Origin of the sequence: Vibrio sp. 1-2 (7-a) (assembly GCF_013048515.1) — a bacterium.
Lineage (GTDB): Bacteria > Pseudomonadota > Gammaproteobacteria > Enterobacterales > Vibrionaceae > Vibrio > Vibrio diabolicus.
In genome coordinates this window covers 1,441,786-1,499,456 of sequence record NZ_VHSQ01000001.1, presented here as the reverse complement: position 1 = coordinate 1,499,456, position 57,671 = coordinate 1,441,786, and the positions used below count along the sequence as shown (strand labels likewise).

Genomic DNA, 57,671 nt, shown 5'->3' with positions numbered 1-57,671 from the left:
TTCGCGGCAAACAAGAACTGATCACGACCATCAGCCAACCAATCAAGTTACGTGGCAAGATCATCGGCTCTCTTGGTTTTGATTTGTCATTGAACGAGTTACAAAGCCAAAGTGAAGATTACGCGAGCGACTTGTTTGATGGACAAGGCCGTATTCTGATTTCTTCATGGAAAGGCATCACACTGGCGAACAGCAGCCAAGCGGATCAAGTGGGCAAGAAAGTCTCTCATGAGTTGGCGTCTCAATGGGCTCGTATTCAATCCATTGCGAAACAAAAAGGCGCAGGCCTTGTGACGTTTGGCGGGTATGAGTATGCGATTACTGCAATTGAAACCAGCGATGCGCCTTGGATCGTTATGGTGTCGGTTCCCAGTAGCTTCCTTAAAAAGAACGTGGATGACTACGAGCGATGGAGTGAAGAACAAAGTGCAGAAGCTCTTGAAAAGGGAGTGTGGGCAGGGATTATTGCGGCTCTGATTGGTATTGTTGCGATGACGATGATCGCGACCTCGTTGGGCAAAGTGTTAACTAACTTAGTGGAGCGTTTTAAAGACGCAGCACAAGGCGAGGGCGACCTAACTTACCGCATTGAGGTGAAAGGTAAGGACGAAACCGCCCAACTGGCGCACTGGTTTAATACCTTCCTCGCTCGCATTCAGGAAATGCTTTTAACCGTAATGGCGACGGCAGACCAAGTTGATAAAAACGCAAGTGAAGGCCAAGCTCGCGCGGCGGCTTCGAGAGATCAACTGAACGTTCAAGTAAACGAAGTCAACTCGCTAGCAACGGCGATTAATGAGATGAGCGCAACCGCACAAGAAGTGGCAAATTCTGCGGTACAAGCAGCAGCGGCGGCAAGCCAAGTTCAAAGCAATAGTGCGAATGGCATGTCGCGTATGGACAATGCTGCAAGCGCGGTGGATAACCTCGCTTCGCAAGTGAATGATGCACAGCACCAGACGCAGAATTTGGTGGCTTCAAGCACGGCGATTCAGGGGATTCTGAGTGAGATTGGTGGCATTGCCGATCAAACCAACTTGTTGGCTCTGAACGCTGCGATTGAAGCTGCGCGTGCTGGTGAAGCGGGTCGTGGTTTTGCTGTGGTAGCCGATGAAGTCCGCAACCTTGCAACGCGGACACAAGGCTCGACAGAAGAAATTCGTGCAATGTTGGCTCGTTTGGAGCAAGAAACGCAATCAATCGTCGTGTTAATGGAGCAAAGCCAGAAGCAAGCGGTGGATACCAAAGAAGAAACACAAGCAGCGCAGTTGGCGTTGGCCGAAATAAACCAAGCTATTGAAGTGATTAATGATATGAATAATCAGATCGCTTCAGCGGCAGAAGAGCAAAGTTCGGTGTCGGAAGAGATCAACCGTAATGTGGTTGTGATTAATGATACGGCGATGGAAGTGATGGATACCATGTCATCTTCTGTAGCGATCAGTAACGAACTGACAGTAAAAGCCAGTGATCTTCACGGTGAGTTGAGTAAGTTCAAGTTGTCTTAATCAAGTAAGTGAGAGAGTTTAACCCAACTTAAAACGTTTACTTCTCACAAAAAAAAGGCTCCAGAGTTACCTCTGGAGCCTTTTTTAATGCTTGCTGCAAACTATGAAGCGGGAGTTGCTTGCTGTTCACCAGCCGCTTTTAAGCGCTCGATTTCTGATTCGGTTTGCCACTTGCCGTTGTAAAGATACTTACACTCTGGGAGAGGCGCTTTCGCATCCCTTAAATCAAACACTTCATTGGTAGGGTATTCTCGATAACAAGCAGGAGTCGTAAAAAGTCTAGGTTCAGGCTTCGCTTCAAACAGCTTTTTATGATCATTGACCTCTTTACAATCCAGTTTGTAGATATTTGAAAGTTGTGTGACCATGGATTCTAAGTCCGCTTCAGTTTTAAAGAAAATGTAACAATAGAATCGCCCCTGTGAGCGAAAAGTAACCTCCTGAGCAGTATCTTGGTATTCGCACCTGTCATACTTAAAAAAGAACTTAATTACTTTTCTTTTCTTGTTGTAGTCCGCAAAAAGCCAATCTTCTCGTTCGCCCACTCTCACTTCTGTTGGTTCATCAGGCTGACGTTTTAACATACCGAATGAGAATAAAATAAGGGCTCCAGCTCCCGCTAATGCCATCGGGCCTACCACCGCTACCATTACCACACATACTACTGCACCTATCCAGCCAACAGCTTGCGCGGCGGTATTTATCCATTTAGGCATATTGCGACGCTTTTTCATCACAAAGCCTTTATCTGAAAAAATATAGTCATAGCGATAGTCTCGTCCATACATGTAGTAGCTTAACGAGTACACAAAAAATGTGATAAGTACCGATATGGCATCATTAACCCATCCTCGAGACCAAAAGCCAAGGAAGTAGAAAAATACAATTATCGGCAACATTGCTACAATCGAAATGAACAAATAAAGGTATCGACTTGGCTCTTCAATATCGTACTTACGCCACGTTGTTAAATTGTTCCCTGTGAGAATTTCTTGCTCTTGCGCCTCTTGATAAACCGCCAACTCTTCTGGGGTGATATAAAATGGTGAATATGCCAAGGGTTACTCCTGAAAAACTAATGTGCTAACAACGGGGGTGAGTGTTTTTTTAATGATGTCTTGTTTGGTATTGTCTGAAATCGAGCCATAAGTTGCACTCTGTTTTACGCCGTTTTGGAACCAATACTCACGCTTAGCTGGGGCATCATCTTCCACATCATAAGCTACTTGCATAGCAAGGTATTGATCGGCCTCTTTAATTGGCAATGTTACCTTGTACACCAGTAATTCTTTGCTCGTTTGGTCTTGAGTTTGTAGCGTGACTAAATCTGCGTTTTGATGCCAGGAGCCGGACGTCAAATCATCTTCTGTTGCTTTGGTGTTAGTACTCACCACAATACCATTCGTTGCAGCTCGTTGTGGAAGCTGAACATGCACTTCCAAACCAACTAACTCACGATGTGTATAGCCTGGATAAGCCTGTACTTTTTCAATAGGCTGATGGTATACCGTAGGCTGCTGAATAATAGATTGTAAGTCAAACAGCGCTTGCTGCACCAATGCTGAATTATGCTTTTCTCTTTCAGGCAAGCTTGCAGATTGGCTCCACTGAGTGCGAGCAGGGTGATAACCCCAAGGCAGTTTATCTAACCACTTTTGGTAATCATCTTGTTTTACTTTACTCAGAACGTGATTGGCAACTAAAGTAATAATCGTTACTGCAACTAAAGCAGCCATAACTGGAGCACCAAATGTTATGTTAGGTGAGAGCCATCCTGTTAATGTGCCTCCAAATTGCAACGTGGCGATAGCGCTTGTTACGCCTAAACTAGCTGTACTCAACCTTTGAAACACTAACTCTCGACCATACAACTCATCTTCTCGTTGCCAAGAACGGTAAGCCTCTATACCTGAAGCTAGCGCACCTAAAGCCCCTGTAATCGCGAGCCATTTATTGAATAGCTTTAAGTCATCAAGGATCAAGCTTTCAAAACCTTCGACGTTTTGACTCACTAACTCCTTTAATACTTTGTATGAATGGGCTCTTAACTTAGGGTCACCCTTCACACTATCCCAGAACTTACCTGTACGAATACCCGTCCAAGCTCCGGCCGTGTAAAACAGCTTTTGTTGAATATCCAAGAAATCATCTTGAGACATGAGCCCTGTTTCTTGAATGCTGTTCATTGCATCAGCAAGTGCGAGACAGTTGAAAATCAGAGCTAAGAAGCCTAGACCACCCACATCTTCAAACAGTTTATTAAAGTTGTTTAATCTGTTATCCCATATATCTTTACGCATTTGAATTGTTGCCTCAAGTACGTCATCTGGAAACTCGATGTATTGTGGGTATTCTAATGTTGCCACTGCTAGACTTTTTTGGAGGTGACGTTGTTGTTTTAAGGCTTGTTTATATTGTTGTTTTGATACTGTTTTATCGCCTTTATTAAAAGCAGCTATAATGGCCTTGTTTTGGTTTGAGGCAACCACTCTTTTATCATGGTTAGACTTCCAATCACCAAAACCTTGCGCATAGTTTTTATTGATTTTGACAGCAGTATTGGTAGCTAAACGTTCAGCGAACACTGCTCGCCAATAAAAGCTATTTCGAGTTAAAGGCTTTGAGAAAACGGGCATGATTAGAAGTGAAGCTTGAGAAGTAAAGCTAACTCCTAATTTTAGTGCACTCTTCATTATTGCGCTGTTTGCGGCTTTGAAGATTATATCTAGTTCCTTAAATCCTTTTGCGATGCCTTTTAAAAACTCGGTTTCTGCAGTATTTGGGTTAGAAATAAAGTCCATTACTTTTGCATACATACCGACACGGTTACTTGCTGCCGAAACGTAGTCCATAAACTGTTTGTCTGAGCTTTCAGTATCTGGAACATTTTTGGCGACGTTTTCTTCAACTAACTGATGTGAAACTTGCTCAGGAATTAACTTCTCCACTTGTTTAAAGAGACTACGACTAAATCCGGAAGTGTAGAGAGCAAGTAAACTGGTTGGTTTCTCCCACTGGCTTTCAGCCCATTGGCGGTCTTCTTCTTGCATCACCAAAGTAAATGACTCAACGGCTTGCTTGTGCAGTTGATACAAGCTGTACTGTGTGTCTTCGCTGTATAGGTCGAAGGTTCTTTCAAGATGATGCGGCGTTAAGGACTCCATTACTGCGATAAAGTCGCGTTTGACCGAAACCACTTGGGCTAGCATGGTTTCTTTTTGTTCTGACAGCTCTTGCATCTCGCTCAGCATTTGCTTCCAGTTGAGCTGCTGACGCCAGCGTTCAGTCGCTATCCATTGTTCGTATTTACCAAAACGGCTCGCAGAAATTCGATATTTGTCCTGTATCGCTTTAGCAATGTCACTTTGGGTATGTTGGTGTGATTCAATCGCTCCAGCGGAAAATTTAGCAGGATAGCCGGACTGAACTGAGCTTTTGTTCTGCTCTGCCAAATCAAGTTGGTGAGAGGAGTCATAATAGTCAGCCATGTCGGTATAAAACGACAGCTCTTCGCCGTTACGCTTAACGCTAGCTGGCATGTCTATCTCGTCACTTGCACCAAACATACACAGTTGCATGGCGGTCTGCATCAAGTTCCACTGGTTTGAAAACTGGTCAGTGAAAAGGCGGTAAGGGCTTGCGGCACCAACAAAATGCAGTGACATATCTTGAATGTCTGCGGCGTAATCTTTTATTGCGACGAAGTAGCCTGATTCTTCTTCTGGAATCGCAGAGGTTAAATCGCTTTCGACTGCGACAGGTTTAAAGACAGAACCATCTTCATCTGCTTTGGTGGCGATGCCAGAATCCGCAAAGCGACCATCATCGACGGCAGAAGTTTCAATATCAGCGACTTGGGTTAACTTATCTATTGGTGCAATGTTGTGCTGATTCTCGTTTGCAGACAGAACAATGGTTTGCATGCGATCGATATGATTACTCGGATTGTTAAGTACGCGCATGAACGTGTGCCATGTCCACCGGTGCTCAGAGAAGCAAATCGATAGTACGCTTCCGTTGACGTAAGTAAGGAAGGGCTTTGCATCTTGTGGTGTCCCACGCTGCTCTGATTTTGGGCTTTCTGATTCTCCCAACTTATAGAGCGTGAATTGCGTTCCTTTGATTTCGTATTCGTCTAAGCTTTTGTTGATTGCATCATAGACATACAGCCAACCGTCGCGCAGTTGACGCAGGGTGTAACCAACGGTATTTAGTTTGGCTGGGCCTTGGCCTTTCCATTCTTCAGGCAAACCAAAAGGTTGTGTCTCTTCTGTTTCTAGCTGATCGATGGCATAGCGGACTGGGATAAAGTGCGCAGGTGATGCTTCCGTTGCTTCTTTCTCAGTTTTTAAATTGAGAGGCTCTGGTTCAGACGGCGGTGGCGGATCGATTTTTTTTGTTTCTCCCTCCCAAAACATACTGCGCTCTGGGGGTGAGCCAGCAAGATCATCGGATTCCGTGGTTGGAACGATATTCAGCGATTTCAGCGTACCATCGCTTTCAAATGCCTGAATGGCTTCCTCATAGGTATAGCTGTTGTCATACCAGAACATAGAAGTTTTTGGGGGAAGTTGATTACTCATCGTTAGCCCATGTTTAAGAGTTTTACTCTATTACGCAAATATCGCACCAAAATAAAGTAACTAAAAATCAATGATTTAGTTTTGTATTATTTTTCTTCAATCAAATAATTGTTTGTTTTTCCAATAAGTTGGTTGGTGTTTACCATTTTTTGTATTGATTGAATCAAAGTTTGAGTTGTGAGTGATACCTCAATGAACCGACAAAACAAAAGGGCTCCAGAGTTACCTCTGGAGCCCTTTCTAGTATTTAAGTGCTAAAGAATTAACGACGCTTTGGTTTACGTTGACCAGCTGGTTTGCCTTGTCCTTGTGGGCGACCTTGACCTTGCGGCTTGCTACCTGCCGGGCGGTTTGCACCGTTGCCGCTAGGACGTTGGCCGTTGCTTGCAGGGCGTTGACCACCTTTTGCTTTGTCAGAGCCGTTACGGTTGCCAGATGGTTTACCATCTTTTGAACCGCCTTCAGAGCGTTTGTTCAAATGACCACCGAAGCCCGGTTGGTTTTTGGTATGTTTCGTAGCAAAGCGGTTTGCCCCGTGACGACCAGATTTACGACGTTGTGCAGGTGTTTGTGCTTCAATGTCTTCCGCAGGAACGAGACAGCCTTGTTTGTCACCAATCAGATGTTTTTTACCCATGCTGATTAGGGCTTCACGGATCATTGGCCAGTTTGCTGGATCGTGGTAACGCAACAGCGCTTTATGTAGGCGACGTTGACGCTCACCTTTTGCTACAGGTACATCTTCACGTTTTTTATACTTCACTCGTTTCAGAGGGTTTGTCTCTGAGTAGTACATCGACGTTGCGTTACACATTGGCGAAGGGTAGAAGTTTTGTACTTGGTCACACTCGAAGTTGTTTTTCTTCAGCCACAGAGCAAGGTTCAGCATGTCTTCGTCTTCTGTGCCTGGGTGCGCAGAGATAAAGTAAGGGATTAAGTACTGCTTCTTACCCGCTTCTGCGCTGTACTTCTCGAACATCTCTTTAAAGCGATCATACGTGCCCATGCCAGGTTTCATCATCAGATCAAGAGGGCCTTTCTCTGTATGTTCCGGTGCAATCTTCAAGTAACCACCTACGTGATGAGTTACGAGCTCTTTCACGTATTCTGGTGATTCAATCGCAAGGTCGTAACGTACGCCAGATGCGACCATCACTTTCTTCACGCCTTCAACTTTACGCGCTTCGCGGTATAGATCGATGGTGTGTTTATGGTCTGTATTTAACTTGTTACAGATGCCCGGGAATACACAGGATGGACGACGACAGTTCGCTTCCGCTTTTGGATCTTTACAGCCCAGACGGTACATGTTTGCAGTCGGGCCACCAAGATCGGAAATTGTGCCTGTAAAGCCTGGGACTTTGTCGCGAATTTCTTCAATCTCGTTGATGATAGATTCTTTCGAGCGGTTTTGAATGATTCGACCTTCATGCTCGGTAATTGAACAGAAAGAACAGCCACCAAAACAACCACGCATGATGTTCACAGACGTTTTGATCATGTCATACGCTGGAATTTTTGCTTTGCCGTACATAGGATGGGGAACACGCGCGTAAGGCAGGCCAAACACAAAGTCCATCTCTTCGGTCGTCAATGGGATTGGGGCTTGGTTTACCCAAAGTTCACGATCACCATGGCTTTGAAGTAACGCTCGGCCAGAGTACGGGTTTGTTTCTAAATGCAATACACGACTTGCGTGGGCATAAAGAATGCGATCGTTTCTTAGTTTTTCAAACGAAGGTAAGCGAACCGCAGTTGTCGCAGCATCGTGGCGTGATGGGCGAATCGTGATTGGTTGTGCAACTGGCTCATCTTTTTTAGTTTCACACTGAGTTTCTACTTCGTATGGGTTCTTTGGTACGAACGCTTCTTTACGAGGTTTTTCAATGCGAGAAGAATCGATAACCGTGTAGCCTTCTGGCGCGGCTGGCAAGTTCACGGCAGTACCACGAATATTGGTCATGGTGCTGATGTCTTCACCATTTGCGATGCGATGCGCCACTTCTACAAGTGCGCGTTCTGCGTTACCGAAAAGTAGGATGTCTGCTTTTGCATCAAACAGTACCGAACGGCGAACTTTGTCTGACCAGTAATCGTAGTGCGCAACACGGCGTAGGCTGGCTTCGATACCACCTAAAACAATAGGAACTTCTTTATAGGCTTCACGACAACGCTGAGAGTAAACCAAAGTCGCGCGGTCTGGGCGTTTGCCACCTTCGTTATTGGGGGTGTACGCGTCATCGTGACGAAGTTTTTTATCCGCGGTGTAACGGTTGATCATGGAGTCCATGTTACCCGCAGTGATCCCGAAGAACAGATTTGGCTTACCTAGCTGCATGAACGCATCTTTGTTTTGCCATTCTGGTTGAGCAATGATACCGACACGGAAACCCTGCGCTTCTAGCAGACGGCCAATGATAGCCATACCAAAGCTCGGGTGATCCACGTAAGCGTCACCGGTTACGATGATAATGTCACAGCTATCCCATCCTAGGGCGTCCATTTCTTTGCGACTGGTCGGCAAGAAAGGTGCCGTACCAAAACACTCTGCCCAGTATTTTTTGTACTCATGAATAGGAGTGATGTTATTGGTCATATTTTGCTCTCTGTTCCAGGGAGCGCGAATTATAGCGATTTGAGGATCAGGTATCTATACCAAACTCATCTATTCAAGCTTAGTTCATCGAGTTTTATTTGGTTTGCAAAAATATCAAGGCTATATCGGCGATTTTATGTCTAATATCACCTTGAAAGCCTCATGGTTATAGGTCGAGTCGTGAAAAATGTCGCAATGTTAATACAACCAATAAGCAATGGTGTGCTTATTAAAAACAACGCCTATAATCAAATTAATGCATAGGAAAATGCAAAAAGCCGAACAAGCTCTGAAAAGGTTCTAAGTCGATTGGCTTACGTTGCCAGAATCTATTTTACAAGAGGATCAGCAGGTCCCAAATGGAATAAGGCACGTTGACTACGAACCCTGAGCATGAGGCTAATTAAAAAGGGGGCTAGGGAATGAGTGACTCAACAACAATAGCACATGAAAAAGTGCAACCGACATCCAATCCGACTCCAGTGATTGAATGGTCTTACAAGATTGATACTCGCGAGTTCGAATGCGACCAACTAGGAATGGCAAATGCTTTTGGGTTAAATACGCCAGTCACCTGCTTAGATGATTTGTTTGAGCACATGCTGATGGGGCAACAGGAAACACTAAGGCAACGAATTTTAGAAGTGGAGCTCCTAGGTGGGCAAGGTCGTTTTTCTTGTTGCATGATGCTTAATGAAGCTCGCTTAATACATGTCACAATTAGCTTTGAAAAGCTCAATGAGCGTATTGTTCAAGGCTCTATCATCCCGCAATTGACGATCACTGGCTGCGAAGAGTTAGCGAAAATTCTCGAAACGATTTTTGATTTACCGAATGTAGGGGTCTTAGTCGCGGACGAAGACACCCGAATCTTAGGTTGTAACCGTGCCTTTGAATTGCAAATGGGTTATCAAAACCGTGATTTGGTTGGACTTAAAACCTATATCTTTAGCACATCTCACCATAGTCAGGCGTTTTACGACCAACTCTGGCAACATATTGATGATGAAGGATACTGGAGCGGTAATTTATTGAGTAGAACTGCAAATGGTAGTAATCAGGCGCATCATCTTTGTATCTATCGGCTAACATTTCATTCTGGACGGATTCTTTATCTCGGCTTCTCTACTGACATTTCGGCTTCCTTGTTGTGGATGAAAAGTCGCTGTGAACAACAACATGATTGGTCAGCGTTTTTGCCTTCTAGAGAAGAGTTCGAACTGCAATTAGCTAATTTGGCGAACGAAAGTGGGAGTAAAGAACTCAATATCGTCATGACTCTCAGACCAAATTTTTCTGAAAAATGCTTACTTGAACAGCAACTAGGCTTCGCCGATTTTATTATGCGAAGCCGCTACACCAGTATAGCGGGTCAACTTTCTAGGGATGTGTTTGTTGTCTGTTTACAAACTCCTCACTGTCAATGGCTAAGTCCTTTACGTTTGATTCAAATTGCAATGAAAGGGTTCTTCACTGAGCTTAGGAATGAAATGGGAACAAAAATGCATACCACTATCGTTGAGGGACAAACGGGAGTGTCAATCCTCGGCTATGATACAAACAGGCCAAAGCAAGCGTTAGCGCATGCAGCCCAGGCGATGTTGTCCTCACTTTCTGGAGAAGGTGGCTATTTTAATTTTTATAATAGTGAGCTTCATTCTGAGTTAGTAAAACGCCAGCATTTAGAGGCGTTTTTGGAAGCGCAAATAGACAGTGGGCTGGTGGATGTTCATTTTCAACCAATCATTGACAGCCGAACTGGTAAAGTCGTTAAGTTCGAGGCCTTAGCGCGCTTTTATCATGAAAGTGATGCCTATAGCACTCAAGAGATGATTACTGTTATTGAAGATTTAGAGTTGATTGCGGCTCTGGATGATGAGGTTTGTCAAGCCGCGCTCAAGCACTTTCCGCGCTTGCAAGACATATATGGCAAGGAAATAGGGTTAACCATCAATCGCTCACTGAATACTAAATTGGATTCGCTCCAGGTTCTTCAGCGTTCGCATGACCTAATTAAAGCCAGTGGTGTCGATCCTAAACGAGTCACGATTGAGCTGACGGAAACAGCGTATTTTGAGCAAGACGAAGAGCATACCCAAGCGCTAGAACAAGTGCGCAAAGAGGGCATTAAAATTGCGATTGATGACTTCGGTACAGGGTATTCTTCTTTTTCTTACCTAGAGAAAGGGCAGTTTGATTTACTGAAAATCGACCGAAAATTCGTTAAGAACATTCAGCACGGTAATACCAGTTATAACATTGTCAAAATGGTCACTGATCTTGCTCAGCAAATGAATGTAAAAGTGGTTGCCGAGGGCGTGGAGTCAGAACAGGAGCTTCAAACATTGGCTGAAATAGGTGTGGATTACATGCAAGGCTTTTTGTTCTCTCGTGCTCGGCCTGTCGATTTGATGGAGAAAGCGGAAAGTTACGAACATTTGTTTTCGGGTGTTGCTGTCAAACCAAAACAAGATGATGTATTGCAATCACTGAGCCATGAAGAGGTCAGACACCTTGATCCCGGGGAGCCATTATCGTTGGCGGTGGAATATATGAATTTAAGTCCAAGTTCGCCGTTGGTTGTCATTAACGAAAAGCGCTGTGTTGGCTTAGTTACCAAAGAGCAAGTTAACTTACACCTAACGCCTTCCATGGGGACAGAATTAGAGACTGAGCGAGAAAATTGGATTTGGAAACGCCCGGTTAACCAGATAATGAGCACGGAGTTTGTGCTCGTCAATGCGCATTTGTCCGTCGCTGCTATTCGAGAGCTAATCAAAACAGGCATTCGCTTCCCGTGGGTTTTATGTGATGAAAAAGAAGAATACAGAGGCGTGTTAACTCAAGAAGATGCGTTGAAGTATCTCGCTTCTTGTTGAATAAAAAGTCTCGCTGTTCTAGTAAATTTGGGGATAGACTTTCGGTGGTTTGACGATAGGTGATTTGCTATTATCGCCACCCCAAAATGACTTTTGAGCGTGCATTTAACATGATTCAACAATTGCTGGTTACTTTTCCTCCGATGCTATTTGGCGCGCAAGCGCTACTGACTTTACTTCTCATCAAGGGCGATATTTGTCCGGGTCAGAGAGGCCGTCTTCATAAAATGTTGCCAGCAGTGGCGTTATTGTGGCTTGCGGTTGCTTCTCTTCGCATTGAAGCATTTATGATCGTGTTCGCTATTTTCTATTTCTACTCTCAGGTTCAAACCAAGAAAACGCGTGAAAAAGGCCCTCTTTGGGCGATGCATTTAGCGAATGGTTTGGCTTTTGCGTATGTAAGTATTCAAGCATTTGAACAGCCAAGCTGGCCTGCGTCTATTGCGATGGCAATAATGATATTTTTCCTTGGGGCGTCATTTTCTCAATTGCTTCTGACTATCGCTCGTAGCAGATTGCAGGCATTTCACCGCATTTTGCCAGTTACGGGCATTGTGTCTGGAATGCTGCTGGTAATCGCAACTCTATTTGCTTCTTACCAGTTAAATGAAGCGACATTGAGCGCCGCAACACAACCAATTTTATTATCTTTAGCCATGCTAGTTTCTTCAATCATTGTTTGGTGCTGGCATATCTTCACACATAAAAAACCAGAAAAGGTTCAACTGAGCGTCGCCCTGTTGCTCGCGCTCGCGTCAATGACGAGCCTACAAGGTTTATTCTCTCTGGCGGCTTAATCTCGAGTCGAGAAACAGATCAATACTGCTTGTACTCAAGTCCTTTCTAGGTTGCTTGAGTATAAGGCACTCACGTTTTGGATCGCGCTCACTTTAAATTCACGTGATTACGTCTACGCTTGTTTATATACCTTGTCGAAGAGGAGAGTCGCGATGGATTTAAGCAATGTAGGTAATTTGGACAGCATTATTTTGCTAGGTATCGTCAATGAAAAGCTACGTTTAGAGTGCGACAGTTTTGACGAGTTAGTATCGGTGTATGAAATGGATGTAGAGTCCGTTGTAGGCAAGCTTGATATGCTTGGTTATCAGTACGATCCATTGACCAACCAATTTAAAGCATATCAACGCTAAACCTTTCTTAATCCATATCCCTAAGCCATCTTGATTCCGTCAAGGTGGCTTTTACATTGTAGCCTTGCGGTTGCGAAAAAGGCTTGTAAGTAACGTTTATCTTTCTCTGAGTGACGCGTTGCAGCAAATAAGCGACGCCATAAGCCTTGGCCAAAAGGTTTACTGGTAATAAGGCCTTGGCGAGAAAATTCAGAAATCGCCCAATTTGGCAGTGCTGCAACCCCTAATCCTGCGGAAACCATTTGCACTAACATCAGAGTATTGTCGGCTTGCTTCCATTTGGCGGGCTCTACCCCCGCTGGCTGCAAGAAGTTTTTTACGACGTCTAGCCTTTGTTTTTGAACCGGATAAGAGAGCATGGTTTGATCTGCGAGATCTTGCGGATCAATAACTTCTTTTTCCGCCAATGGGTGGTTGGTCGCGGTAATTAAGCGCATTTCAAAGTCGAATAAAGGTTCATAATGCACTTCAGAACGAGGTTGAATATCTGACGTGATAACGAGATCCAACTCGCCAGCTAACAGTGCAGGAAGTGGTTCAAAGCCAAAACCTGATGAAAAGTCCAGTGTTACGCTAGGCCAAGCAAGTTGATATTCCCTGAGGGCAGGCATGAGCCATTGGAAACATGAGTGACATTCAATCGCCATATGCAACCGACCATTGACGTCTTCTTTCAAGCTTGCCAAATCGTTTTCTGCTCTTGCGAGTTTGGGAAGAATATCTTCTGCAAGACGCAATAGGATTTCTCCCTCTGAAGTGAACTTCACCGGACGAGTTTTTCTAAGGAATAATTGTCCCCCAATCCGTGCCTCTAAATCTTTGATCTGGTGAGACAAGGCCGATTGAGTGAGATGCAACGCGGTCGCGGTCGCGGTTAGAGAGCCGGTGTCTCGAAGCGAAGTGAGTGTCCGCAAATGTTTTAGCTCTATCATGAATTCCTTTCATCCTTTGTTGCTCGCTATGAACAGAATAGCAATCGTATAAATAACTTAACGACAAAAAATGGATATGTAAACGTCTAGACGTCTATTTGTTGTGTTTATTTGCGAATCATGTCGTCTCATGATGAATTTTTTTAATAAACAAGTTGAATAAATGGACGTTGTTCAAACCGCAGATGAGAGCGATAGTTTAGCCATCCAGACATCTTTTATGACGAAAGATACTCTGACCCAAACAAATTAAACAAGATTGAAAAAGGAATAGGGACATGGCTACAACAACGCACGTATTAGGTTATCCACGCATCGGTGAAAAACGAGAATTAAAATTCGCTCAGGAAAAATACTGGCGCGGAGAAATTGATCAAGCAGAGCTTAAAAAGGTTGGGGCAGATCTGCGCGCTAAAAACTGGCAAACACAAACAGATGCTGGCTTGAGTTTTACCACCGCTGGCGATTTTGCTTGGTACGATCATGTACTGACGACCACGTTGTTACTGGGTCACGTGCCAAAACGTCACGCAGACGGTTTCCCTGATTTGGATACGCTATTCAAAGTGGGTCGCGGTCAATCTCAAGCGGGTTGCGGCTGTGCGGGCGCTGCAGCATCGGATATGACTAAATGGTTCAACACAAACTACCACTACATCGTACCTGAATTTAGCAAGGACGATACATTTGAAGTGAGCTGGCCTCAACTGTTTGAAGAAGTCAACGAAGCAACCCAAGCTGGGCATAAAGTGAAGCCAGTTTTGCTTGGCCCAGTCAGTTATCTTTACTTAGGTAAAGAGGTAGAAGAAGGGTTCGATCGCCTGACGCTACTGCCACGATTGCTTACGGCTTACCAAGCTATTTTGGCAAAGCTCGCGAGTCAAGGTGTTGAGTGGGTTCAGATTGATGAGCCAATTTTGTCACTAGAGCTTGAAAGTAAGTGGGCTGATGCGTTCAAGCTAGCGTACCAAGTGATTCGAAGCGATGTAAAAGTGCTGCTAACGACATACTTTGACTCTATAAGCGATACGCTAGACAAAATTGTAAAGCTACCAGTGGATGGTTTACATATCGATTTATCTGCCGCGCCTCAGCAGCTTGACGACGTGGTTGCCAAACTACCGGAGGGTTGGGTGCTGTCTGCTGGCGTGGTCAACGGTCGTAACGTGTGGCGCTCGGATTTGAGTGCACAACTTGAACGCCTACAGCCAGTAAAAGAAAAACTGGGCGACAACCTTTGGGTTGCGAGCTCATGCTCTTTGCTACATAGCCCGGTTGATCTGGAACTGGAAACAGAACTCAGTGAGGAAGTGAAAAGCTGGTTTGCGTTCGCAAAACAAAAAGTAACAGAAGTCGCCTTGCTTGGCCGCGCACTCGATGGTGATCAAGATGCGATTCTCGCTTGTGATACCTACAGCCAGCCAATCAAAGCACGTAAAACGGCAACGCATGTGAATAAGCCACAAGTTCAAGCACGTTTAAACAGTATTACTGCGTCACTTGCCGAGCGCAGCGCACCTTACGCGGAGCGTGCTGCGCATCAAGCTGAAGTATTGGGCTTGCCTCTGTTACCAACCACGACAATCGGTTCTTTCCCTCAAACGGGTGAAATTCGTGTTCAGCGCAGCGCTTATCGCACTGGCCAGTTATCTGAGTCCGACTATATCCAAGCACTAAAAGGACATATTGCGGATGCCGTAAAACGCCAAGAAGCCCTTGACCTAGATGTGCTTGTTCACGGTGAAGCTGAGCGTAACGACATGGTAGAATACTTCGCGGAGAACTTGGCGGGCTTCCAAACGACGAAATTTGGTTGGGTACAGAGTTATGGCTCTCGCTGTGTGAAACCAGCCATTGTGGTTGCTGACATTGAGCGTGAAAAGCCGATTACGGTGGAATGGTCGACGTACGCACAATCGCTAACCTGCAAGCAGATGAAAGGTATGCTGACGGGCCCGGTAACGATTTTATGTTGGACATTCCCGCGTGAAGACATTACTCGTCAAGAAATCGCCCAGCAACTGGCACTGGCACTGCGTGATGAGGTTTCTGATCTGCAAGATGCAGGCATCAATATCATTCAAATCGATGAGCCTGCGATTCGTGAAGGTCTGCCGTTGAAAAAGCGCGATCACAAAGCGTATTTAGAATGGGCGGTGGATGCATTTAAGATCTCGGCAGCGAGTGCAAAACCAGAGACTCAGATTCACACTCACATGTGTTACAGCGAGTTCAATGAAATCATCGATTCAGTCGCGGCGCTCGATGCGGATGTGATTACCATTGAAACGTCACGCTCAAATATGGAACTGCTTAAAGCGTTTGAAGAGTTCAATTACCCGAATGAAATCGGTCCAGGTGTTTATGACATTCACTCACCAAACATTCCGACGGAAGAGTGGATTGAAGGCTTAATTAAGAAAGCGGCAGAAAAGATTCCGGTACAACGTTTGTGGGTGAACCCAGACTGTGGTCTGAAAACACGTAACTGGGCAGAGACGGAAGCGGCATTGGCGAACCTCGTGTCAGCGGCGAAGAAACTTCGTGCTGAGCTGGCATAAGGCACCTTTTTAGCAAATAAAAACGGAGACCGTTGTCTCCGTTTTTCTATTCTTAGCCGTTCATTTTCGTCGTTATACTATCCCGTAATAGCGGATGAATTGCTCGTATCGAAAACAACGCACTCACTGTGACTATTTCATTTGAGTACAAGTTTGCGCGGAAACCAACTCATCTGCCATCAACTGACCGCGAGAGTTACGCACTTTAATACGGTACATTAAGCCCATATCAATTTGCTTACGAATTTCCGGGTTACTGCAATAGGTGTAGATACTGGTATTCAGTACTTGATTTAACGGCTTTGCACCGAGTGCGTCATCGTTATAAATCATCATCATTTCAACAACATTTTTATTGGATGAGACACGCATTATCTGCAGTGGACCGTATTCCAAAGGGAGACCTGCGGACAAGACTCCCGCTCGGTTTGATGCCAATAGCTCAAGCTGGCGTTGATTATCATCAGTAGATGAACAGCCAGCTAACGCACCAAATGCCAAGAAAAGACACAGTAATTTTTTCATAAATTAAAACACTTTTTTGAACGGTTTCACGATTACATTATCGTAAACACCAGCCGCTACGTAAGGATCGGCTTCTGCCCACGCTTTAGCGTCTTCTAGAGAGGCGAACTCAGCGATGACAGTCGAGCCCGTAAATCCAGCTTCTCCTGGGTTGTCAGAGTCTATCGCAGGCATAGGGCCAGCAGTAAGAAGGCGACCTTCGTCTTGAAGCTTTTGTAAGCGCTCCAAGTGTTGCGGGCGAACGCTCATGCGTTTTTCCAGCGAGTTCTCGACGTCCTGAGAAAAGATGACATACCACATAGCATAGTTCCTTAATTGGTAGGGTAAAGTGTTAATTTAACGCCTTTTTTGTGTCTCTCACAAGTGAACAACAGAAAATGTGAGATCCTTTCTAACAGTTAGCGCTGTAGGTTGACTAATTCTGAACCGGGCGTGGTTTGCCTTCACTGTCAATGGCTACGTAGTTGAAAGTCGCATCACAAACCATGAAGCGCTCGCCGACACCGTGTGCTTTTACCGGCTTGACCCATACTTCCAGATCGACACTCATTGAGGTGCGACCAATCTTAGTGCATTCGCCATAGCAGCAAACGACATCGCCAACACCTACAGGCTTCTTGAAGGTAATGCTGGACACTGAAACGGTAACAACGCGACCAGAAGAGATCTCTTTGGCCAGAATCGCACCTGCTAGGTCGAGCTGAGACATAATCCAACCACCAAAAATATCGCCATTGGCATTAGTATCGGCAGGCATTGCAAGGGTACGAAGCAGCAGTTGACCTCTCGGAGAGCTAATTTCTTGACTCATTGTGACATCCTAAATCTTAAAGGCGCTCAAACTAAGCGCCAACATAGTAAATACCTAGAACCAAAGGTCCTTAAAAAAAACCGCAGACACCGGACCAGAGAAAGTTGGTTTACAGCAGCAAGAATGGTCTGATTCCGGTATGCCGTTTGATCGGTTTAGTGATACATGGAGCAAAACAGCGACCCGAAGGTCGCTGCAAAGTGCGCGGATTATAGCAAAACTGAGTTTTTAATCATCAGCCGACACATCGGATGAGTTATTTTTTTGTTCTTTTGGCATGTGTTTGTAAATGTAGAAGCCAGTCGCAATCATGTAGGCAAATGTCGCAATCAACATTCCGAATACTTTGAAGTTGACCCAAACATCCAGTGGTAGCTCGTAAGCGATATAAATGTTCAGACCAGCAAAGAATGAGAAGAAGCCGACCCAAGCCCAGTTGATCTTCGCCCAAATAGCATCAGGTAGTGAAATTTCTTTGCCCAACATGCCTTTGATGGCCGATTTACCCATTGCGTGACTCGCTGCTAAACCGATAGCTAGAATCACATAAATGATGGTGACTTTCCATTTTATGAAATTGTCGTCGTGGAAGAAAAGGGTCATGCTGCCAAATATCGTCACGATAACGAACGTAATTAGCTGCATTTTCTCGACTTTTTTATACAGAGCATAGGTGACGACAAGCTGAATTGCCGTTGCAACGATCAGCGCTCCTGTTGCTGCGTAGATGTCGTACATCTTGTACAAAGCGAAGAAGACGATGAGTGGGATAAAATCTAGGATTTGCTTCATGGTGGCAAAATCTACCTAATTAGTGAATTGAAGACAGTCTAACGGAATCTGACAAGATGTGAATACCGTCAAGGTTAGAGGTAAGAGAAGTAATCCCCTGACTGAATGATACAACAAGCAACATTTCGCAAAGATGAAGTAGTAAATCGAAGGCATAAAAATTGCCGCGATAGAGCGGCAATTGAGTTGATAGAATTTAAGATTTAAGCAACACGTTGATATTGAGAAATAAGCGTTTTGACATCTTCTAAATAGCCTTCACGTAACAGATTATCAACGGTTGCTTCAAGCTCTTCGAGAGACATCGTAAAGCAAGTGGATTTGCCGGTCATTAGGCTCAGATACTGATGGTATTCTTCTTCTGTATAGTGGCCTAAGCGATCGAGTAGTAGCGCTTTGATTCCATGATGAATCAAGCCGTAGTATGTGTGTCGATGAAGTAACATGGCGATCTCCTTATCAAGCTCATCCGCTAACCATTTGCAGCTTGCTTGACCCTCTGGATAATTCGATTTACTTCAGTAATGCACATCTAGTGCCAGTTTTATCTTCGCAAATTAGAAAGTGTTGGAAGTAGCAAAACTCTCATGTTGCAACCAGCGCTTGATGACGGTTTGGAGCGCATTTAATGTGGTTGGCTTTTCAAGTCTGTCATCCATGAGTTTCGCAATGAGCTCCAGCTCTTTGGCTCCAGACTCTCCAGATAGTGCGATGATCGGAACGGAAGACGCAATTTGTTTAATTCGTTGGCTTGCGTCAAATCCATTCATCACTGGCATCTGTACATCCATAAGCACCAAATCAATCTTGTGCGACTGAAATAGCTCCACCGCAGAAGCGCCATTATTTGCTTGTAAGCTGTTGACTCCCAGCCTCTTTAAGTACATTTGAACCAAAGTACGCTGCACCTCTTTGTCATCAACAATGAGCACTGTTGGTGCATCGTTGGTTACTTGTACGTGTTGGGTTGTGCGAGGTTCAGAATGTGGTGCATTTACTTTCCAGCCATTGAAGTCCGGTGCTCTCAACGTCTCTGGCTTGGGGGCGTTTGGGACGACCGGGAAATACAAGTAGAACTCTGTAAATTCGCCTAATTCAGACTGGCACTCAATTCGTCCGCCAAAAGAGCGCATAACGCGTTGACAGTAGCCTAAGCCAAGGCCGCTGCCGCCACTTTTCTGGTACGAGAAAAATTCGTCAAATATCTTGTGTAAAATACTGCTATCAATGCCAGGACCACTATCTCGGAAGATCAGAACGTTTTCATAGGCCCCTGTTTGAGTACGAATCTCAATTTGACTATCGGGATAAGAATCAAAATAGTAGATAGCATTGCGAATTAAATTGAAAATGACAAAGTTAAACAGAGTCTCGTTTAATTTCACGACAAAATCGTGCTCTTGGGGCAGGTTGATTCTTTCGATTATTTGATCGTTTTCAAAGCCATAACGGCTGACCGCTTGATCGACGGCCTTATGTATTGAAGTAATGTCTAAATGCTCATGCTCAGGTGAGCTGTCGCTGACTTCTCGCAAAATGATGTCGATCAATTGGCGACCGCGTTGAATCGCTGCTTCTCCTTTATCAATCTCTCTCTTTAACGTATCAAGTGAAGCGTTTGATTCAATATGCTGTTTTAAGGTTTCAAGTTGTAATTGCACTTGAGCGAGAGGGTTACGCATTTCATGGGCAATTGAATTCGCCAACGCATGACTCTGTCTTATACGCCGATCTGCTTCTATTGAGCTTTGTATACGGGTCAATAAGGTCTGTAGTGCTGAGATTTCTTCATTACAGAACATTTGATTGTTAAGTTTGTGAGGCGAGACTAAAAAGTGGCTAACGGATTTGCAATGACCAAATAATGGCATAACAAGAGCGGTATCATTAGAACTCATTCTATCGTAGAGCACTTTTATAGAGTTTTTGACCGATATTTTGTGTTCTAATTCCTGTGATAGTTCATCCAAAATTAATACTGTTCTGTTCGATGACAGATATCTCTCGTAAAACGCCTCGTTATAGTTACTTGTGACCAAGCGTAATTTGTCATCTGGGATTTGTAGTAGTGTACCAAGGCGACGCATTGCATCGTCGATAGATATTTTAAAATCCTTTTCTAATTCCAATATTTTTTGTACAGGCGTTTTTTTGGTACCATAAATTAAAAGTGCTGTACAATAACCTACTTTTTCATATAAGACTCTCCAAGTCATCCCAATTAAAGCACATATAGGTATTGCAACTAACCACTGTACATTATCAGAGAGTGGAATAAATATTATCCCAAGAGGAATAGTCAGAAGCATACAGGCGAAAAGAGCGCTTAATATCAAATAGGCAAGGTATTTTATACTGTAAAATCGTGATGTTAACAATGCATAGCCAACAAATAACATTTCGCTCACTGATAATGCCGGAGGAAGCCAAGTTAACGAGAAATCCTTTAGGAAGTAAGTAATGCCTATTTGTATGACGACTGTGGATAACATGTACACTAATATCCCAGCGATCATGTAACTTGTTTTTGCTAGAGCTAGACGATTGCTATATTTACGCATGGTAATAAGATTACCTAAACAAAGAATCATCAAACAAAACATAGTGAAAAAAAAGTATGGCGTTTGGTTTCCAAACTCAATTATGAATTGGCTGGTGTTGATTATGCTAATGTTCTCTACGGTTAGTCCAGGCGTTATGTTCACTGATATGGAATAAAAAACAACAATGGTTATGAGCCACCTTTGCCATAGGTATATATTGCTTTTCCTCTGCTCGGCAGACAGTTGGCATGAAAAGTAATAGGCGAAACAGAAGGCTAATGAAGAGGTAATGTTGGCTACTCGTGCCATAACGATACCGAAATCAGCCCCTAGTTTTGGGAGAAAGTTGGTATGAAAATAAGCATTACTGATAATCCACCCAATAATGCAGGCAGAATAAGCAATGTACGAGAAATGGTAGGTGCCTAATATCTTTTCTTCTTTGTTTGTCAACTGGATGCAATAATAAATCAACCAAATAAATACCAGTAAAACTATTAAAAGGAGTGCGGTTGCTTTTGGGTACAATATTAGAATTGTTGGTAATTTGGAAATTTGCATCTCTTTTTATCCTTTTACCTTCTTAACTAATCTAATATAATCAAAAAAAGATATTTTATTAAACTCGTCTTTCAATATGTTTATATTCCATAAACCACGATAAGTTAAAATATGATCATTATTTAAATCACAAAATCCTAAGTTGTAGTATCCTTCCTCTTTGATGTTAGAGTAAAAATCGAGGATAAATGGTTGGTCTATAACTGTAAAACTAATTTTATATCCAAGTTCATGCAATAATTGAGTGAGTTTTTTTTGAGTAAGATATATATAATAAAGTTTCTGCCGTGTATTTCCAGTGACTGCTAATCTAAGGATTTCACAAACCTTATGCTTATTTATTAGTGCTGTTTTCACTATGTTGTCAAACTCTTCGATAGACTGAATCTTTGAAGAGCTGGTTGATTCTATAATTCCCAAGCGTTTTAGGTTCGAAAAGGCTGAGTTAGGGAAGCAATAGTTCCACTTTGAATTGCTAAATTGTGGTGTATAGCTTAGCCAAGAGTCCCGAGTCTCCCAATCCTGAATGAGCATCGAAGAAACAAGCACTTTGGTTTTTTCAAAGCCTGATCGTTTGAGTAAAAGAAAGTGTTTTCCAGTTTGCGACATGGATAGGAGAGGTAGCATCTCAAACCATTTATTACCTTTGATAAAAAGTTCAAGGTTAGTTAACGCCACAGCATCGCTGATAGTCATAATGTGCGGATGGTTTGGTGTGCACACCATAAGCTGGGATTCTTCGATCTTATCAATTACCACTCCGTAGTAGACTTCGTCTTTGAGCGGAAGTTCTAGTTGGTTTTTTGATTGATCGTTTAACAGAGATTTTTGCTTGATCGCAGCAATCTCACATTCACACCAGAAAACCATCCAATGCGGGTAACAATCTGCGGCAATTTGTTCAATTAAGAGCGCCTCTTCGGAGAAAGGCGTTGGATACTGCTGTACTAAATCTCGATAATCTATTAATTCAAACAGTACGGACAGACTCTTAGATGCGTATTTAGGAAAGAGGGACTTGAGAAGCTTTATTCTATACAAAGCAACTTGTTGAAAAAGAGAAGATCTTTCTTGCGGTGTAAGAGTAAGAAGAACCGTGTCAACCAGCGCCTGTTGTTTTGACTCGATCGGCAAATCTGTACTGGCGAGGGGCTCCAAAGACAGCTTAAGACTCATGATATAACCTAGTTCTGACGTTTTTTATATTTTGTAATGGTTTATATCATTTTGATAAATTTATGCTATTGGTTTCTATTTATATAGTTACGTAATGCAAGAAAAGACAAAAAAACCGCTCATAGTGAGCGGTTTTTAGTTCATTCGAGAAAGGACTAAGCTTCTTGCTTTTTAAGCTCAGCTTCTGCCGCTTCCTCTTCTATTAGCGCATCAACGATAACTGCACATGCTGCATCACCAGTGATGTTTAGTGCTGTACGAATCATATCGAAAATACGGTCAAGAGCGAATAGCAGTGGTAGACCTTCAATTGGAATGCCAGCGGCAAGAAGTACGGCAACCACTAGGAAAGAAGGACCAGGAACACCCGCTTGACCAACCGCACCCAATGTAGACGTTACGATAATTGCAATGTAAGCGCCCATACCTAGATCGATATTGAACAGTTGAGCAAAGAAGATAGCAACCAAGCCATAGTAAATCGCATTACCTGACATGTTGATCGTTGCGCCTAGAGGCAGAACAAATGACGCGGTTGAATTTTTTACGCCCAGTTCTTTTTCACAGGTGTCCATTGTGACAGGCAGTGTTGCCATAGAAGAGGCCGTTGAAAGCGCAACAGCTTGTGGTTTTTTCATTGAAGACAGGAACTTCTTCGCTGATGTCTTGGTGAAAATATGCACCATTGCTGGGTAAACAACGAAACCGAAGATTAGGATTGCGGCAACGTAAACAACGAACAGTTTGAATACCACCATTAGTGCGCCAAAACCGAATGTACCGACTGCTTCTGCCATCAGACCGAACACGCCGATAGGGGCAATGATCATCACTTTGTTGATCATCCAAACCATTGCGTCAACGATGCAGTTAACACCATTAATGATTGGCTCACGACGCTCTTTTGCTTGCTTAGAAATTGCAATACCAAAGAACATACAGAAAACGAGGATCTGTAGGATGTTTGCTTCATTTAGTGATTGGAAAACGTTGGTTGGGATCATACCAGTGATGGTTGCCCAGAAAGTAGGTAGTTCACCTTTTGAAGCGTATTCTGCTGAGAACATGCCTTCAACGCCAGAGACGTCGATCCCCATGCCTGGTTGGAATACTTCACCCATAAATAGTGCAAGCGCAACGGCTAGGGCGGATGTTAAACCGAAATAACCTAGAGTGACGATGCCAACTTTGCCTGCTGACTGGCTGTTCCCAAGACCAGCTGCGCCAGAAATCAAGGCTACAGCGACCAAAGGAATAACCAACATTTTGATTAAGTTGATAAAGATAGCACCTAAAGGAGCGAACACTGTCGCATCATGACCCATCATGGCACCAACGGCTGTGCCCACGATCATGGCGATTACGACTTGTACGCCAATGTTGTTTAGCAAACTCTTTTCTTTTAACACTTCCATAACCTCTGTGCTAATAAAATGTAAAATCCTAAAATTACCCACTAACCATGAATGGTTTTATGGATAATTATCTCGCCTTGCTTTTTACACTTATCGTTTACAATTGGCAATATGCAGCAAGGTATTATTGATGGATTAATCGATATTTTATTGACGAACGATAAAGTTTTGTTCAATAGCAAACGTTTGCTATTGATTTTTGTTATGCCTATTAGCTGTGTAATTGTTTTTGTTTATTTCTTTTTCTTGTTTGTTTTTTGTTAACTGAGATGAATTTTGTGTTTGCGAGCGTAGTCTGCGTCTTGCGTGACTTAGATTGATATTTATAACAATTAATTTCTTTCAAGCTCACATTTTTACCAATTAGCTTTGTGAAATGTTAACTGTTTTACATTCTTAGTTTTGATTGCATTGTAAACATAATGTTAATCAGAAATGGGAGAGACATATATAAAGTACCAACATTTTAGTGTAGGGGAGTGCTCTCTCTGTTAATGCTCCCGAGCCGATAAAACGAAAATCAACAAGTAAGAGGTGAAGCGATTATGATGAATCTTGCTGCTGCATTACAAAGAAATGCTGCGAGTAAACCAGATAAGACGGCGTTGATATGTGGTGATGTCGAGATAACTTATGCGCAGTTTGATGCGATTACCGGAAAGATCGCGGCATCTTTAATCAACAAAGGGGTCGTTCCGGGCGATCGTATTGCGCTCTCATGCCCAAACATTCCTTTTTTCGCGTTTGTTTATTATGCGATACAAAAAGCTGGCGCGGTTGCTGTCCCATTAAATGTGCTTTTGAAAGCGCGAGAAATTAAGTATCACTTAGAAGATTCAAAAGCGAAGTTTTACTTCTGTTTTGAAGGGACAGCAGAACTGCCAATGGCAAAAGAGGGGGTTAAAGCGTTTGAGCAGGCCGAGATATGTGAAAATATGGTCGTGATGACTCAATCTCAAGTTGAAAACGAATGGAATGGTGTGCCAACTCTCAATGCGTTTATAGCGGATGCAGAACCATTGTCAGATTATGTACCGCGTAATGCGGATGATACTTGTGTTATTTTGTATACATCAGGGACGACGGGCTTACCAAAAGGAGCTGAACTGACGCAGCAGAACATCATAATGAATGCTCTGGTGGCACAAAACATTATGGGCAGCCAGGCCGATGATATTCACTTAGTAACTTTGCCTTTATTTCATACCTTTGGTCAAACCGTCCACTTAAATGCTAGTGTTTTGGGCGGGGCAACCTTGGTGTTAGTGCCTAGGTTTGAGCCTAAACATGTTCTTGAGCTGATGGCAAAACACAAAGTGACGTTGTTTGCTGGAGTGCCAACGATGTATATTGGCTTGCTTCATGTCCAGCACCAATTTGATACATCCTCACTACGTGTTGCTATCAGCGGTGGAGCCCCGTTGCCAACCGAAATCTTTAGATCCTTTGAGGAACAATTTAATGTCCCAATTCTTGAAGGATACGGGTTATCAGAAACAAGTCCTATTGCATGTTTTAATCATTTAGATCAGGAACGTATACCAGGATCGGTAGGTCAACCGATTCAAGGCGTTGAAGTAAAAGTTGTCGACATTGAAGGCAATGCGCTACCGATCGGTGAAGAAGGTGAGATTGTTGTGCGTGGGCATAATGTTATGAAGGGATACCTTGACCGCCCGGAAGTCACTGAATCCGCGCTACAAAATGGCTGGTTCCATACTGGTGATGTTGGCCGTTTTGACAGCTCAGGTAATCTATTTATCGTCGATAGAATGAAAGATCTGATCATTCGAGGTGGATTTAACGTTTACCCTAGAGAAATTGAAGAAGTGTTTATGACTCATCCTGCAATCTCAATGGTAGCGGTGATAGGGATTCCAAATGAAGAGTATGGCGAAGAGATAAAGGCTTACGTTGTGCTTAAACCGGGAGAGTACATTGACGCGGAAACATTACAAAAGTGGGGCAAAGAGCAGTTAGCCTCTTTTAAATATCCTCGTTATGTTGAAATTCGTGAGCATCTCCCGATGAGTGCGACAGGAAAGATTTTAAAGCGTGAATTGAAATCTGAATTGAATGTGGCTTAGTCAATTCAATGAACTTCTCGTCACAGCGCCACTTGCCTAGAGCGAGTGGTGTTGTGCGCCTGGTTACTAAGGAACAGAAGATGGCAATCTCTCGCTAGCGTGTACACATGAACTATCTGTTTACTCTATTGTTCGAGTTGTTTTATGTGCGCTTCTAAGCGTTTTGGATTGGTAATGGTCACTGAACCATATTTCAGTTCTAGCATCCCAATACTCTCCAAATTTTTTAGTACTTTATGAACACTTTGACGAGTTAGCCCCATCATGTTGGCGATATGCTCTCTAGTCACTCTCACGACACACGGCTGAGTATTGATAGCTTGGTTGTGTTGGTATTCAGCAAGCAACAGCAACCTTCTTGCAATCCGCTCTTCGATTCCTCTAATCGCATCATCTTCGATAACAGAAATTGCAGACCATAAGCGGCGGCTAAGTAAGTCGAGAATCGTAGGGTAACTTTGAGGATATTTGGCGAGTAATTGGCGAAACTTATCACCAGGTAGTTCCAGTAAGGTCACGCCCGAATGCGCGGTTGCGCCAAAAATACGGGGCATGCCGGGAGAAAAAACATTGTCTCCAAACCAGCCTCCTGCCTCGAAAATCATTAATGTGACTTCTTTGCCTTTTGAACTCATCGAATTAATTCGTACGGCACCCTGTGCAATGACCATAAGAGAAGATTGAGATTCCCCTTTATTGCAAATCAGTGCTTTTTCGTCGAAACAGCGAACTTTAGCTATTTGTGCTGCTTCACTAAGTCCTTTCTCGGGCAGCCCTGATAATACAGGACATTTGGCTAATAACGCTTTGACTTCTTCCATGTGCAACCTTACAGCATCTCGCTCTAGTTATTATTTGTGCTGGTTAAGTGGCAAAGTTTATCACTCTTTGATTGCTCTGCTTTAGATTGGTTTGGAAAGTGCGGGCGTTGAATAAAAAATGATATGGTATAAACGCCGTACAAGAAAACGCCCGCTAAACAGAATGTTAAGCGGGCGCTATAGCGTTACATCAAATGGAAATTATTTCTGAGTGGCAGCTTTCATTGCTGACACAAAATCACCAAGTTTATCGAGCATAATTTGTGGCTGCTCGACATTCGCTTCAATGATTTTCACCACAGCTGAGCCGGAGATGGCCCCTGCTGCGCCAGACTCTATTGCTTGTTTCACCTGTGCTGGTTCAGAAATACCGAAGCCAAGCAGCGCTGGTGGTGCATCGAACTGGTTTAATCTATCTAACATATGACCAACTGGCATGTTTGCTTTGGTTTCTGCACCAGTGACGCCAGCTCGAGAGAGTAGATAAGTATATCCACCGCCAAGCTCTGATACTTGCTTCAGTGTTTCGTCACTGGCTGTAGGTGGCGCGATAAAGATTGGGTGAATACCAAACTTCTCTGCTGCTGCAACAAACTCTGCACTTTCATTGGTTGGTACGTCTGCAATCAAAACAGAATCGATGCCTGCTTTTGCACAGCGCTCGTAAAAGTTTTCGACACCGCGTGAGTAAACTAGGTTCGCGTACATCAGAAGGCCAATAGGCAGAACTGGGTATTTAGCACGAATCTTACCAATTTCTTCAAAGCAGATATCTGGTGTAGCGCCTGAATCTAGCGCACGAATGTTAGCGCCTTGGATGGTTGGGCCATCTGCAAGCGGATCTGAAAATGGAATACCAAGTTCAAGGGCGTCTGCGCCAGACTCAACGAGGGTTTCCATGATCTTGTAAGATTGTTCTGCGTTTGGATCGCAAACCGTTACGAACGGTACAAATGCGCCTTGGCTTTTTTCGTTTAGGCGCGCAAACATCTTCTCATAACGGCTCATTAAATCACTCCTTTTTCTTCTAGGATGGCGTGTACGGTGAAGATGTCTTTGTCACCACGACCAGATAGGTTTACGACCAATAGTTGTTCTTTCTCAGGATTCTCACGAGCCATGCGCAATGCATGAGCTAGAGCGTGAGAAGACTCTAGAGCTGGGATGATCCCTTCGCTGCGAGCCAGTTCTTGGAATGCCTCGAGCGCTTCGTCGTCAGTTACGTTGTCGTATTCTGCACGGCCAATTGCGTTTAGGTGTGCGTGCTGTGGACCAACTGAAGGGAAATCAAGACCCGCAGATACAGAGTAAGACTCCTCAACTTGGCCGTTTGGATCTTGCATCAATGGCGCTTTCATACCAAAGAAGATGCCCGTTTTGCCATGTTTAAGTGGTGCACCGTGTTGGTCAGTATCGATACCTTTACCTGCTGGCTCAACACCAATGAGTCGAACGCTTTCTTCTTCGATGAAGTCAGCAAACATACCAATCGCGTTTGAACCGCCGCCCACACATGCGATAACAGCATCAGGAAGACGACCTTCACGTGCCAAAATCTGATTCTTCGTTTCTTCACCGATCATTCGTTGGAAATCACGCACGATGGTTGGGAATGGGTGAGGACCTGCCGCTGTACCTAGTAGGTAGTGCGCGTCTTCATAAGTTGCAGACCAGTCGCGTAGCGCTTCGTTACATGCGTCTTTAAGTGTCGCTGAACCTGAGTGAACCGGAATTACTTCTGCACCCATGAGTTTCATACGGAATACGTTTGGGCTCTGACGCTCAACGTCTTTTGCTCCCATGTAAACGCGACACTTAAGGCCAAGTAGTGCACACGCTAGTGCGGTTGCTACGCCGTGTTGACCTGCGCCGGTTTCTGCGATGATTTCGTTTTTACCCATGCGTTTCGCAAGCAGAGCTTGACCTAACACTTGGTTGGTCTTGTGCGCGCCACCGTGAAGCAGATCTTCACGTTTTAGGTACAGTTTGGTTTTCGTACCTTTGGTTAGGTTACGAGTTAGAGTCAAAGCCGTTGGACGGCCCGCATACTCTTGAAGAAGCGTCATGAATTCGCTGCGGAATTCTGGATCTTCTTGCGCGTCGATAAACGCTTGCTCTAATTGCTCCAGTGCTGGAACTAGAATTTGCGGAACGTACTGACCGCCGTATTCGCCAAAGTAGGCATTCAGTTTTGCCATCGTTATATTCCTTCTCGTATTTTTCGCTACGAATAGCTTTAAATTTTTTAGCTGATGTCCAGCTTTAGTAGTTGCGAATGGCGGTGAAGGCCGCGAGCAACTTCTGTGAATCTTTTTTGCCTGGCGCGCTTTCTACACCAGAGTTTAAATCTAATCCCAAGCAACCTAGTGTCGCTGCTTGTTGAGCATTTTCTGGCGACAGTCCGCCCGCTAGCATAATTTGACTTGGGTCACCGATCAGTGACCAGTCGAACACTTGACCAGTTCCGCCAGTTTGAGTGCCAACTTGCGCATCTAATAGATGGCGGTCAATGTGGTCTACAAGCAGTTCTGGCTTGGCATCAGTCACGCCATAAGCTTTCCAAATTTCTACTGTTGTTGGCAGTTCGGCTTTGAGTTGGTTTACGTAAGCTTGGTCTTCTTGACCGTGCAGCTGAACTGCTTTTAAACCCAAAGAGGTTGCGACTGAAGCAACAAAATCGATATCGTGATTTTGGAAAACGCCAACGTAATTCAGTGGAGCACCGCTCATGGTTAAGCGCGCACCTTCAAGGTCAACCGCACGCTTCGACTTCTCGACAAAAATCAGGCCACCAAATACCGCGCCAGCTTGATATGCTTTTGCTGCGTCATCTGGGTGCGTTAAGCCACACACTTTGTTTTCACCCAACGTCACTTTACGTACAGCAAGTTCTAAGTTGTCTTCCGCCATCAGTGAACTACCAATCAAGAAGCCGTCTGCGTATTTCGCTAAATCACGAACTTGTTGATGCGTATAAATGCCAGATTCTGAGATTACTGTTGCGTTAGGAGCCAGTTCGCGAATTGTCGGTGCCAGTTCTTTAGTACGATTCAAATCGGTACTTAGGTCGCGCAAGTTACGGTTATTGATGCCGATAACGCGTGCTCCTAGATTAACGGCACGATGAAGCTCGTCTTCGTTGCTGACTTCGGTCAGAATGCCCATGTTCAGGCTGTGTGCTGCTTCTTCTAGGGCTTTGTACTCTTCATCATTGAGGACAGACAGCATTAGCAAGACAGCATCAGCACTGTAATGACGCGCTAGGTAAACTTGGTAGGTATCTACCATGAAGTCTTTGCACAGAACTGGCTGTTTGACTTGACCACGCACTTGAGGAAGAAAGTCAAAGTTACCTTGGAAGTATTTCTCGTCTGTTAATACTGAAATTGCATCAGCATGGTTGTTGTAAACCGATGCAATGTAATCCAAGTCGAAGTGATCACGAATCAAACCTTTGGAAGGAGACGCCTTCTTACATTCGGTGATGAATGCTGTCTTTTCGCCACTCAGTGCATCGTAGAAGCTGCGGTCCGATGGCAGCAAATCAGACTGAAAGGTGCTTAGCGGTTGAGACACCTTACGGTCTGCTACCCACTGATATTTGTCGCGGACAATTTTTGCCAGTACTTCTGCCATTTCTGCTTCTTTCTTAGAAACGTGTTCAGACAGGTTGTCAGCTTGCTGAGTGTTGAAGTCAGTCATCTTCTTCAATTCCTTAAGCGTGTGCGGCAAGTTGTTGTACCAATTGGTACGCCTTGCCTGAATTCATTGCCTCAATCGCTTGTTGCGTGTTGGCTTTTAAATCTTCGTGGCCGAATAGACGCATTAGCAGAGCAACGTTCACCGCCACTGCGCCCAATTGTGCGTCTGTACCTTTACCCGTCAGGATATTGGTAATAATCGCTTTGTTTTCTTCAGGATCACCGCCTTTGATCGCTTCTAGCGGGTGCGCATCTAAACCGAAGTCTGCAGGCGTTAGTTTGTATTCTGTGATCTTACCGTCTTTGATTTCGGCAACGGTTGTTTCACCGTGAATCGCCACTTCATCCAAGCCACTGCCGTGTACTACAGCGGCGCGCTTCATACCCATTTGTAGCATGGTTTCTGCGATAGGACGAACCAGTTTTTCACTATAAACGCCCATCAATTCGATGTTAGGACGAGCAGGGTTAATCAGTGGGCCAAGAATGTTAAAGATGGTGCGTGTTTTCATGGTTTGACGCACTGGCATCGCATGACGCACACCACCGTGGTATTGAGGTGCAAATAGGAAAGCAACACCGATATCGTCGACCGCTTTGCGTGTATCTTCTGCGCTCATAGCTAGGTTGATACCAAATGAATCAAGAAGGTCAGAAGACCCCGATTTGCTTGAAACGCTGCGGTTGCCGTGTTTTGCTACTTTTAGACCACATGCTGCAGCAACAAACGCCGCAGTGGTTGAGATATTGATGGTGTTGTGGCCGTCACCGCCGGTACCTACGATATCTGCGAAATCGTAATCTGGGCGAGGAAATGGGTTTGCGTTTGCCAGCAGTGCTTTTGCCGCACCCGCAATTTCATCCGGTGTCTCGCCTTTGATTTTTAGTGCAGTCAGTGCTGACGCCATTAAAATTGGGTCTAGTTCTCCACGGATAATGATGTCGAATAGCTGTTGGCTCTCATCCTGAGTAAGCGATTCTTGCTCGTACAGTTTGGTAATAATAGGGTTGATGATTGCTTCCATATTTCCTCTCCTAAATTTCTTATGTGCCAAGTGCTTTTTAAGCAGTGAGTGGGTTCGCTGAAGTTTGTTCTTCAAGTGCCCATTCAATGGCATTGGCCAACAGTGTCGCTCCGTAGGTCGTCATAATAGATTCCGGGTGGAACTGGAACCCGCAAACTTTATCTTCTTCATGTACAACAGACATCACCAAGTCATCCACTTCTGCCGTGATGGTTAGACTCTCAGGAATCTTGGTCGCAACCAGCGAGTGGTAGCGTGCAATCGCAAGTGGTGATGGTAGGTTTTGGTAAATCGCATGGTTTTGGTGCTCCATCATAGAGACCTTACCGTGAATGATTTCACCCGCGCCAGCGACGGTGCCGCCGTACGCTTCAACAATCGCTTGGTGACCAAGACAAATACCGATCATCGGAACTTTGCCTTTCATGCGTAGGATAAGTTCTGGCATTGAGCCTGCCTCTGACGGTGCACCAGGGCCTGGCGATAGCAGAACCACTGGGTTTTCAAGCTCGTTTACCGCTTGTTCGATGGTTTCTGCTGGGATGTTGTTTCGGTAAATCTTGACTGAGTGACCTAGCGAGCGGAATTGATCCACAAGGTTGTAGGTGAACGAGTCAAAGTTATCGATGAATACGATGTTCGCCATGTCTGCTACTCCTTGTTCGTAGGTTGAGAATGCGCTGCTTGAATAGCAGAGATTACCGCTTGTGCTTTACCGCGCGTTTCGTCTGCTTCCGCTTGTGGGTCAGAGTCGAACACAACGCCTGCGCCTGCTTGAACTTGAGCAATGCCGTTCTCAACGTAAGCTGAGCGAATTACGATACATGTGTCGAGTGTACCGTCGCCGGTAAGGTAACCCACAGCACCGCCGTAGCTACCGCGTCGTGCGCCTTCTACATCGCGAATCAACTGCATTGCACGAATCTTTGGTGCGCCAGTGAGCGTGCCCATGTTCATACAAGCTTGGTATGCGTGCAGGGCGTCTAGGTCTTCACGCAGTTGACCAACCACACGAGATACTAAGTGCATTACGTGGCTGTAGCGGTCGACTTTTAGTAGGTCTGCTACGTGGCGAGTGCCAGCTTGAGCAATACGAGCGACGTCGTTACGTGCTAAGTCAACCAACATCATGTGTTCTGCGTTTTCTTTCATGTCGGTGCGCAGTTCAAGTTCGATGCGGCTATCTAGGTCGAAATCAATCTCGCCGTTAGGGTGCTTGCCACGGCGACGAGTGCCTGCGATTGGGTAGATTTCAATTTGGTTAGTGTCGGTTTCGTACTTAAGCGCGCTTTCTGGTGATGCGCCAAACAGAGTGAACAGCTCATCTTGCATGTAGAACATGTAAGGGCTTGGGTTACTTTGTTTCAGTTCTTTGTAAGCCGCGAGTGGAGCAGGGCAAGGTAGAGTGAATCGGCGAGATGGTACAACTTGGAATACATCGCCTTTCACTACGAACTCTTTTAAGTCGCGAACAGTTTGGCAGAAGTCTGCATCAGATACGCTAGGTTCTACCGTTACGTCAGCGAGTTGTTTTGCGCTTGGCAGTAGTTTTGGCGCTGCACACTGAGCGCTAATTTCTGCAATACGAGTCTCTAACGCTGTTTTCTCTGAACCGTCAACAAACAACGTCGCTTGAAGCTGGCAAGATTCCGTTTGATGGTCGACAACCAGTAGTGTTTCCGCGACGTAGAAAACGTAATCTGGACACTGATTTGTTACTTCTGCATTACCAAGCGGCTCGAAGTTTGCGACTAAGTCGTAGGCAAACAGACCACCAAGGAAAATCGCGTGTTTGTCTTGCTGTGAAATATCAAAACTATGCTGAACCAAACGCAGCGCATCGAAAGAAGAGGCTTCACGTAGGCGAGAATCTTCATCTAACGTGTCGCATGGCTGGCTAAACTCCAAAGTCAGCGTTTCGCCATCGAACTTACTTTCAACGTCACCACGGATGTTCTGGTTTAGGTGAGACAGTAGGTTTTTACCGTTGTTGGTTAACGCCTGCATGTTTACAGTGTGGCCGTAACAAACGATGCGCACCGCTGAATCGACGATTAAAAGTGATTTTAGATTCTGTTTCGAATCAATTTCAGCGGATTCGAGAAGCAAGCTATCTCTTTTGTTCTCACAAATGGTATGGAACAAACGTGTTGGGTCTTGAGTGTAAGGAACCGAAGTCTTTAATACTTCTAGGCATCCAAGTTTCTTGATTTCTATGGCCTTATTCACAAGACCTCCTTGTAGCTGTCTAAATCTTCCTGCCGTACATAGTCGCATAAAGCAAACGTTCCCCCAATCTAGAGTTAGCCATATTCGATTAATGTTTAGGCAGTTGAATGTGAAATGAGCAACAAAACAAAAAAGCCCGCTTAAGTAGCGGGCTTTACAACGTTTGGTTCTATAAACTAGAAGTATACGTTTGCCCACCAAGAACTAGTCCAAGTGCGCCACCAAGCAAGATCTGATGAGTTTGCTTTATTAAGACAAACCGCAACTTTCGCTTTTTGGTTTTGGTTAAATTCTTGTAACATGGTGAACCTTAAATTACGTACTTTGTATTTGTGTACTAGTTAACTAGTGCGAGAGTAAAAAGTCAACCCCAAAACAGCATTAAAACGATAAAAATATGAGAATTGATTTACATAGTCACACCACTGCATCGGACGGTCGGTTAGAGCCTAAAGATTTAGTGGAAAGGGCGCTGAGTTTTGATATCGAGGTTTTGGCGATCACTGATCACGATACGGTTGACGGCTTGGCGTTAGCCAAGCAATACGTTCAAGACAATAATTTGCCGATCAAAATCATCAACGGCATTGAGATATCGACTGTCTGGCAAAACAAAGACATTCATATTGTCGGTTTGAATATCGATCCGGAAAATGAACAATTATCCGCCCTCATCGAGCAGCAGAAGCAGCACCGCATAACAAGGTCAGAGTTGATTGCAGAGCGACTACAAAAAGCAACTCGGGAAGGTGTGCTCGAAGAAGTAAGGCAGATCGCCGGTGATGCGCCTGTTACGAGAGCGCACTTCGCGAAATGGTTGGTGGATAATGGTTACGCAAAAACCATGCAAATGGTGTTTAAAAAATACCTAACGCGTAATAACCCAGGTTATGTACCACCGAATTGGTGCTCGATGAAAGATGCGGTTGACGCTATCCATGCTGCTGGTGGTTTGGCGGTATTAGCGCATCCTGGAAGATATAAGTTGACAGCGAAGTGGATTAAGCGTCTTCTAGCAGCGTTTGTAGAAGCAAACGGCGATGCGATGGAAGTTGCACAGCCACAGCAAGCGCAACAAGAAAGGCGCAACTTGGCTGATTATGCTATACAATACAAACTATTAGCGTCTCAAGGCAGTGATTTTCACTACCCATCCCCTTGGATGGAGCTAGGAAGGAACCTTTGGTTGCCCGCAGGCGTCGAACCAGTTTGGAAAGATTGGGGTATTGATCCTTCGTTGGATATATCAAAGTAACCTCAAAGCGTGGGTTTCAGCATCAAATAACTGGAAAGTGTATATTGGGTATTAATGTGGCTTTCCTTGTCGTTGGAACTGAACAACACTTTGAATCTTGAAGTCACTTGATAAAGCACAACAAGGCGGCATTCAAGCTCCACATAAGAATATAGAGCCGAGAGGCTCGATAATGAGGAATTACAATGAGCCAGTTTTTTTACGTTCACCCAGAAAACCCACAGGCTCGCTTGATTAATCAAGCAGTAGCAATCATTCGTAACGGCGGCGTTGTGGTGTACCCTACCGATTCAGGGTACGCACTTGGCTGTCAGTTGGAGAACAAACAGGCACTGGAACGAATCTGTCAGATCCGTCGTCTGGATGATAAGCATAACTTTACATTACTGTGTCGTGATTTGTCGGAACTTTCTCTATATGCGCGAGTGGATAACTCTGCATTCCGACTACTGAAAAACAACACACCAGGTCCTTACACCTTCATCTTCAAAGGTACGAAAGAAGTGCCGCGTCGTTTGATGAACGCGAAACGTAAGACCATCGGTATCCGTGTTCCAGACAATCAAATTGCCTTGGACTTGTTGGAAGCATTAGGTGAACCGATGATGTCTACGTCGTTGATTCTACCTGGCAGTGACGTAACAGAGTCTGATCCGGAAGATATTCGCGATAAACTAGAACATGCGGTTGATGTGATTCTTAATGGCGGTTACTTAGGTGAACAGCCTACGACCGTCATTGATTTTAGCGAAGGTGAACCTGTTGTGGTGCGTTTGGGATCAGGTGACCCGGCACCATTCGAATAATTCGACGAATAGACGTACACCACCGTCAAACAAAATAGGAGGCATCGCGCCTCCTATTTTAGTTTCTTATTATTGAGTATCTCAGCGAACTTCGCTGATTGAGATTAAGCGAAATCGAAAATGTCGATACCATTTTGTTCAGCATAGTTGATGTATGCAGAGCTCACGCCGTTTAATGTTACTTCGACATTGTATTCATCACTAGAGAATACTGCCCAGCCACACTCATTATAAGATAAAGTCAGATCATCCGCTGAATCCAAGAACGTATCTCGAATGCCATCATTGTCGGTGTCTCTGCCCATATCGAAGACAAGTTTGTCATGAAAAATATTAAAATCGACAATATCGGCTTTAATATCAATATCGTTGGAAGATACAGGTTGATCCGGTACACCAATAGCCAGGCGGTTTGTAAGCACGAAAGTGTCGTCTCCACAGCCGCCGCTCAGTACTGATTCACCATCGCCAACGACGAGCGTGTCGTTACCCCAACCCCCACTCAAGTAGTTGTTGCCTGAGTAATCAAAAATTGTATCATCGCCACAACCACCAAAGAGCTTGTCATTTCCTAATCCGCCTGATAGGAAGTCGTTGCCAAAGCCGCCAGAAACAAAGTCGTTTCCTCGGCCACCGAGCAAGGTATCGTCTCCCCAGCCCCCGAAGACAACATCATTGCCTCCGTATCCTACGAACTTATCATCACCACAGAAGCCGAAGAAAATATCGGTTGTTTCAGACCCTTTTGTACCGGTCATATTGTCATCTTGAGATGTCCCAAAAATCCAATTTAGGTCTAGATTTAGCATAGACATTGTTCTATTCCTTTTTGTCTGATTTATGCCAATCGCCGAAAATGCAGAGCCAATCTAGCTAGTTAAAATACACGATAACGTTAGTGTCATTTTTAATAGTAAATAGTGACTTACCGATGCTTCTTGTCTTGCTATGAGTGCTCATTTATCTACGATGATTGGTATTACTTAGCAGCAAACTGGGACTGTTTATTCTTCGTTGCTTTTAAAGCAACACGAACAGTAAACACACCCCAAGTGGTTATCGTTGTAACCCTGACAATTTTATCAGGTACTGCACGGTTAAAGTGGCTCGAGAAGACCGATATTAGTGGGATTCTCGCTGGGCAATATCAGCATTAAGTAGGAAAAAAGTTGCAGAATAGAGTAAATATTTTCGACGTTTTAAACTGAATTTTTGGTGTGGAGAATGGCGCCGATTTAGCTTACATTAACTGAGAAAGTTACGTATAATGTCGGACCGAAAAATCCCACTGAAATGGGTAATTAGCAAAATACAGACCAATCCTGGTCTAGACGTCTGTGAAGACGACACATAGGTAGATAAATGAGCGAAAAGTTACAAAAAGTATTAGCACGTGCTGGTCACGGTTCTCGTCGTGAGATTGAATCGTTAATTAAATCTGGTCGCGTTAGCGTGAACGGTGTAGTCGCTAAGCTTGGTGAAAGACTTGAAGACGAGAGCAGCGTAGTTCGTATCGATGGTCACATTGTCTCTGCAAAGATTCAAGAAGAAGTGATTTGTCGTGTACTTGCGTACTACAAACCTGAAGGTGAACTGTGTACTCGTCACGATCCAGAAGGTCGTCGTACTGTTTTTGATCGTCTGCCAAAAATTCGTGGCTCTCGTTGGATTTCAGTTGGTCGTCTGGATGCGAACACTTCTGGTCTTCTGCTTTTCACAACGGATGGTGAACTGGCGAACCGCTTAATGCACCCAAGCCGCCAAGTTGAACGTGAATACCTAGTACGTGTGTTCGGTGAAGTAACTGAACAGAAAGTTCGTAATCTAGTAAAAGGTGTTGAACTGGAAGACGGTTTAGCTCGCTTTGAAGATGTTGTTTACGCGGGTGGTGAAGGCATGAACCACACGTTTTACGTTGTTATCAACGAAGGTCGTAACCGCGAAGTTCGTCGACTATGGGAATCGCAAGAGTGTACCGTTAGTCGTCTGAAACGTGTTCGTTACGGCGACATCTTCTTAGACAAGAAACTGCCTCGTGGTGGTTGGATGGAGCTTGACCTGAAAGAAGTAAACTACTTGCGTGAGCTTGTAGAGCTTCGTCCAGAGAAAGAAACCATGCTTGATCTGAACAAAGACAATACGTCACGCAAACGTGAGCGTGCACGTAGCCAAAAAATTCGTCGCGCAGTTAAGCGCCATGAAGAGCGTGTTAACACGCCAAAAGGCCGCAGCAACAACCCTTCTCGTCGTAAGCCGAAGAAGACTGCTGGTGACCAAGGCGCACGTAACAAGCATCGTTAATCGATAGCAAAACATCAGAAAGGCTTGCCAATTGCAAGCCTTTTTCTTATCTGTTACATAGCGAAAGGATCTAAAGCCGATATAGAGAAGGGTGTTTGGATAAACAAATATCGCAGCTAAACAAAACAGCAGATAAAAAAATACCAGCACTAGGCTGGTATTTTTGTTCATGATGAAGAAACGTTAATCGCGTTTCCAAAGCATATGGCAGAACTTATGTTCAGGGTCTCGGCTGATTAGCATACGAGCAAATACGTCATCAAGAACGTCATTTTCCTCATTTACTAGGCCGATACGAACCTCTGCATATACTTCTTTGTCGATCTCAAAGCCAACATGTTCAACCCAGTCATCACCAGTTTCAACAAGTTCTGCGGCACCACGATCTTCAAATTGCGCAGTAAACAGAATCACGTCAGCAGGCTCTAGATTATCTGGAGCCATTTCAAGGAAAATGTCGTACGCTGCGTCGATGACGTCGTCGTAAGAAATCAAATCAGACATGCTTATGCTCGGCTCATGTATTTACGTTCAGCTGTGTTAATGATAACACGGTCACCAGTTGCAATGTACTCAGGAACCTGGATGACAAGACCTGAAGCGAAGCGTGCTGGTTTAGTACGAGCAGATGCAGAAGCACCTTTGATTGAAGGGTCAGTTTCTTCAATCACTAGCTCAACAGAAGATGGTAGTTCAATACCCACAGCAGCACCGTTAACAAGGATAATGTGGATACCTTGTGTATCTTCGTTGATGAACAGCATGTCGTCTTCAACTTCATTGTGCTTGAATGTGTATTGTGAGTAGTCTTCGTTATCCATGAAGATGTGCTCATCGCCGTCAGCGTATGAGTACACAACTGCACGTTTGTTCATTTCTACCGTTTCAACAACGTCATCAGACTTGTAACGCTCATCTACACGTGCGCCCGTGTTTAGATCTGTACAACGCATTTTGTAGATTTTAGCGCCGCCACGACCGCCAGGAGTCGTTACTTCGATGTCTTTAACTAGAAGAGTTTTACCATTAGACTCGATTGCGAAGCCTTTTTTGATTTCACTTGCCTTTGGCATTGTATATTCCTATTCATACTTATTAAGCAAAACTCGGTGATTATAGCGCTAAGTTAGCCGCCTAGCATTAAAATTCATTGCAGAAATTTGTTGTTACTCCCATGACTAAACACCTGAATGGACTTGATTCAGTGAGTCGGCTAAGAGAACATATAGTCCAACTTCTTGAACCATCTGAGAACACGTTTTAAGTCATGTCTCTGCCTGTTATCGATCCTAAACAACCATTTCAACCAGAGTTTGCGCCTTTAATTAGAGAAGTCACCGCTTGTCTCAAAGGTGGACTGGGGCAAAACTTACACAGCGTTTATGTGTATGGTAGCGTCGCTCGCAAAACAGCGGTCGCTGGGAGGTCGAACTTAGACCTGGTTGTCGTTACTCAATCATCCTTTGAGCACAATCGCGCGACTTTGCTCAACACAATTAAGTGGCGTGCGCAGCAGAGTTACCCTCAAGTTAATGGTGTATCGGTCCGTACAGCCTTAGTGAGCGAAGTAGCTAATTTAGATAGTATTTTCACTTGGGGCTTTATGCTTAAGCATTGCTGTGTCTGTGTTTATGGTGATGATCTAGCAGACTGTTTTGGTGATTACGTCCCAAGTTGGGAAATTGCTAAGCACTGGAATATGGATGTGGAAGATTGGATTACGGTGTATCGCAAAAAAATCGTCCAAGCGAAGACGATAGAAGAGCAGGTGGCCGCTCAACGCGTGATTGCTAAAAAGCTACTAAGGGCGTCATACTCTGTGGTGATGTATCGAGATAAACGTTGGTTTGATGACCCTATACAATGTGGCAAGGTATTCTTAACTTATCATCCTGAAAAGCAGCTTGAGATCGAGCGGCTAGAAATTTTACTTTCTGGCCGGGGTATTCCCAAGCGTTCTGTTATCGGGCTAATTGATGCGTTTGGTGATTGGTTAGTCAAACAGTACCAGAAAACAGAGTTTCGTATCGGTTAAAACAACCCCATTTGAGGCGCTGAAAGCCTGTCAAAATCCGTCCCAATGAAAGGGAGAATCGCATCTGCAACGGGTTTGAGTTGTTTATCAATGTAATGTTGATAATCAATCGGGCTATTGAGGTACTCATAAGGTTCAGGACCGTTCACGGTTATAATGTATTCAATTCGTCCTTTGTTTTGATACTGTAATGGGCGTCCAAGCTTGGCATTTATCTCATCCGCTAAACGAGCTGCACGCACTTGTGGCGGGACGTTCTTCTGATACTCATGCAGTTTTCTGCGCAGTCGCTTTTGATACACTAACTGTTCATCAAATTCACCGTTGTTAGTTTTCTCAACCATCTCTCGGACATAGTCGCTTGGGTCTTCACCATGGAAAATCATGCTATAGAGTGTATTTTGAAATTTCTGTGCTAACGAGGTCCAGTCAGTACGGGCACTTTCTAACCCTTTAAATACAATCCGCTCTTGCTCTCCTTCACCGATTAAACCCGCATAGCGCTTTTTCGAGCCAGTTTCTGCGCCACGAATCGTTGGCATAAGGAATCTGCGATAGTGGGTTTCATATTCAATTTCCAACATAGATGTTAGGTTGTACTCAGAGCGCAGATGTTCTTGCCACCAAGAGTTGATGTAATCAACTAATTGATTTCCAACAGCGTCGGCCTCTACTTGACTGTATGGTCGATTCAACGACACAAATGTGGAATCCGTATCGCCGTAAATCACTTGATAGCCTTGTTCCTCAATCAGCACTTTAGTTTGCTTCATGATCTCATGTCCGCGCATGGTAATACTAGAAGCTAACCGAGTATCAAAGAAACGACATCCCGATGACCCCAGTACGCCATAAAACGAGTTCATGATGATTTTGATTGCCTGAGAAAAAGCTTTTTCATTGTTCTTCTTTGCAACATCACGTGCCGCCCAAAGCTTTTCAATCATTTCTGGCAAAAAGTGTTTCGTACGATGGAACTGACCACCGCGAAAGCCAGGTACTGCCTGATCATCTTCTTTACCAATATCGAGTAATAACCCCTCAACCAAACCCATAGGATCAATCAAGAAAGAGCGAATAATCGATGGGTATAGACTCTTAAAGTCCAACACCAAAACGGAATCATATAGGTTAGGGATGGAGTCCATCACGTAACCGCCGGGGCTCGCAATCCAATTTTCTGGGTGTAGATTCGGGGCAACATAGCCTGCGCGGTGTATTTGCGGCATGTATAAGTTAGTGAATGCCGCTACCGAGCCACCGACACGATCCAGTTCTACACCAGTGAGGCGAGAGCGTTCAATTGCAAAGTCGAGCAGGTGAGTGTGATTGAAAATCTTGTTCACCAACACGCAGTCTTGTAAGTTATATTTAGCCAGCGATGGTTTGTCGGAGCGGTACATACGATTGATCTCATCCATACGGTCATGAACGTTGTGGATTTCTTTACCTTCCCCCAAGAGTTCTTGAGATACAGACTCTAATGACCAAGATCGAAAGTGGTAAGTAGCCGTTTTTAGCGTATCGATACCATCCATCACAACTCGCCCGGGAATGGAGATAAACCCTTGTTGGCTTTGAGATGAACTTCTAAAAAAGCTGGCTTGGTCTGCTCTGCCAAGCATTAGCTTCATGTTGTGCCATTCTGCTCGTTTGTGTAACAGACGAAAGTCAAAATCAATGACATTCCAACCGACAATGACATCGGGGTCGAATTTTTTAAACCAATCGATGAGTGCTTCTAGAAGCGCCTTTTCATCCTGGACCCATTGTATCGGTGTATCCGAAGGTTCTGGTTCTCCGATCATGATAACGCGGGAATCCATGACGCTGTCTAACCCGATGGAGTAAAGAATGCCTTTCTCAGAGCATTCTAGATCTAACGAGACAACGTTTAACTTCGGCTCATATTGCCCCGCACGGCATTTTGCGTTCTGGACGCGTTGGTAGCCATTGGTACGAGTAACATTGCCTGTAAACTCAATACTGCCTTTAATAAAACGCTCCATGAGGTAGCGATCGGCGAGGCGAATATCACTTTCGTAAGTGGTGATATCATTTTGAGCGAACGTGTCTTTAAGTGTGAGAGCGTCTCTGGTTACGTTGGTATAGCATGCAGAAAGAGGCGTATGTTCAAACGTTTTGAGATCCAACAGGCGGATGTCGACGGGTATGTTTTTTTCTCGCGCGAGTGTTTTTGCTTGCTCTGAGTGTTTCTGAGCGATGAAAAATACTGGCTTCTCACCATTAATAAGTAACTGAGTAGGACCTGCTTCTGTCGAAAGCCACAGCTCGATTTGAGTTTGACCTTTGATGTCTCGTGCCTGTCGAGTAAGCAGAAAGCCTTGTTGGATATTCAAATGTGAGAAACCTTAGAAAACTTGAAGAACGTTAGTTTAACATTAAGAACTGTAAAAATAACCAGTAAAGAAAACGGTTCAAATTTTTGCTGGAATTAGTGATTACAAGTTAGCCTCTGGTGCAAGAGGGACAGTGTCATTTTAAGTTATAGCGTGTTTCTCTGGGCAATATGAAACCTAGTTACTTGATTTATTGTACTTAATGTTGTTAATTGTCTTTTCTTAGATTTCGGTTCTGCTCATCACGCTCTAAAATAATAGAGTGGTTTATGAATAAGTTCTTGCTAAAGTTTGCGTTTCAGCACATATTCATAGAAAGCAATTTTTTGTCGATTACGTTAGTATATAGGCAGTCATACTGATATCCACATTTAACAAATAATGGTTATGTGGGTGCAGAACCAATACAAAGTGTGGAGATACAAGTTTGATAAATGTTTTCCTTGTAGATGATCACGAGCTGGTTCGCACAGGGATACGACGTATTATTGAAGACGTCCGTGGAATGAACGTAGCAGGAGAAGCTGACAGCGGTGAAGATGCAGTAAAATGGTGTCGCAGTAATCATGCTGACGTCGTTTTAATGGACATGAACATGCCAGGAATTGGTGGCTTGGAAGCCACTAAAAAAATTCTTCGCGTGAATCCTGATGTGAAAATCATCGTACTTACCGTTCATACAGAAAACCCGTTTCCAACCAAGGTGATGCAGGCAGGTGCGTCTGGTTATTTAACCAAAGGTGCTGGCCCTGATGAAATGGTGAATGCGATTCGTGTAGTTAATAGTGGGCAGCGTTACATCTCACCAGAGATTGCGCAGCAGATGGCATTGAGTCAATTTTCTCCAGCCTCTGAGAACCCTTTTAAAGACTTATCCGAACGTGAATTGCAGATCATGCTTATGATCACCAAAGGCCAAAAGGTAACGGATATTTCTGAGCAACTTAATTTAAGTCCAAAGACAGTCAACAGCTATCGCTACCGACTCTTTAGTAAATTGGACATTAATGGTGACGTTGAGTTAACTCACTTAGCGATTCGCCACGGAATGCTGGACACCGAGACCCTTTAGCGTGAATCCTCCCTTCGATTCGGCTTCCTTTCTCAAGACAGTAACTCATCAGCCCGGCGTTTACAGAATGTACAACGCCGAAGCTGTTGTCATCTATGTAGGTAAAGCCAAAGACCTAAAAAAGCGCCTTTCAAGCTACTTTCGAAAAAAAGTAGACAGTGATAAAACTCGCGCGCTTGTCAGTAATATCGCCAAAATTGACGTCACAGTGACTCACACTGAGACAGAAGCGCTCATCTTAGAGCATAACTACATCAAGCAGTATTTACCGAAATACAATGTTTTGCTGCGAGATGATAAGTCTTACCCTTATATCTTTATTAGCGGTCATAAGCACCCACGGCTTTCTATCCACCGTGGCGCCAAGAAGCGCAAAGGTGAATATTTTGGCCCCTACCCAGATTCTGGTGCAGTAAGAGAAACATTGCATTTGCTGCAAAAGATATTTCCTGTGCGCCAGTGTGAAGACACTGTCTATTCCAACCGAACGCGTCCATGTTTGATGTACCAAATTGGCCGTTGTGCAGGACCATGCGTTAATACCATCATTTCTGATGAAGAATATGCAGAGTTGGTTGGCTTTGTGCGAATGTTTTTGCAAGGCAAAGATCAGCAAGTACTCAAACAGTTGATTGAGAAAATGGAAGTTGCCAGTCAGCAATTGCGCTTTGAAGATGCCGCTAAATTTCGCGATCAAATCCAAGCGATTAGGCGTGTTCAAGAGCAGCAGTACGTCTCAGAAGACAGCATGGATGATATGGATGTACTCGGGTTTGCTCAGGAGAATGGTATCGCGTGTATCCATATCCTGATGATACGCCAAGGTAAAGTGCTTGGTAGCCGTAGCCATTTTCCGAAAATCCCACAAAATACAAGCCAGCAGGAAGTGTTCGATAGTTTTCTGACTCAATACTATTTGAGCCACAACGAAGCGCGCACGATTCCTTCTCGTATTATTTTGAATCAAGAGTTGGCAGAAGATATTGCGCCAATACAGAAAGCGTTAAGTGAAGTGGCAGGCCGTAAGGTTCATTTCCATACGTCGCCAACTGGCTCTCGAGCAAGGTATCTCAAGCTTTCGAACACGAATGCACTAACAGCGATTACCACCAAAATCAATCACAAGATGACGATTAATCAGCGTTTTCATGCGCTTCGCGAAACATTGAAGTTGGAGTCTATAGCTCGAATGGAGTGTTTTGATATCTCCCATACTATGGGGGAAAGTACGATTGCATCGTGTGTGGTGTTCAACAATGAAGGCCCCGTTAAGCAGGAGTATCGTCGCTATAACATCACTGGGATTACCGGTGGGGACGACTACGCTGCAATGGGACAAGCGTTGGAGCGCCGTTATTCAAAGCAATTGGACGTAGAGAAAATTCCCGACATCATCTTTATCGATGGTGGTAAAGGTCAGTTAAATCGTGCGCATGATATTATTTCGCAATATTGGGGTGATTGGCCAAAGCGTCCCATCATGATTGGTATTGCGAAAGGGGTCACTCGCAAACCGGGCTTAGAAACGCTGATTACAGTCGATGGGGACGAGTTTCATTTACCAAGCGATGCTCCTGCGCTGCATCTTATTCAACATATTCGTGATGAAAGCCATAACCATGCTATAGCGGGGCACCGTGCTAAGCGAGGTAAAACCAGACGTACGAGTGCACTCGAAGGGATTGAGGGAATCGGCCCTAAACGACGTCAGGCGTTACTCAAGTACATGGGTGGGTTACAAGAACTTAAACGTGCAAGTGTCGAAGAAATCGCCAAAGTACCGGGAATAAGTCACTCTTTAGCAGAAATTATTTTCCAAGCATTGAAACAATAAGGAAAATCGCGCAACATTAAGCCGCAATGTGTAAGAGAATAATAAAATGCGTTTGAATATCCCGAACATTCTGTCTCTTCTTAGACTGTTCCTAATCCCTGTTTTTGTGGTTGTCTTTTATCTACCTTATTCATGGGCACCGTTTGCAGCAGCAATGGTGTTTTGGGTAGCGGGTTTTACTGACTGGCTTGACGGCATGTTGGCCCGTAAACTTGGCCAAACTTCTCGTTTTGGCGCGTTTATTGATCCTGTCGCTGATAAAGTGCTAGTGGCAACGGCATTGATTCTAATCACGGAACATTATCATTCAATTTGGGTGACCATTCCTGCGGTAACGATGATTGCGCGAGAAATCATTATCTCAGCATTGCGAGAATGGATGGCTGAAATCGGTAAGCGAGCGAGTGTTGCGGTATCTTGGGTTGGCAAAGTAAAAACTGTTTCGCAAATGTTCGCCTTATGGGTGTTGATATGGCGTTACGATGAATGGATGGTTTGGCTAGGCTTTGCGGCCTTGTATGTGGCAACTTTCTTGACGTACTGGTCAATGATTCAATATTTAGCTGCTGCGAAAGATGATCTGTTGAATGAAGAGCATCATTAAATTCTGATATTAGAAAGCAGGCTTAATAGCCTGCTTTTTTGTATCTAAGATAATCTACAGCATTTCTTTGCTTCTCACGTTTTTTAATGCTTGCTAACGGCCATGCTTGAAATTTCTATCTGAGTTCCTGTTTCGATAGAATTCCATATGTGATCTAAGTCTTGTTTTTGCCCTTGGAGAGTTTCAGAGAAGCGAGTCTCCTGATTGTTAACGCTTCAATACACGTAACGCACGGCCAGCAGTGTAAGGCGTAGCCAAAGTTTTATGATAAACAAGTGTATTTAAGCGATTTTTAGTATTAAAACTAAGCAATCTACCGTCTTTCGCACAAATTCTAGTCAAACGATTTAAAAAAATAAAAATAGTATTGACTCGATCGCTCGAATCCGTAGAATGCATCCCGTACCCAAGAGAGCACAGCTCAAAAGGGTGGTGAAAAAGTTTAACTTTATTCACAAATGAGGCGCCTTGGCAGAGTGGCTATGCAGCGGATTGCAAATCCGTGGACCTCGGTTCGACTCCGGGAGGCGCCTCCATTATTCTTTTGAGAGTGAATGGCTTTCGAGAATAAATGCGACACTAGCTCAGTTGGTAGAGCGCAACCTTGCCAAGGTTGAGGTCACGAGTTCGAACCTCGTGTGTCGCTCCAAATTTTATTGATATGGCGTTAGCGGTATCAGATGGTGTTTTACTTTTCTGTAAAGGCATCACAAAGAATATTTGTGTGCCCTGGTGGTGGAATTGGTAGACACAAGGGATTTAAAATCCCTCGACGTTCGCGTTGTGCCGGTTCAAGTCCGGCCCGGGGCACCATCTCATATTAAACGCGACACTAGCTCAGTTGGTAGAGCGCAACCTTGCCAAGGTTGAGGTCACGAGTTCGAACCTCGTGTGTCGCTCCAGATTTAAGGCCCAGCATGAAAATGTTGGGCCTTTTTTGTATTTCTTCAAATCTTATATTTCTTCTCTGTGATGGATTTCGTTAAGCACTGAGCTCCTTCAGCTTACTAACTTAACTTCTTGTTAATTTTAGCCATAGCAACGTCACTTCATGGCCATAACCATCCAGCTAGTTTAAGTTTAGTCAATCAAAGTTCTGTGAATAAAGACTCATCGCTTTAGGCTGAGCAGTAACGTAAATACTAGCTCTGTTAAATACCTTGGATACTGAAAATAATGTTCTACGATTAAAGAGTGGTATGTTCATAAACCGTTTTGGTTCATGGTGCTGATATTGTAAGGATATTTGTTTAAATAACAGGTATTTGAGAAAAGAAGAAAAGCGTTGTAGATGAGTATGAATGTACAAATATCACTAGGGGGAACTTTGTTGTGATTTGCGTCACTGTTACTAATATGAAAAATCGTTGCCAGAAGATTTTATTTTGTGATAAATTCGCGCGCAATCTCGGAGCGTAATTAACAACGTTTGATCTCTGGGGGATACGCGTAGTGACCATTCAAGCTGATTGTGACACTGCGTAGGGTAGGTATCGGCAAAGCCTTTTGTCGATAGACGGGATACTAATGCTGTAAAAGCGGCATATTAATGGGAAACCCAACATTGAAACCTTTGAATAAACACACACTAATCAGCTTCATACTGCCGAAATGTCCTGTTTTACAAAACGGGTGCATTACGGAACCTTGATTAATCCCTTTTATATATAAAGTCACGAATATCGTGGCGGATGATCTGTATTTGTCATTTTGCACTGACAAATGCGGAGGGGTATACACACCTCCTGTAACTTCATTCCAATGATTATTAATACAGGATATAGAATTATTATAATTCAAGGGATTATGTAGTATGAGCACTGCCTTTGAAGTCGATAGCAATATCGCAAACATTTTTTCGTCTCAGGTTCCTATCGTCGAGGGAACGTATGACTTAACGCCAGATCAAGTATTGATTGATCAGGCTGAGCATGAATCTGAAGTACGTTCTTATCCACGTCGCTTGCCAATCGCAATCAAACAAGCTTTTGGTTGCTTGGTTGAAGATACACGTGGACAGATCTTTTTAGACTGCCTTGCGGGGGCGGGCACTCTAGCTTTGGGGTATAACCATCCTGAAATCAACCAAGCTCTGAAAGAGCAATTAGATTCGGGTCTGCCATATCAGACGCTAGATATTGCAACATCAGCAAAAACGACGTTTATTCAATCTGTTAAATCTTTTCTTCCTCAAGAGTTAAGTGAGAACAGCGTTATCCAATTTTGTGGTCCGTCTGGAGCCGATGCAGTTGAAGCCGCGATCAAGCTCGCGAAGCAGACTACTGGTCGCAACACCATGTTTGCTTTTCGTGGCGCATATCATGGTATGACTAACGGCACAATGGGCATGATGGGCAACCTAGGTACGAAAGCGCGTCGAACTGGTTTAATGTCAGACGTGCACTTTATGCCTTTCCCATACAATCTGCGTTGTCCATTTGGGCTTGGCGGTGATGAAGGTGCGAAAGCAAGTATTCGCTATATCGATCGTCTTTTAAACGATGATGAATCGGGCATTATGAAGCCTGCTGCGATCATCGTTGAGCCAGTGCAAGGTGAGGGTGGTGTTGTTCCTGCGCCAGCATTCTGGCTGCGAGAGTTACGTCGTATTTGTGATGAACACGGTATCTTACTGATCTTCGATGAGATCCAGTGTGGTGTTGGTAAAACTGGCTACAATTTCGCATTTGAAGAGTCGGGCATTGTTCCAGATATCCTGTGTTTATCAAAAGCTATTGGCGGTGGCTTACCAATGTCGCTATTGGTTATCAACAAGCAGCATGATACTTGGAAGCCGGGCGAACACACAGGTACGTTTCGTGGCAATCAGTTAGCCATGGTCTCTGGTGCGAAAGCATTAGAAATCATCCAGCGTGACAATCTGGTTGAGCATGCCAATATTGCGGGCCAGTATTTGCGCTATGGTCTTGAAAGCATTCAAAAGCGCGTGAACTGTATCGCAGAAGTACGTGGCAAAGGTTTGATGCTTGGTGTGGAGATTAAAAATCCAAACGGTGAGCTCAATAAATTTGGCGAACCTCAAGCGGATAGTGAACTCACTCTTTCCATTCAACGCGCAGCACTTGAGCGTGGCTTGATCGTTGAGAAAGGCGGACGTGAAGGTGCAGTAATTCGCTTCCTTCCTCCTCTTATCATCTCGTTTGAGCAAATCGACTTTGCTTTACGTGTATTTGAAGACGCGATTTTAGCAGCAGGCGGTAGTCACATCGAAACTCAGCCACAAGATGAATGGAAGAAGCATTTCATCCACACTGGAGAGTTGGGCAGCAATGAGTTTGCTTCGGTGATGAATCACACTACGACAGCAATGAAATCAGTGTTTGAACAGGTTGCTGCACCATACTCAGGTATGGATCCAAAAGCATTGGAAGCAGCGATCCATGCTGTTGATCTTGACAATAAAAATGCGCCTCTCAAAACGGTTATTGATGATGCAGCCGAGTTGGTCGCGAAAAACGCGATTTTTACTCAACATCCAGATTGTATCGCTCACCTTCATACTCCACCGTTGATGCCTGCTATTGCCGCAGAGGCAATGATTGCGGCTTTGAACCAATCAATGGACTCATGGGATCAAGCTTCATCAGCGACTTATGTTGAACAGAAAGTTGTGAACTGGCTATGCGATAAATACAAGTTAGGTGAAAAAGCGGACGGTATCTTCACGAGCGGCGGCACGCAAAGTAATCAAATGGGTTTGATGCTTGCGCGTGATTGGATTGCTGACAAACTCAGTGCGCACTCAATTCAAAAGCTTGGCCTTCCTGAATACGCAGACAAGCTGCGTATTGTATGTTCGAAAAAATCCCACTTCACGGTTCAAAAATCAGCGTCTTGGATGGGATTGGGTGAAAAAGCGGTTATGACCGTCGATGCTAATGCCGATGGAACGATGGATGTCACTAAGTTAGACGAAGTTCTAAATCAGGCAAAAGCAGAAGGTTTGATCCCATTTGCAATTGTCGGCACAGCGGGCACAACGGATCACGGTGCTATTGATGACCTAGACTTTATCGCCGATATGGCAGCGAAACATGACATGTGGATGCACGTCGACGGTGCATACGGTGGAGCTCTGATTCTAAGTAGCCAAAAAGCCCGTCTGAAAGGTTGTGAGCGTGCACACTCCATCAGCGTAGACTTCCACAAGTTGTTTTACCAAACCATCAGTTGTGGCGCGCTGTTGGTGAATGACAAGTCTAACTTTAAATTCCTGCTTCATCACGCAGACTACTTGAACCGCGAACACGACGAACTACCGAACTTGGTGGATAAGTCTATTGCTACAACTAAGCGTTTTGATGCGCTCAAAGTGTTTATGACGATGCAAAGCGTGGGGCCAAAAGCCCTAGGCGATATGTACGATCATTTGCTTGATCAGACGCTTGAAGTTGCGGACATGATTCGAGATAACAAACACTTTGAGTTGTTGGCTGAACCATCGCTATCTACGGTTCTGTTCCGCGCGACACATGAATCAGCGGATCTTGACGAACTGAACAAAACGTTGCGCTTAGAAGCGTTAACACGCGGTATCGCGGTATTGGGTGAAACCATTGTCGACGATAAAACCGCGCTTAAATTTACGATTTTGAACCCGTGTCTGACGACGGCGGACTTTGAATCTTTGCTCTCAAAAATCAATACGCTAGCGGCAGAGCTAGTTTAACAAAGGTAACGGAAAACTATGGCAATTCTACAGATTGGTGCAGGCGGCGTTGGCTGGGTAGTTGCACATAAAGCAGCACAAAACAACGACGTTCTGGGTGATATCACAATCGCATCACGTACCGTAGGTAAGTGTGAGAAAATCATCGAATCGATTCAGAAGAAAAACAATCTGAAAGATTCAACTAAGAAACTAGAAGCTCGTGCGGTAAACGCGGACGACGTAGATTCTTTAGTTGCTTTAATTAAAGAAGTGCAGCCTGACTTAGTGATCAACGCGGGTCCTCCTTGGGTGAACATGTCTATTATGGAAGCATGTTACCAAGCTAAAGTGTCATACCTTGATACATCTGTTGCGGTTGATTTGTGCTCTGAAGGCCAACAAGTACCTCAAGCTTACGATTGGCAGTGGGGCTACCGTGAGAAGTTTGAAGAGGCGGGTATCACAGGTATTCTTGGTGCCGGTTTCGATCCGGGCGTAGTATCGGTGTTTGCTGCATACGCGGTGAAACATCTGTTCGATGAAATCGATACTATCGACGTAATGGATGTAAACGCAGGTGACCACGGTAAGAAGTTCGCAACTAACTTTGACCCAGAAACGAACATGCTTGAGATTCAAGGTGATTCCTTCTACTGGGAAAACGGCGAGTGGAAACAAGTACCTTGTCACTCACGTATGCTTGAGTTTGAATTCCCGAACTGTGGTTCACATAAAGTGTACTCAATGGCGCACGACGAAGTTCGATCTATGCAAGAGTTCATCCCGGCGAAACGTATCGAATTCTGGATGGGCTTTGGTGACCGTTACCTGAACTATTTCAACGTAATGCGTGACATCGGTCTACTCAGCCCAGATCCACTAACGCTTCACGACGGCACGGTTGTTCAACCTTTGCACGTGCTTAAAGCGTTGCTGCCAGATCCAACATCACTAGCTCCTGGTTACACTGGCCTAACGTGTATCGGTACTTGGGTTCAAGGTAAGAAAGATGGCAAAGAGCGCAGTGTATTTATTTACAACAACGCTGATCACGAAGTCGCATACGAAGATGTTGAACACCAAGCTATCTCATACACCACTGGCGTACCTGCGATCACTGCGGCTTTGCAGTTCTTCCGTGGTAAGTGGGCAGACAAAGGCGTGTTCAACATGGAGCAGCTAGATCCAGACCCATTCCTAGAAACCATGCCATCGATTGGTCTAGATTGGCATGTTCAAGAACTGGATCCAGGACAACCTGTTATCCATAAATTGAAGTAAGAATTTAGCGACTCTTATTTTTACGTTTAAGCCGATGCACTTGCGTCGGCTTTGTTCGATTTTATAGTGCCTTTGCTAAGGCGAAGGGACGTAAGGTATCAAAATGCAACAAAACGAACTAAAAACGCCATACTTCATGATTAATGAAGACAAGCTGATTGAGAACCTAGAGAAAGCAAAACAGCTAAAAGACATCTCTGGTGTGAAGCTTGTATTAGCACTGAAGTGCTTCTCAACATGGGGTGTATTCGACATCATCAAGCCTTACCTAGACGGAACAACCAGCTCTGGCCCGTTTGAAGTGAAGCTTGGTTACGAAACGTTCGGTGGTGAGACACACGCATACAGTGTGGGTTACAGCGAAGATGACGTTCGCGACGTGGCGGACATCTGTGACAAGATGATCTTTAACTCTCAGTCACAGCTAGCGGCTTATCGTCATATTGTCGAAGGTAAAGCATCGATTGGCTTGCGACTAAACCCAGGTGTGAGCTACGCAGGGCAAGACTTAGCAAACCCAGCTCGTCAATTCTCTCGTCTTGGTGTTCAGGCTGATCACATCAAACCGGAAATTTTTGATGGTATTGATGGCGTAATGTTCCACATGAACTGTGAGAACAAAGACGTGGATGCGTTTATCGGCTTACTCGATGCTATTTCAGAGCAGTTTGGCGAGTACCTAGATAAGCTGGACTGGGTAAGCATGGGTGGCGGCGTGTTCTTCACATGGCCGGGGTACGACATCAAGAAGTTGGGTTTAGCGCTTAAAGCATTCTCAGAGAAACACGGCGTACAAATGTATCTAGAGCCGGGTGAAGCGATCATCACTAAGACAACCGATCTTGTTGTAACAGTGGTTGATATTGTGGAGAACGTGAAGAAGACGGCGATTGTCGATTCGGCAACAGAAGCTCACCGTTTGGATACACTTATCTACAACGAGCCAGCGTCCATTCTTGAAGCATCTGAAAACGGTGAACATGAATACGTGATTGGGTCGTGCTCTTGTTTAGCTGGTGACCAGTTTTGCGTGGCGAACTTCGAACAGCCTCTCGAGATCGGACAGCGTCTGCATATTCTAGATAGTGCAGGTTACACCATGGTGAAACTGAACTGGTTCAACGGTCTACGTATGCCTTCGGTTTACTGTGAACGCTCGAATGGTGACATTCAAAAACTGAATGAATTTGACTACTCTGATTTCAAACGTTCACTATCTCAGTGGTCGGTGAAATAAAACGTATTGAGTATTAGAACGACAAAGAGCAGCTGAATTGCTGCTCTTTTTTATTGGGGAAGCGTTAAAGGTATGCAGTTAGCTTTCTACAATTACACGAGTGTCTTCACTCAGAGATTCTAACTCATTAGCCACGTCCTCAATCTCTAGCTCGCTAGGCAATTTAATCGCCATTTTTGCGCTGAATAAGCTGGAGCTTACCCCACCGCCGCCTGCAATGAATACGCGTTGGCAATCCATATCTAGAATTGAAATGCCTTGATTATCGAGAACGTGAGTAATTTCATTCACAATACCTGCTCTATCGTTGGCATCTAAGCGAAGCTGAAAGATAGTGTCTTCACGATGCGAGTGAGGATCCGAGTCAACGAACCTAACCACGAGAGTTTGACATGAAGAGAACGCCTCTTTAACGATGTCGGCATTTTCTCTTGGAAGCTCTACTTTGATGACACCTGCAACTTGATCTTCAATAAAGTTTACTTTGCTTATCAGCCATTTACCGCCATTTTTATGAGTAATTGCTGCGAGTTCTTTGATAGTTGCGGGTGACGCTTGTCCGACAAAATTAACAATAAATACGGTGTTCATAATGTCCCCTCCTGGAATAAGGTTTGGACGCAGTACGAATAAACGTGCTACTTAAGTTATTGGAATAAATCCTTTTATTTAGTGTAGGTGCTAGGAGAGGGTTATGTTTGATGAAAGTCAATTTTTGACACTAATTCGTGAAGCAAATAATTAAAACGATGTTTAGGGCACAAAAAAGCAGCCATCATAAGGCTGCTTTTCTACTGAGTATCAACTCAAGTCAAGGCTAAAATGTTACTTTTAGTTCGACACCGTAAAATTGGCTGTCGTAGTTGGCGCCTGCGTCCATTGCGAATTTTGCGACGTCTTGATTACCAAACCAAGGTGATGAATTAAATTGTAATTCTGCACTACCGCCCCATGCATCGGTTACCCAATAATGGATATGCCCAACAGGGTTTAGGAAGAAGAGTGATACATCACCGACGGTTTCAGAGCCCATGACTTCGCCGCCGTTTGCTACAATATCTTGCTCAGCAGTGAGCATCATTTCGCCAACCACAGCACCAAAGAATGGTGTGATAAAAATATCCTGCCAAGATGGCACTTCTGCAAATGCCTCTACTCCGTACTCCCAAAAGAACGTTGACATGGTTGCGGAGTACAAGAATGACTGAAACTCGTTATAGCCAGCGTGGCGTGCGGCTGTGTAGTAAACGCCGCCAAAATAAGGGTGCATGATGTAGTTAAGGACATGTTCATCACGATCCCAAACAGGCCCGTCAGAGACATTATCTTTCCATTTTTGACCCAGCTTACTCATGTCTCGGTCTTCTTCGTCCCACTTAGTGATACTTTCTGGAAGGAAAGTCATCATACCAACGGTTGCGATACTCAGGCCAAGAATGGTGTAGGTTTGACCCATGAGGTAATCCCAGTCTTTATCTTGAGGGATAATGAGATGTTTAGGCTGAAGCCCTGCATCAAGATTTAATGAATCATCATTATTCTGTTCAAACATAAGACCGCGATTTTGAGACTCGAAGGTGTACAGAGTCGTCGTTTCGCAGTAACCTGACAAGCAATCAGGTGTGTAAGAAAACTCCATATGACTGGTCATATCGTACTGACTTGCGTGCGCAAGCGCTGACGAAGTCAAGCAAAGGCCAGTTAGAGTTTTCTTGAACATGGATGATTTTGACACAAAGGTCTCCGAGTTGATGGTGTGATGATCGGGCTCGCAATTATCCCTCAAAACATCAACCATTTAAATACTTGATCCTTATTTAGTCCCAATATATCTCGTCGAGATTCGTCCAAATAAAAAGAAAAATAAGCACTATAACGAATAATAGGATTGTGCTTATGTTCAGGAGTCAGTTGTGAAAATAGCAATGCTTAGTACCGGTGAGGAAGTGCTCCACGGTGATATTGTTGATACTAATGCGGCATGGTTATCTAGCCTGTTTTATCAACATGGATTTGGCTTAACAAAGCGCTCAACGGTTGGTGATAGCCTGTCGAGCTTGGTTGAAGAGTTTTTAATGTTGAGCTTCAACAATGACGTGGTGATCGTGAATGGTGGTTTAGGGCCAACGACCGATGATATGAGTGCGGCCGCCGCAGCGAGAGCTGCTGAGTGTAAACTCGTGCTTTTCAAAGAGTGGTTGCAGCATCTAGAAAGTTTGTATGCTCGACGTGGCATCCCAATGCCAGACAGTAATTTAAAACAAGCCATGCTACCAGAAACGGCTGAGATTCTGGATAACCCGATAGGCACGGCCTGTGGTTTCAAGATGCTGATTAATGATGCCATTTTTTATTTTACGCCGGGTGTGCCAAGTGAATTTAAGCTTATGGCAGAGACGCAAATTTTGCCTGATCTGAGAAGAGCTTTTCCAGAGGTGCAAGGTTCATGTTGTAGTCGGATCTATACGTTTGGCCTTTCCGAATCCGGCATCTCGGACAAGCTTGATCAGCTAAAACTTCCTCAAGGGTATGAGCTTGGTTATCGCTCTTACTTACCTTTTATTGAAGTGAAACTCTTTGGCCCTTCTGACCAGCTTGAACAGCGTTTGAAGTTGGTGCAGATGATCAATAAGCATCTTGAAAGCAATACCGTTAGTATTGATTTACCTATGGTTGAAAATGTCGGCCAGCTGTTGGTGGATAAAGAGTTAACCGTGTCGGTTTCCGAAAAAAGCAGTGGTGGATACTTAACTTATTGGTTAAATAGTGATGAAAACGCTGAAAGGCAACTTGGACATGGTTGGGTACTACCAAGCCAGACTCAAGCGATGAGCAACAGCGGAGACCCATTAGCAGAAACGTTTGCTCTGGCAGGAGCGACGCGAGAGAAGTGTGGGACGGATTTATCACTCGTCACTGGCGATATTGAAGAGGGGGTTTTTTCCGTCGCTTTATCGACACCGTCAGGCGAGTGGGGAGCGTTATATAAACTCTCGAAAAAGTATCAGCGCAATGATCAAGTTAAAGTGATCAGTACGGCAGCACTAGACTTGTTGCTTCGCTACCTAGAACGTAAACCGATGTTTGCACATTATGCATTTTTAGAGAAAGTTAAAGAGATGCATCTCCCAGGTAGTGCTTTATAACTAGAGACCTATAACAGCCTGAGAGGTAAAACACGTAGATACAAAAAAGCCAAGGTAATCACCTTGGCTTTTGCGTTTTATACCGTCGAGTCACGTTATGCGCGCTGCTTTTCTTTCATCGCGTAGTTAACGCCACTGAGTGACAAATCCGATTTTGCTTTACAGATACAAGGTAATATCTCATCACTTTGCGTGTAAGCCATGGCAAAACCAACATACTCCACTTCACCAGATTCCAACTTGCAGCGACAAGCACCACAGTGTCCATCACGACAGTTGTATTCTGGTAATAAGCCAGCTTGCTCCATTGTTTCCAAAATTGTATTGGAAGGGTTGGATTCAATACTGATGAGTTTGTTGATTTTGAGTGTTGCCATTACAGCTCGAATCCTTCGAAGTCGTCTGCGCGAACTTCATTGTCAATTTGACCCACAAGGTAAGAAGAAATTTCCGCTTCTTGAGGCGCAACTTGAACATTATCTGAAGACAACCAAGCGTTAATCCATGGGATTGGGTTGGTTGTTGCTTCTGGATACGCTGCAGGTAGACCTACTGCTTGCATACGGATGTTAGTGATGTATTCAACATATTGGCTTAGAATGTCTTTGTTTAGACCGATCATCGAGCCATCTTTGAATAGATACTCTGCCCACTCTTTTTCTTGCTCAGCAGCTTCTTTGAATAGGTCAAAACAGTCTTGTTTTGCTTCTTCTGCGATTTGCATGAAAGTGAAATCATCCTGACCGTTACGTAGCAGGTTGATCATGTGTTGCGTACCGTTCAGGTGAAGTGCTTCATCACGTGCAATCAGTTTGATGATTTTCGCGTTACCTTCCATTAGTTCGCGTTCTGCGAAAGCGAAAGAACATGCGAAACTTACGTAAAAACGAATCGCTTCTAGAGCGTTCACAGACATCAGACAGATGTACAGTTTCTTCTTAAGGTCGTACAGACTAACCTTAACCGTTTCACCGTTAAGGACATGCTCACCTTCACCGTAGCGATGGTAATCATTCGTCGCTTGAATCAAATCGTCGTAGTAGTGCGCGATGTCTTTTGCACGCTTCAGGATGTGCTCGTTCTCAACGATATCATCAAATACCACAGCAGGGTCGTTCACGATGTTACGAATAATGTGCGTGTAAGAACGAGAGTGAATCGTTTCAGAGAAA

General features: G+C 44.3%; 45 protein-coding genes, 4 tRNA genes and 1 other annotated feature (2 of these 50 only partly in view). Of the genes, 21 read left to right on the top strand and 28 right to left on the bottom strand.

Annotation, left to right across the window (positions count from 1 at the left end):
• Positions 1 to 1,508: the 3' portion of a methyl-accepting chemotaxis protein gene (locus tag FKN08_RS06755; RefSeq protein ID WP_170891616.1), read on the top strand. It extends 589 nt beyond the left edge of the window; 1,508 of the gene's 2,097 nt are visible here — the last part of the coding sequence; its start codon lies beyond the left edge, outside the window; its stop codon occupies positions 1,506 to 1,508.
• 101 nt (positions 1,509 to 1,609) lie between these two features.
• On the opposite strand, the gene FKN08_RS06750 is transcribed toward FKN08_RS06755, so the two are convergent.
• The 3 genes from FKN08_RS06750 to FKN08_RS06740 all read right to left on the bottom strand — a co-directional run bounded on the left by FKN08_RS06750 (position 1,610) and on the right by FKN08_RS06740 (position 8,687).
• Positions 1,610 to 2,566, bottom strand: a complete 957-nt coding sequence (locus FKN08_RS06750; RefSeq protein WP_170891615.1) for a hypothetical protein — start codon at positions 2,564 to 2,566, stop codon at positions 1,610 to 1,612.
• Positions 2,567 to 2,569: 3 nt separating this feature from the next.
• Positions 2,570 to 6,091, bottom strand: coding sequence for a T6SS effector BTH_I2691 family protein (locus FKN08_RS06745; protein ID WP_170891614.1), 3,522 nt, complete (start codon positions 6,089 to 6,091; stop codon positions 2,570 to 2,572).
• Positions 6,092 to 6,353: 262 nt separating this feature from the next.
• Entirely contained in the window at positions 6,354 to 8,687 is a 2,334-nt protein-coding gene (locus FKN08_RS06740) for a YgiQ family radical SAM protein (RefSeq protein WP_048625729.1), read from the bottom strand.
• Positions 8,688 to 9,109: 422 nt separating this feature from the next.
• Between FKN08_RS06740 and FKN08_RS06735 the strand changes: the two genes are divergently transcribed.
• From FKN08_RS06735 to FKN08_RS06725, 3 genes are all read left to right on the top strand, one after another.
• Positions 9,110 to 11,566 (top strand): EAL domain-containing protein, encoded by a 2,457-nt coding sequence (locus tag FKN08_RS06735; RefSeq protein ID WP_170891613.1) that lies wholly within the window; start codon positions 9,110 to 9,112, stop codon positions 11,564 to 11,566.
• A gap of 86 nt (positions 11,567 to 11,652) precedes the next feature.
• Complete coding sequence (locus tag FKN08_RS06730; RefSeq protein ID WP_053808888.1) at positions 11,653 to 12,363, top strand: hypothetical protein; 711 nt, start codon at positions 11,653 to 11,655, stop codon at positions 12,361 to 12,363.
• A gap of 153 nt (positions 12,364 to 12,516) precedes the next feature.
• The gene (locus FKN08_RS06725; protein WP_005392843.1) at positions 12,517 to 12,717 is read left to right on the top strand and encodes a DUF4250 domain-containing protein; all 201 of its coding nucleotides are present in this window, start codon (positions 12,517 to 12,519) and stop codon (positions 12,715 to 12,717) included.
• 20 nt (positions 12,718 to 12,737) lie between these two features.
• Here the strand turns inward: FKN08_RS06725 and FKN08_RS06720 are convergent, their stop codons facing one another.
• Positions 12,738 to 13,649: a LysR substrate-binding domain-containing protein gene (locus tag FKN08_RS06720; protein WP_053808889.1), complete on the bottom strand. Its 912-nt coding sequence runs from the start codon at positions 13,647 to 13,649 to the stop codon at positions 12,738 to 12,740.
• Between the two features lie 278 nt (positions 13,650 to 13,927).
• Here FKN08_RS06720 and metE point away from each other — a divergent pair, with 278 nt between their 5' ends.
• Positions 13,928 to 16,210, top strand: a complete 2,283-nt coding sequence (gene metE, locus FKN08_RS06715; RefSeq protein WP_170891612.1) for a 5-methyltetrahydropteroyltriglutamate--homocysteine S-methyltransferase — start codon at positions 13,928 to 13,930, stop codon at positions 16,208 to 16,210.
• A 132-nt stretch (positions 16,211 to 16,342) separates the two neighbouring features.
• Here the strand turns inward: metE and gspS2 are convergent, their stop codons facing one another.
• The 8 genes from gspS2 to FKN08_RS06675 form a co-directional block, all read right to left on the bottom strand.
• A complete protein-coding gene (gene gspS2 / locus FKN08_RS06710) occupies positions 16,343 to 16,735 on the bottom strand; it encodes a GspS/AspS pilotin family protein (RefSeq protein ID WP_005392846.1) in 393 nt (130 codons plus the stop codon).
• A 3-nt stretch (positions 16,736 to 16,738) separates the two neighbouring features.
• On the bottom strand, positions 16,739 to 17,035 hold the full coding sequence (locus FKN08_RS06705; RefSeq protein WP_005392847.1) for a YciI family protein: 297 nt from the start codon (positions 17,033 to 17,035) through the stop codon (positions 16,739 to 16,741).
• Positions 17,036 to 17,150: 115 nt separating this feature from the next.
• Positions 17,151 to 17,546 (bottom strand): acyl-CoA thioester hydrolase YciA, encoded by a 396-nt coding sequence (gene yciA, locus FKN08_RS06700; RefSeq protein ID WP_005392848.1) that lies wholly within the window; start codon positions 17,544 to 17,546, stop codon positions 17,151 to 17,153.
• A gap of 228 nt (positions 17,547 to 17,774) precedes the next feature.
• Positions 17,775 to 18,338: a septation protein A gene (locus FKN08_RS06695; protein ID WP_047009997.1), complete on the bottom strand. Its 564-nt coding sequence runs from the start codon at positions 18,336 to 18,338 to the stop codon at positions 17,775 to 17,777.
• A gap of 203 nt (positions 18,339 to 18,541) precedes the next feature.
• Complete coding sequence (locus FKN08_RS06690; protein ID WP_005392851.1) at positions 18,542 to 18,784, bottom strand: hypothetical protein; 243 nt, start codon at positions 18,782 to 18,784, stop codon at positions 18,542 to 18,544.
• A 111-nt stretch (positions 18,785 to 18,895) separates the two neighbouring features.
• On the bottom strand, positions 18,896 to 21,442 hold the full coding sequence (locus tag FKN08_RS06685; RefSeq protein ID WP_145473747.1) for a hybrid sensor histidine kinase/response regulator: 2,547 nt from the start codon (positions 21,440 to 21,442) through the stop codon (positions 18,896 to 18,898).
• 6 nt (positions 21,443 to 21,448) lie between these two features.
• Positions 21,449 to 22,618 carry an acyl-homoserine-lactone synthase gene (locus FKN08_RS06680; RefSeq protein WP_047009994.1) on the bottom strand — a complete coding sequence of 390 codons (1,170 nt, stop codon included), beginning with the start codon at positions 22,616 to 22,618 and terminating at the stop codon, positions 21,449 to 21,451.
• Between the two features lie 155 nt (positions 22,619 to 22,773).
• Positions 22,774 to 24,033 carry a dicarboxylate/amino acid:cation symporter gene (locus FKN08_RS06675; protein WP_012841620.1) on the bottom strand — a complete coding sequence of 420 codons (1,260 nt, stop codon included), beginning with the start codon at positions 24,031 to 24,033 and terminating at the stop codon, positions 22,774 to 22,776.
• Positions 24,034 to 24,578: 545 nt separating this feature from the next.
• Between FKN08_RS06675 and FKN08_RS06670 the strand changes: the two genes are divergently transcribed.
• Positions 24,579 to 26,120 carry a long-chain fatty acid--CoA ligase gene (locus FKN08_RS06670; RefSeq protein ID WP_053808893.1) on the top strand — a complete coding sequence of 514 codons (1,542 nt, stop codon included), beginning with the start codon at positions 24,579 to 24,581 and terminating at the stop codon, positions 26,118 to 26,120.
• A gap of 125 nt (positions 26,121 to 26,245) precedes the next feature.
• Here the strand turns inward: FKN08_RS06670 and FKN08_RS06665 are convergent, their stop codons facing one another.
• From FKN08_RS06665 to FKN08_RS06630, 8 genes are all read right to left on the bottom strand, one after another.
• Positions 26,246 to 26,941, bottom strand: coding sequence for a Crp/Fnr family transcriptional regulator (locus FKN08_RS06665; protein ID WP_170891611.1), 696 nt, complete (start codon positions 26,939 to 26,941; stop codon positions 26,246 to 26,248).
• Positions 26,942 to 27,142: 201 nt separating this feature from the next.
• Positions 27,143 to 27,949, bottom strand: a complete 807-nt coding sequence (trpA, locus tag FKN08_RS06660) for a tryptophan synthase subunit alpha (RefSeq protein WP_170891610.1) — start codon at positions 27,947 to 27,949, stop codon at positions 27,143 to 27,145.
• On the bottom strand, positions 27,949 to 29,139 hold the full coding sequence (gene trpB / locus FKN08_RS06655) for a tryptophan synthase subunit beta (RefSeq protein ID WP_005394827.1): 1,191 nt from the start codon (positions 29,137 to 29,139) through the stop codon (positions 27,949 to 27,951). Before trpB ends, trpA begins: the two co-directional genes overlap by 1 nt.
• A 64-nt stretch (positions 29,140 to 29,203) precedes the next feature.
• Complete coding sequence (gene trpCF / locus FKN08_RS06650) at positions 29,204 to 30,643, bottom strand: bifunctional indole-3-glycerol-phosphate synthase TrpC/phosphoribosylanthranilate isomerase TrpF (protein ID WP_047009989.1); 1,440 nt, start codon at positions 30,641 to 30,643, stop codon at positions 29,204 to 29,206.
• A gap of 13 nt (positions 30,644 to 30,656) precedes the next feature.
• Complete coding sequence (gene trpD / locus FKN08_RS06645) at positions 30,657 to 31,667, bottom strand: anthranilate phosphoribosyltransferase (RefSeq protein WP_047009988.1); 1,011 nt, start codon at positions 31,665 to 31,667, stop codon at positions 30,657 to 30,659.
• 37 nt (positions 31,668 to 31,704) lie between these two features.
• On the bottom strand, positions 31,705 to 32,313 hold the full coding sequence (locus FKN08_RS06640; RefSeq protein ID WP_046874475.1) for an aminodeoxychorismate/anthranilate synthase component II: 609 nt from the start codon (positions 32,311 to 32,313) through the stop codon (positions 31,705 to 31,707).
• 5 nt (positions 32,314 to 32,318) lie between these two features.
• The gene (locus FKN08_RS06635; protein WP_170891609.1) at positions 32,319 to 33,896 is read right to left on the bottom strand and encodes an anthranilate synthase component 1; all 1,578 of its coding nucleotides are present in this window, start codon (positions 33,894 to 33,896) and stop codon (positions 32,319 to 32,321) included.
• 126 nt (positions 33,897 to 34,022) lie between these two features.
• Positions 34,023 to 34,126: a sequence feature (Trp leader region), on the bottom strand.
• On the bottom strand, positions 34,073 to 34,198 hold the full coding sequence (locus FKN08_RS06630; protein WP_005376787.1) for a trp operon leader peptide: 126 nt from the start codon (positions 34,196 to 34,198) through the stop codon (positions 34,073 to 34,075). Its footprint overlaps the feature before it by 54 nt.
• A gap of 95 nt (positions 34,199 to 34,293) precedes the next feature.
• On the opposite strand from FKN08_RS06630, the gene FKN08_RS06625 reads away from it, so the two are divergent.
• Both FKN08_RS06625 and FKN08_RS06620 read left to right on the top strand, forming a co-directional pair.
• On the top strand, positions 34,294 to 35,151 hold the full coding sequence (locus FKN08_RS06625; RefSeq protein WP_145473761.1) for a PHP domain-containing protein: 858 nt from the start codon (positions 34,294 to 34,296) through the stop codon (positions 35,149 to 35,151).
• Positions 35,152 to 35,336: 185 nt separating this feature from the next.
• Positions 35,337 to 35,957, top strand: coding sequence for an L-threonylcarbamoyladenylate synthase (locus FKN08_RS06620; protein ID WP_005376791.1), 621 nt, complete (start codon positions 35,337 to 35,339; stop codon positions 35,955 to 35,957).
• 104 nt (positions 35,958 to 36,061) lie between these two features.
• Here FKN08_RS06620 and FKN08_RS06615 read toward each other — a convergent pair whose 3' ends face one another.
• Positions 36,062 to 36,772, bottom strand: a complete 711-nt coding sequence (locus tag FKN08_RS06615; RefSeq protein ID WP_047009985.1) for a calcium-binding protein — start codon at positions 36,770 to 36,772, stop codon at positions 36,062 to 36,064.
• 547 nt (positions 36,773 to 37,319) lie between these two features.
• On the opposite strand from FKN08_RS06615, the gene rluB reads away from it, so the two are divergent.
• Positions 37,320 to 38,258, top strand: a complete 939-nt coding sequence (rluB, locus tag FKN08_RS06610) for a 23S rRNA pseudouridine(2605) synthase RluB (RefSeq protein ID WP_005376798.1) — start codon at positions 37,320 to 37,322, stop codon at positions 38,256 to 38,258.
• 183 nt (positions 38,259 to 38,441) lie between these two features.
• On the opposite strand, the gene FKN08_RS06605 is transcribed toward rluB, so the two are convergent.
• Together FKN08_RS06605 and yeiP are read right to left on the bottom strand one after the other, a co-directional pair.
• Positions 38,442 to 38,762, bottom strand: coding sequence for an HI1450 family dsDNA-mimic protein (locus FKN08_RS06605; protein WP_005376800.1), 321 nt, complete (start codon positions 38,760 to 38,762; stop codon positions 38,442 to 38,444).
• A gap of 2 nt (positions 38,763 to 38,764) precedes the next feature.
• Positions 38,765 to 39,331: an elongation factor P-like protein YeiP gene (yeiP, locus tag FKN08_RS06600; RefSeq protein ID WP_005376801.1), complete on the bottom strand. Its 567-nt coding sequence runs from the start codon at positions 39,329 to 39,331 to the stop codon at positions 38,765 to 38,767.
• A 194-nt stretch (positions 39,332 to 39,525) separates the two neighbouring features.
• On the opposite strand from yeiP, the gene FKN08_RS06595 reads away from it, so the two are divergent.
• A complete protein-coding gene (locus FKN08_RS06595; RefSeq protein WP_170891608.1) occupies positions 39,526 to 40,293 on the top strand; it encodes a nucleotidyltransferase domain-containing protein in 768 nt (255 codons plus the stop codon).
• Here the strand turns inward: FKN08_RS06595 and FKN08_RS06590 are convergent.
• A complete protein-coding gene (locus FKN08_RS06590; protein ID WP_047009984.1) occupies positions 40,290 to 42,653 on the bottom strand; it encodes a DNA polymerase II in 2,364 nt (787 codons plus the stop codon). The genes FKN08_RS06595 and FKN08_RS06590 overlap by 4 nt on opposite strands.
• Positions 42,654 to 43,080: 427 nt before the next feature.
• Between FKN08_RS06590 and uvrY the strand changes: the two genes are divergently transcribed.
• The 10 genes from uvrY to nspC all read left to right on the top strand — a co-directional run bounded on the left by uvrY (position 43,081) and on the right by nspC (position 53,353).
• Positions 43,081 to 43,725, top strand: coding sequence for a UvrY/SirA/GacA family response regulator transcription factor (gene uvrY, locus FKN08_RS06585; protein WP_005386783.1), 645 nt, complete (start codon positions 43,081 to 43,083; stop codon positions 43,723 to 43,725).
• Position 43,726: 1 nt separating this feature from the next.
• Positions 43,727 to 45,559 carry an excinuclease ABC subunit UvrC gene (gene uvrC / locus FKN08_RS06580; protein WP_170891607.1) on the top strand — a complete coding sequence of 611 codons (1,833 nt, stop codon included), beginning with the start codon at positions 43,727 to 43,729 and terminating at the stop codon, positions 45,557 to 45,559.
• A 46-nt stretch (positions 45,560 to 45,605) separates the two neighbouring features.
• On the top strand, positions 45,606 to 46,163 hold the full coding sequence (gene pgsA / locus FKN08_RS06575) for a CDP-diacylglycerol--glycerol-3-phosphate 3-phosphatidyltransferase (RefSeq protein ID WP_005394805.1): 558 nt from the start codon (positions 45,606 to 45,608) through the stop codon (positions 46,161 to 46,163).
• 462 nt (positions 46,164 to 46,625) lie between these two features.
• Positions 46,626 to 46,699: transfer RNA gene (locus tag FKN08_RS06570), tRNA-Cys, on the top strand.
• A 37-nt stretch (positions 46,700 to 46,736) separates the two neighbouring features.
• A tRNA-Gly gene (locus FKN08_RS06565) sits at positions 46,737 to 46,812 on the top strand.
• A gap of 77 nt (positions 46,813 to 46,889) precedes the next feature.
• Positions 46,890 to 46,976, top strand: a tRNA-Leu gene (locus tag FKN08_RS06560).
• Positions 46,977 to 46,989: 13 nt separating this feature from the next.
• Positions 46,990 to 47,065 (top strand) — tRNA-Gly (locus FKN08_RS06555).
• Between the two features lie 911 nt (positions 47,066 to 47,976).
• Positions 47,977 to 50,853: a pyridoxal phosphate-dependent class III aminotransferase gene (locus tag FKN08_RS06550; RefSeq protein ID WP_150919065.1), complete on the top strand. Its 2,877-nt coding sequence runs from the start codon at positions 47,977 to 47,979 to the stop codon at positions 50,851 to 50,853.
• A gap of 18 nt (positions 50,854 to 50,871) precedes the next feature.
• Positions 50,872 to 52,116, top strand: coding sequence for a carboxynorspermidine synthase (locus FKN08_RS06545; protein WP_170891606.1), 1,245 nt, complete (start codon positions 50,872 to 50,874; stop codon positions 52,114 to 52,116).
• Between the two features lie 103 nt (positions 52,117 to 52,219).
• Complete coding sequence (nspC, locus tag FKN08_RS06540) at positions 52,220 to 53,353, top strand: carboxynorspermidine decarboxylase (RefSeq protein ID WP_170891605.1); 1,134 nt, start codon at positions 52,220 to 52,222, stop codon at positions 53,351 to 53,353.
• Positions 53,354 to 53,431: 78 nt separating this feature from the next.
• Here the strand turns inward: nspC and FKN08_RS06535 are convergent, their stop codons facing one another.
• Both FKN08_RS06535 and FKN08_RS06530 read right to left on the bottom strand, forming a co-directional pair.
• Positions 53,432 to 53,944, bottom strand: coding sequence for an ACT domain-containing protein (locus tag FKN08_RS06535; protein ID WP_170891604.1), 513 nt, complete (start codon positions 53,942 to 53,944; stop codon positions 53,432 to 53,434).
• 226 nt (positions 53,945 to 54,170) lie between these two features.
• Entirely contained in the window at positions 54,171 to 55,073 is a 903-nt protein-coding gene (locus FKN08_RS06530; RefSeq protein ID WP_170891699.1) for a DUF3943 domain-containing protein, read from the bottom strand.
• 193 nt (positions 55,074 to 55,266) lie between these two features.
• Between FKN08_RS06530 and FKN08_RS06525 the strand changes: the two genes are divergently transcribed.
• Positions 55,267 to 56,499, top strand: coding sequence for a CinA family nicotinamide mononucleotide deamidase-related protein (locus tag FKN08_RS06525; RefSeq protein WP_170891603.1), 1,233 nt, complete (start codon positions 55,267 to 55,269; stop codon positions 56,497 to 56,499).
• A 95-nt stretch (positions 56,500 to 56,594) separates the two neighbouring features.
• On the opposite strand, the gene yfaE is transcribed toward FKN08_RS06525, so the two are convergent.
• Both yfaE and nrdB read right to left on the bottom strand, forming a co-directional pair.
• The gene (gene yfaE, locus FKN08_RS06520) at positions 56,595 to 56,876 is read right to left on the bottom strand and encodes a class I ribonucleotide reductase maintenance protein YfaE (protein WP_005376817.1); all 282 of its coding nucleotides are present in this window, start codon (positions 56,874 to 56,876) and stop codon (positions 56,595 to 56,597) included.
• Positions 56,876 to 57,671, bottom strand: the 3' portion of a protein-coding gene (gene nrdB / locus FKN08_RS06515; protein ID WP_005376818.1) for a class Ia ribonucleoside-diphosphate reductase subunit beta. 338 nt of this gene lie beyond the right edge of the window; 796 of the gene's 1,134 nt are visible here — the last part of the coding sequence; its start codon lies beyond the right edge, outside the window; its stop codon occupies positions 56,876 to 56,878. The genes yfaE and nrdB overlap by 1 nt, the downstream gene beginning before the upstream one ends.

Excerpts from the sequence above, each read along its gene's own strand:
- trpA (WP_170891610.1), bottom strand. The coding sequence starts at position 27,949 with ATGAGCCGTTATGAGAAGATGTTTGCGCGCCTAAACGAAAAAAGCCAA.
- FKN08_RS06705 (WP_005392847.1), bottom strand. The coding sequence starts at position 17,035 with ATGTGGTATGTCATCTTTTCTCAGGACGTCGAGAACTCGCTGGAAAAA.
- FKN08_RS06595 (WP_170891608.1), top strand. The coding sequence starts at position 39,526 with ATGTCTCTGCCTGTTATCGATCCTAAACAACCATTTCAACCAGAGTTT.
- FKN08_RS06690 (WP_005392851.1), bottom strand. The coding sequence starts at position 18,784 with ATGTTACTTCATCGACACACATACTACGGCTTGATTCATCATGGAATC.
- FKN08_RS06740 (WP_048625729.1), bottom strand. The coding sequence starts at position 8,687 with ATGACCAATAACATCACTCCTATTCATGAGTACAAAAAATACTGGGCA.
- FKN08_RS06730 (WP_053808888.1), top strand. The coding sequence starts at position 11,653 with ATGACTTTTGAGCGTGCATTTAACATGATTCAACAATTGCTGGTTACT.
- FKN08_RS06745 (WP_170891614.1), bottom strand. The coding sequence starts at position 6,091 with ATGAGTAATCAACTTCCCCCAAAAACTTCTATGTTCTGGTATGACAAC.
- FKN08_RS06535 (WP_170891604.1), bottom strand. The coding sequence starts at position 53,944 with ATGAACACCGTATTTATTGTTAATTTTGTCGGACAAGCGTCACCCGCA.
- metE (WP_170891612.1), top strand. The coding sequence starts at position 13,928 with ATGGCTACAACAACGCACGTATTAGGTTATCCACGCATCGGTGAAAAA.
- yeiP (WP_005376801.1), bottom strand. The coding sequence starts at position 39,331 with ATGCCAAAGGCAAGTGAAATCAAAAAAGGCTTCGCAATCGAGTCTAAT.
- yfaE (WP_005376817.1), bottom strand. The coding sequence starts at position 56,876 with ATGGCAACACTCAAAATCAACAAACTCATCAGTATTGAATCCAACCCT.
- FKN08_RS06725 (WP_005392843.1), top strand. The coding sequence starts at position 12,517 with ATGGATTTAAGCAATGTAGGTAATTTGGACAGCATTATTTTGCTAGGT.
- nspC (WP_170891605.1), top strand. The coding sequence starts at position 52,220 with ATGCAACAAAACGAACTAAAAACGCCATACTTCATGATTAATGAAGAC.
- FKN08_RS06620 (WP_005376791.1), top strand. The coding sequence starts at position 35,337 with ATGAGCCAGTTTTTTTACGTTCACCCAGAAAACCCACAGGCTCGCTTG.
- trpB (WP_005394827.1), bottom strand. The coding sequence starts at position 29,139 with ATGGCAAAACTGAATGCCTACTTTGGCGAATACGGCGGTCAGTACGTT.
- FKN08_RS06735 (WP_170891613.1), top strand. The coding sequence starts at position 9,110 with ATGAGTGACTCAACAACAATAGCACATGAAAAAGTGCAACCGACATCC.
- FKN08_RS06720 (WP_053808889.1), bottom strand. The coding sequence starts at position 13,649 with ATGATAGAGCTAAAACATTTGCGGACACTCACTTCGCTTCGAGACACC.
- FKN08_RS06545 (WP_170891606.1), top strand. The coding sequence starts at position 50,872 with ATGGCAATTCTACAGATTGGTGCAGGCGGCGTTGGCTGGGTAGTTGCA.
- FKN08_RS06615 (WP_047009985.1), bottom strand. The coding sequence starts at position 36,772 with ATGTCTATGCTAAATCTAGACCTAAATTGGATTTTTGGGACATCTCAA.
- FKN08_RS06665 (WP_170891611.1), bottom strand. The coding sequence starts at position 26,941 with ATGGAAGAAGTCAAAGCGTTATTAGCCAAATGTCCTGTATTATCAGGG.
- FKN08_RS06550 (WP_150919065.1), top strand. The coding sequence starts at position 47,977 with ATGAGCACTGCCTTTGAAGTCGATAGCAATATCGCAAACATTTTTTCG.
- FKN08_RS06605 (WP_005376800.1), bottom strand. The coding sequence starts at position 38,762 with ATGTCTGATTTGATTTCTTACGACGACGTCATCGACGCAGCGTACGAC.
- FKN08_RS06680 (WP_047009994.1), bottom strand. The coding sequence starts at position 22,618 with ATGAGTCTTAAGCTGTCTTTGGAGCCCCTCGCCAGTACAGATTTGCCG.
- FKN08_RS06685 (WP_145473747.1), bottom strand. The coding sequence starts at position 21,442 with ATGCAAATTTCCAAATTACCAACAATTCTAATATTGTACCCAAAAGCA.
- trpD (WP_047009988.1), bottom strand. The coding sequence starts at position 31,667 with ATGGAAGCAATCATCAACCCTATTATTACCAAACTGTACGAGCAAGAA.
- FKN08_RS06640 (WP_046874475.1), bottom strand. The coding sequence starts at position 32,313 with ATGGCGAACATCGTATTCATCGATAACTTTGACTCGTTCACCTACAAC.
- FKN08_RS06695 (WP_047009997.1), bottom strand. The coding sequence starts at position 18,338 with ATGAAGCAAATCCTAGATTTTATCCCACTCATCGTCTTCTTCGCTTTG.
- gspS2 (WP_005392846.1), bottom strand. The coding sequence starts at position 16,735 with ATGAAAAAATTACTGTGTCTTTTCTTGGCATTTGGTGCGTTAGCTGGC.
- FKN08_RS06530 (WP_170891699.1), bottom strand. The coding sequence starts at position 55,073 with ATGTTCAAGAAAACTCTAACTGGCCTTTGCTTGACTTCGTCAGCGCTT.
- FKN08_RS06675 (WP_012841620.1), bottom strand. The coding sequence starts at position 24,033 with ATGGAAGTGTTAAAAGAAAAGAGTTTGCTAAACAACATTGGCGTACAA.
- FKN08_RS06670 (WP_053808893.1), top strand. The coding sequence starts at position 24,579 with ATGATGAATCTTGCTGCTGCATTACAAAGAAATGCTGCGAGTAAACCA.
- rluB (WP_005376798.1), top strand. The coding sequence starts at position 37,320 with ATGAGCGAAAAGTTACAAAAAGTATTAGCACGTGCTGGTCACGGTTCT.
- FKN08_RS06625 (WP_145473761.1), top strand. The coding sequence starts at position 34,294 with ATGAGAATTGATTTACATAGTCACACCACTGCATCGGACGGTCGGTTA.
- pgsA (WP_005394805.1), top strand. The coding sequence starts at position 45,606 with ATGCGTTTGAATATCCCGAACATTCTGTCTCTTCTTAGACTGTTCCTA.
- yciA (WP_005392848.1), bottom strand. The coding sequence starts at position 17,546 with ATGAGTCAAGAAATTAGCTCTCCGAGAGGTCAACTGCTGCTTCGTACC.
- FKN08_RS06630 (WP_005376787.1), bottom strand. The coding sequence starts at position 34,198 with ATGTTACAAGAATTTAACCAAAACCAAAAAGCGAAAGTTGCGGTTTGT.
- trpCF (WP_047009989.1), bottom strand. The coding sequence starts at position 30,643 with ATGACTGACTTCAACACTCAGCAAGCTGACAACCTGTCTGAACACGTT.